The organism is Paraburkholderia sp. SIMBA_030 (genome assembly GCF_046535245.1).
In the GTDB taxonomy this organism is placed as follows: Bacteria; Pseudomonadota; Gammaproteobacteria; order Burkholderiales; family Burkholderiaceae; genus Paraburkholderia.
This window is the reverse complement of the sequence record NZ_JAWRXB010000003.1, coordinates 57,672-115,190: the sequence shown is the minus strand read 5'-3', so window position 1 is coordinate 115,190 and position 57,519 is coordinate 57,672. Positions and strand designations below refer to the sequence as shown.

The window sequence follows — 57,519 nt, the reverse complement described above, 5'->3', positions numbered from 1 at the left end:
GATCTTCCGGACATAACGCGACGCCCGCGCGGACCGCATCGCGCGGCGTCGCGAAACGCACGCGCTTACCCTTGAGCGTGATCTCGCCCGCGGTCGGTTTCTCGGCGCCGTAGATCAGCTTCATCAACTCGGAACGGCCGGCGCCGACCAGTCCGAAGAAGCCGAGAATTTCACCTTTACGCGCCGCAAAAGTAGCCGGTTCGTGCAGGCCGCGTCCCATCAAGCCTTTGACGTCGAGTTGCACGTCGCCGATATCGCGCGAGCGGTAGCCGTACACGTCGGCGATCGATCGGCCCACCATGCAGCTGATCAATCGATCGCGATCGAGTCCGGCACCGGCCTCGAACGTATCGATGTGGCGGCCGTCGCGAAACACCGTCACGCGATCGCACAGTTCGTAGACTTCATCCATCCGATGCGTGACGTAGATGATCGCGCGGCCCTCGGCCTTCAACGCACGAATGATCCGGAACAACTGCGCGGTTTCGCGCGACGACAGCGAACTGGTCGGTTCATCGAACGCAATCACGCGTGCATCGCGCATCAGCGCCTTGCCGATTTCGATCATCTGCCGCTGACCGATCGACAGATTCTTGACCTGCTGCGCCGGATCGATCTTTTCACCGAGCCGTTCGAGTTCGCGAACAGCGCGTGCAATCAGTGCTTTTTCGTCAAGTACACCGAAACGATTGGGCAGGGCGCCGAGCATCAGGTTTTCGGCGACCGTCAGTTCCGGCACCAGATGCAGTTCCTGATAGATGATCGCGACGCCCGCCGCAATGGCTGCCTTGGTGGTGATGAAATGCTGCTCGACGCCGTCGAGCGACAAGGTGCCTGCGGCCGGCTGATTCACACCGGATAGCACCTTGAGCAGCGTTGATTTGCCGGCGCCGTTTTCGCCCATCAAGCCGTGCACTTCGCCGCGGCGCACGTCGAGCGACACCTGGTCGAGCGCGAGTACGCCCGGAAAGCGCACGGTGATGCCGTCGAGTTGCAGGTACGGATCGGCGGACGCGAGCGCGGGTGCGGGCGAGGGCGCTTGCGCGGAGAGCGCCGCTTCGTCAGTGTGGGGAACCGTCATCGAAAGCCTCTAACTGGGGGACAACCTGTGCGGGCCGATCTCGCGTAAGCGCAATCCGGCCCGCAACGTGCAGACTCGAATTCCGCTTAGATTCCGAGCTCTTTACGCACGTCCTGCCAGTTGCCGCGCACCATCAGCTTGCCGGTGGTCTGCGTATCGGCGGGCGGCTGCTTGCCGTCCTTGATCCACCCGACGAGGTTCTCCGTGCTTTCCTTGCCGTGCATCGTCGAGCTCACGGCGATCGTGCCGTAGAAGCCCGTCGGCTCCTTCTTCTGGAATTCGGCGAACGCCTCGCCCGCACCGTTGATGCCGACGCCGATCACGTCCGCTGCCAGAATGTGCAGTTGTTCGGTAGCACGCACGCCGCCCAGCACGCTTTCCTCGTTGAGCGCGAAGATCACCCATTTCTTGATGTTCGGATGCTGCGCCAGCACCGGCGATGACGCGTTGAAACCGCCTTCGTCGTCGGTGGTCTTTTGCGGCGCGTCGAAGATGTTTTCCTTCCTGAAGCCGCCGGCGAGCAGCGTTTGGGTGGCGCCGTCGGTGCGCAGTTTCGCGGTCGGCAATTCGTAGTTCGTGATGCGCAGCGCGCCGACTTCTTCCGGCTTCCAGCCGCGGCGCTTCATTTCCTCGGCGATCGCCGTGCCGACCTGATTGCCGATCTTGAACGCGGACATGCCAAGGTGGGGGACGTTCGGCAGCGGCTTGCCGGCCGAGTCGACCAGTTGATCGTCGACGGTGACGAACTTCATGTTGTAGCGCTTCGCGCGCGCCTGAATTGCCGGCCCGAGGCGCACGTCAGGCGCGCAGATCACGAAGCCTTTGGCGCCTTGCGCGCCGAGGTTATCGATTGCGGCCAGCACTTTTTCGCCGTCCGGCGTGCCGATGTTGACCACCGAGAAGCCGTCCTTCTGGCCGAGCGCGGAGGCCGCTTTCTGCTCGTTGATGAACCAGGCCTGCTCCGGCATCTTCACGAGGAAGCCGACTTTGAGGGGCTGATCGGCACGCGCGGAAAGTTGCGCGGCAAAGGGCGCGGCGAGCGCGGCGGCGGCCATCGCGGATAGCGTCAAACGGCGAAGCTTGCTGGTCATCTCTGTCTCCTGAGGTTGAAAAGCTGCATGGATTTCGTTTAGTAGCAGCAGGGTGATGCACGCCGGCGTCAGCCGGGTCGTGGATAGGCGCTCGGACGCGCGAACGTCATAGCGATCAGCCTGCGACGTAGGCCGTTTTCACGGCCGTCCAGAACGCCGTGCCGGCTGCGCCGTAGGCCGATGCTTTGCGGCCGCCGGCGGTCGCGTGATGCTCGACGGCGGTGGTCGGCAGGTTGATCGTCACGAGGCCGCTATGCACGTGGCGCCGGAAATGCCGCGCGCGGGCGAGCGAGCGCGTGCAGATGCCGGCGCATAGGCCGTAAGCGGTGTCGTTGGCGAGATGCAGCGCGTGGTCGTAGTCGTCGGCGCTCAGCACGACGGCAAGCGGCCCGAAAATCTCTTCGCGCGCGATCCGGTGATCGGGTTCGCCGATGAACAGCGCAGGTTCGAAAAAGTAGCCGCGCGTCGCGCGTTCCAACTGTCGGCCGCCCCACAGCAATTGCGCGCCTTCCTGCTGACCGATGCGCACGTAGTCGAGATTGCGCTCCAACTGCGCGGCGTTCGCGACCGGGCCGATATCGGTACCGTGCTTCAACGCGTGATCGACGGTGAGCCTGGCGAGCTTCGCATGCAGCGCCTCCACGAACGGCTCGAACACCGCGCGCTCGACAATCAGGCGCGACGCTGCGGTGCTGCGTTGGCCCGTCGAGCCATATGCGCCGCTCAAGGCGGCCTCGACGGCGCCGTCGAGGTCCGCATCGGCGAGCACCACAAAGGCATTCTTGCCGCCCATTTCCAGCTGCACGCGCGCCTGCCTGGCGGCGGCGGCTTGCAGCACACGCGTGCCGGTTTCCGCCGAGCCGGTGAAGCTGATCGCCGCCACCAGCGGATGCGCCGCGATCCGCGCGCCGACCTGCCGGCCGCTGCCCATCACGAGATTGAACACGCCCGCGGGCAGGCCGGCGCGGCTGATGATCGTCGCCAGCGCCGCCGCGCATCCAGGCGCCGATTCGGCCGGCTTGAAGACGATGCAATTGCCGTGGGCGAGGGCGGCGCCGATCTTCGCCGCGGCGGTCGCCAGCGGCGCGCTCCACGGCACGATGATGCCGACCACGCCGAGTGGCTCGCGCGACACGTCGATTTCGACGCCGGCGCGCGCCGAGGCCATCGGCTCGGCAAACGCGCGCAATGCCTCGGCGGCGAAAAACTTGAAGATCTGGCCGGCACGCGTCGCTTCGGCCAAGGCTTCCGGCAAGGTCTTGCCGACTTCACGCGCGAGCAACCGGCCCAGCTCGTCGCGGCGCGCCAGCATCTCGCCGCCGATCGCATCGAGCGCATCCGCGCGGCGCTGCACCGAACCCAGCGACCATTCACCGAACGCCGCGCTCGCCGCTTCGATTGCGGTATCGGTCTGCCGCGCATCGGCGCGCACATAGTCGCCGACCGGTTCGTCGAGGTCCGATGGATTGAGCGACACGCCGGTGGTCGCGCCCGTCTCCCAGCCGCCGTTGATGTAGTGACGGAACGGACTTGCAACGAGAGGGACGAGCGGATCGCGATTCATCGAAAGCAGGAGGCCACGTGAGGAAGCTCGGAAAGTCCACGAATGGTATGAGCCGGCCCAATAACTTTCCAATCCCTTTTTGGGCCATCGCGATATCAATTCCGGTATGGCATGATGAAGCCTTCGCCCCGGCAAACGGCTTTGAGCCGCTTTATGGAGACTGGCCATGACCCGCAGCTACTCGAACTGGTTCGTGCGCGCGCGGCTGAAGACGCGGCAGTTGCTGTTGCTCGCGGCAATGGAAGAGGAGGGCAACGTCCGGCGCGCGGCCGACGTGCTCGGCATGACGCAGCCCGCCGCCTCGCGCCTTCTGAAAGAGCTGGAAGACATGCTGGAGGTGAGCCTGTTCGACCGCACGCCGCACGGCATGCACGCCACGCTGTACGGCGAAGTGATGATCCGCCACGCGCGCATGGTGCTGTCGAACCTGAGCCACGCGCACGACGAAATTTCGGCCTTGCGCGCCGGCCTGGCGGGCCAGGTGCGCATCGGCGTGATTGCCGCCGCCGCGGCGACGATGGTGCCGCGCGCGATCGCCAGCGTGAAAGAGCGCTATCCGCAGTTGCAAATCTGGGCGGAAGTGGAAACCTCCGACGTCATGCTGCCAAGAATCGCCGAGGGCGAACTGGACATCATGGTCGGCCGCGTACTGGAGCGGCAAAATCAGTTCAAAACCGAGGTTCGCTATGAACCGCTCGCCGACGAACCGCTATGCGTGGTCGCGCGTCCCGGCCATCCTCTCGAAAATGAGACAAGTTTGACACTGCGGGCAATCGTCAACGCGAGCTGGGTTTTGCATCCGCCAGGCAGCGTTTTGCGTCATCGCTTCGATCTGATGTTTTCGCAAATCGGGCTGAATCCGCCGCAAAACGTGGTCAACACCAACAATTTTCTGGCGATTTCGAGCTTGCTGCTACAAAGCGACATGTTGGCGGTTTTGCCCGACGAAGTGGCGCGTCAATACCAACAGTACGGTGTTCTGAAGCGGATGCCGATCGAATTACCGTGCAGGATGGATACATTCGGTATCATCACGCGCCAGTCCCACCTGCTTTCACCGGCGGCCTCCGTGGTGCTCGAAGCCTTGCGGCAAGCCGCTGCAGAGGTGTACGGCACCCCCTTCGAGCCGGCAGTGGCGCGGTAAATGCTTCTCCCGTTGCAGAAAGCAGCCGGTAGCGCCGTCTAGATGCGATATCCGGACGGCGCGCCGCGGTCCGCGAGCCGCATTCTCCGCTGCGATTCGAACCACAGCGGGGCGCCGGCCTTCGGCGCGGGAGGGGCAAGCGATGTACAAACAACACGGTAAACGGCAACGAGCCGTCGACGATTCTTTTTCTGTTCGCTCCGGTGGAGCGAGCGCCTGGTATAGCAACGGCATGGCTCTTAAATCGACGATTTACAAGGCGGAACTCCAGATCGCCAACATGGACCGGCACTACTACGCCGATCATTCGCTGACGATCGCCCGCCATCCCTCCGAAACCGACGAGCGCATGATGGTGCGCGTCGCCGCGTTCGCACTGTTCGCGCAGGAACGCCTCGAATTCTGCAAGGGTTTGTCGGATGTCGACGAACCGGATCTGTGGCAGAAGGATCTGACCGGCGCGATCGAAACCTGGATCGAAGTCGGCCAGCCGGACGAACGGCGCATCGCCAAGGCGAGCGGCCGCGCGAACGAAGTGATCGTGATCGCCTACGGCGGCCGCGCCTCGGACATCTGGTGGCAAGGCGTGAAGAACAAGGTCGAACGCATGCGCAATGTGACGGTGTGGACGCTCGATGAAGACGTCGCCGCCGCGCTCGGCTCGCTCGCCGAACGGACCATGCGCCTGCAATGCACCGTGCAGGACGGCGAGGCATGGCTCGGCAGCGCCGAAGCGGACGCGGTGCAGATCAAATGGACGGTGTTGAAGGCGCCGGCCAACGCTTGATAACGCCAGGTGCGTTTGCTTGTTGCGTTTGCTGGTTGCGCCTGACAGCTGCCTTTGCCCCCTGCGTTTGAGCGTCGTCCGCAACGGCCGCGGGTCGTTCGTTAGAGCGAAGTCACACGCGCCGCTTCCGGCGGCCCTTTCAGCTCGACCATATTGCCCTCCGGATCGAACAGATACAGCGACGGCCCAAAGCCGTCCGCGCCATAGCGCAGCGCCGTTTCGCCAGGCCGCGCGCCGTGTTCGGTCAGATGCGCCTTGAGCGCGTCGGCGTCGAACGGTTCGATCCGCAAACACATGTGATCCATGTTGCGTCCCGCGCCGGGCGTGCCGTTTTCGGCATGGTCGAGTTTTGCGCCGACCTGCAACAGGTCGATCAACGAGCGCCCGGCGCGCAACTGCGTCAAGCCCAGATCGCGCTGCTCCTTCTCGATACTGCAACCGAGCACGTCGCAATAGAAGCGCGACATCCGCGCGATGTCCGCAGCCCGAATGACGATGTGATCGATCTCACGAATGTGGATTTTCATCTCGAACGCCCCTTGGTTGTTCGCTGAACGGGTGAATAGCCAGTGTAGGAGGAAAGGGAGGGCGCCGCCGTGACAGCAGCGTGTGATCGGCCGTGAATCACCCGCAAAGGGGCGGATCAGGAAAATGCAGACGAAAGGCGGAGGAAAAACGCGGACGAAAAAAAGCCCGCTCTATGTGGAGCGGGCTGAATCCATATCAGGAGGAGACATGGAGGAGACAAGTACTAATATACACATCGGGTTGGTGCGACGCAATAACTTTTTAAGGGAAAACCCGATATCGCGCCAAATTGTCCCAACTTTGCGGCGAAACGAGCGCCTGGTGGCGCTTCCAGCCTACGAGGAAGCGCAATGACAGAGCAAGAACCGGAGCGTAGTGTGTCGGCATGCGGCCTACATTGGTGACATCGACACTGTCTTTCCGGGACCATCATGAACCGCACCGACCATACCGCCACCGAAAGCTGGGCCAGCGACGCCGACCGCTGGGACGCCGTCACCCACCGCGATCCGCAGGCCGACGGCGCGTTCTTCTACGGCGTCAAAACCACCGGTGTGTTCTGCCGCCCGTCGTGCGCCTCGCGCCAGCCGCGCCGTGAAAACGTCGATTTCTTCGTCGACGCAGACGCTGCGCGCGCCGCGGGTTATCGCGATTGCAAGCGCTGCCAGCCCGGCGGCCTGCCGCGCGAACTCGAGATCGTGAATCGCGCCTGCGCCGCGTTGGACGCCGATCCGCAACAACGCCTCACGCTCGCGCAGCTGAGCGATGCCGTGCATGTCAGCCAGTTTCACTTGCAGCGTCTGTTCAAACGCGTGGTGGGCGTATCGCCGCGTCAGTACCAGGCTGCGCAGCGGGGCGCCGCGTTGCGCGATGCGCTCCAGCGCGGCTCGGACGTCACCCGCGCCACGCTCGATGCCGGCTTCGGTTCACCGTCGCGGATGTACGACAGCGCGTCGGCCGAATTGGGCATGGCGCCGTCCGCGTTTCGCCGCAAGGGCGCCGGATTGACCGTGCGCTACGCCAGCGCGCCGACCTCGCTCGGCTTCGTGCTGATTGCCGCCACCGACAAAGGCATCTGCAAGATCGGTTTCGGCGACGATGCCGCAGCGCTCGCCGACGGACTGCGCAGCGAGTTTGCCAATGCCGAACTGGTCGACGATCCGGCACGGCTTGCGCCGTTCATCGCCCAGGTGGACGCCTATTTGCGCGGCACACGCCAGCACTTCGATCTGCCGCTCGATATTGCCGCAACCGCCTTCCGGCAACGCGTGTGGGACGCGCTGCGGCGCATTCCGTACGGCGAGACGCGCAGCTATTCGGACATCGCCGAAGCCGTCGGTTCACCCCGCGCCGTGCGCGCGGTGGCAAGCGCGTGCGCGACGAATCCGGTCGCACTGGCAATCCCTTGCCATCGCGTGGTGCAGAAGAGCGGGGCGCTGGCCGGTTATCGCTGGGGACTGCCGCGTAAGGCTGCGTTGCTCGACAACGAAGCGCAGCATGCGCACGATGATCGCGACGCGGCCGGCCACCACGAGCGCGAGGCCGCCACCCTTGCCGTCACAACCTCCAACCTGGACCACGCCGCGTGAGCACGCTCGACGACGTCGCAACACTCGAACTGCCGTTCAAACCACCCTTCGACTGGCCCAGGCTGCTGCGCTTTTTCGGTGGACGCGCGACGCCGGGCGTCGAAGCCGTCGAAGACGGCGCCTACCGCCGCGCGATCGATTGGGCGGGCGACAGCGGCACGCTGACGGTGCGTCTGCATCCGCGCAAACGCTGCATCGTCGCGAGCATCGAGGGGGCTGCGAGCCGTCACGCCGACGCGCTCGCCATGCCGATCGCGAAGATGTTCGACCTGCACGCCGATCCGAAAAAAATCGGTACGGAACTCGCCGCCGACCCTTGGCTCGCGCCATTGATCGACGCCGTGCCGGGTCTACGCGTACCGGGTGCGTGGTCGGGCTTCGAACTGGTGGTGCGCGCGATCGTCGGCCAGCAGGTCAGCGTGAAGGCGGCGACCACCATCATCGGCCGGCTGGTGCAGCGCGCCGGCGAACGGATCGACGGTCATCCGCATGAGAACACCGCGTGGCGCTTTCCGACGCCCGCCGCACTGGCGGCCGTGGATCTGGAGAAGATCGGCATGCCGGGGAAACGCGTGGCCGCGTTGCAAGGCTTCGCGCAGGCGGTGGCTTCGGGCGACGTGCCGCTCGACAGCAGCATGGCCGACGCCGCCAGCCTGCGCGCCGCGTTGCTCGCGCTACCCGGCATCGGCCCATGGACGGTCGAGTACGTCGCGATGCGTGCGTGGCGCGACGCCGACGCGTGGCCCGCCTGGGACCTCGTGCTGATGCAGGCGATCTGCGCGCGCGACCCGTCGCTCGTGCGGCCCACCCAGCAGCGCGCCCGCACCGACGCGTGGCGGCCGTGGCGTGCGTATGCGGCGATGCATCTGTGGAACGAGGTGGCGGACCGGGCGGGGGCCGCGCGCGGCGGGTAGCGGGCCGATTCGGCCAGAAAATAGACGGGCTAGCGTGCCTCGAAGCGGCCTCAAGCAGCCGTCGTGGCGAGATGTTAAAGTGCCCGCTACCTGAAAATTCCGCCGAACGTTGTCAACCGCGCAGTGCTGCATCGAATGCAGAGTAGCGGCACATGGCGGCCGACAACGCCCGACTCGCATCGATGCCAAACAACACACCTTCCCGCACGACCGACGCGTTCTCGCACCGCTTGTCCGTGGTGACCTCCGGCCCGCAGCGCGAGGCGTTGATTCGGGGCCTTCGCGGCATCGAAAGGGAGAGCCTGCGCGTAACGCACGACGGCCAGCTCGCGCTGACCCCGCATCCACGCGCGCTCGGCTCGGCGCTGACCCATCCATCGCTCACCACCGACTATTCCGAAGCGCTGCTCGAACTGATCACGCCGGCGGAGCACGATGCCGCGATCACCCTCGAGAAACTCGACACGCTGCATCGTTTTGTCTACGCAGAACTCGGCGACGAAATTCTGTGGAACAACTCGATGCCGGGTCTGTTGCCCGAGCAGGACGAGGGCATTCCGATTGCGCGGTACGGCACCTCGAATATCGGCAAACTCAAGTACGTGTACCGCGTCGGCCTGGCGCTCCGGTACGGCCGTGCGATGCAGTGCATTGCGGGCATCCACTACAACTATTCGCTGAACGAAGAAGTGTGGCGGCTGTTGCATGCCGACCAGCAATCCACGGCGAGCGCCGTCGATTTCCAGTCCGAACGGTATCTCGCGCTGATCCGCAATTTCCGCCGCACCAACTGGCTGCTGATGTATCTGTTCGGCGCGTCGCCGGCGCTGGACCGCCGATTCCTGCGCGATCGAAAACACACGCTCGAGACCTTCGACGCCGACACGCTGTACCGCCCGTACGCGACCAGCCTGCGCATGAGCGATCTCGGTTATTCGAACACCACGGCGCAAGCCGCGCTGCATGCCGACTACGACACGTTGCCGGGCTACCTCGACGCGCTCGCGAAAGCCGTGAGCCAGCCTTATCCCGCGTACGAGGCGATCGGCACGCAGCGCGACGGCGAATGGGTGCAGATCAACACGAATGTGCTGCAGATCGAAAACGAGTTCTACTCGACGATCCGGCCCAAGCGCGTCACGTATCCCGGCGAGCGTCCGCTGCATGCGCTGGCCGCGCGCGGCGTGCAATACGTCGAAGTGCGCTGCATGGATATCGATCCGTTCGAGCCAACCGGCATTTCGCTGGAAACCGCGCGTTTTCTCGATGCATACCTGCTGGTCTGCGCCCTCGAAGACAGCGCGCCGCTGCCGCCTGACGCCTACGCCGAAGCCAATCGGAACTTCGGCCGCGTGACGATGGAAGGGCGCAAACCGGGGCTCGAACTGACGCGCGACGGCCAAACGGTGGCGATGACCGATTGGGCAAACGAACTGCTCGCCAGGATCGACGTGGCTGCGGCTACGCTCGACGCGTTGCAGGGCGGCGATGCGCACGCTCGCGCCGTGGCGGTTCAGAGGGCGAAACTGGCGGATCCTTCGCTGACGCCGTCGGCGCGCGTGCTGCAAGGCATGCGCGACAAGCAGCAGAGCTTCCTTGCGTTTGGCCTTGAGCAAAGCGAAGCGCACGCCGCGTATTTTCGCGCGCATCCGCTGGATGCTGCGCAAATGAAGGAATTCACCGAACTCGCCGCACGGTCGCTTGCAGAGCAAGCCAGGCTCGAACAGGAAGAAGTGGGTTCGTTCGACGCATTCGTCGCGGCTTACCGGGCGTATACGTTGAACCGGTTCAGCGTCTGAACGGCGAGTATCCGGCATGTGGAAAAGGCGGTTTTCGAGGCCGCCTTTTTTATTGTTCGCAGGTAACGTGTACGCGAGCGGCCCGGGCTTAACCGGCGCAAATCGGCAATATTTCCGCATGCGTTGACGATACGCTGGAGCATATGAAACACCGTGCCGACGTTGAGGTCCAACGTACGTGACACGCTCCAGAAAGAGGGGAAATCAACGTGATGAAAAAAGGTCTGTTGGCCGTGCTGTGCATAGTGGCGGCGGGGTGCTCGACGCAAGGGCAGGTCGATCCGGACGTTATGCAGATTGCGACGGCGCCGTTGACGTGTTCGAGCAAAGCCGAGTGCGACGCATGGTGGCAACGTGCGCAGACGTGGGTGACGAGTCATTCGACATACAAGGTCGAATTCGCCACGGACACGCTGATCCAGACCGCGGGTCCAGACGGCGGCAAGCGAGCGCTGGCGTACCAGATTACGCGTGCGCCGAACCCTGACGGTACATCGACGATCGGCTTTGCGGCGCATTGCGACGGCTCGCTCGGCTGCAAGCCGAACCCATGGGAAGCGGGCGCCGACTTCAAGCTGTACGTGCGCGGCACGGCAACCGGCGCGCCGCAGAACGGAGCAAAACCATCGCAATCCGCCCCATCGGCGACGCATCCCGACGCGTCACAAGGACAATCGATCCCGGGAACGAATGGTGAATCGATGACGCAGTAAAAGCGCGCGGCGCCCGAAAAGTACTACGGGGAGAAGTACCGCTCGGCGCGCGCGGCGCCGTCGTAGGCAAAAAACCTCAATGCCCCATAGAAGGTCCAGCCCCCTTCCGCGGCTTGGTAATCCAAACAAGCATTGCCAACACTACAAACGCCGCACAAGAGATCCGAAAAAAGTCATTCGTGGCCATCATATAAGCCTGAGCCGTGACGACCTGATTCAGCTGCGCGGTGATGCCGTCCCCGGAGAGCCCAATCCCGGCCAACGCATTCGTATAAGAATTGGTATTGGCCGCATAAACATTCACCGAATCAGTCAGCATCGCATGATGATAAATCGTATCGTTCTCCCAATACGTAGTACTGATAGCCGTCCCAATCGCTCCCGATAAAGTCCGAAAGAAATTAGACAAACCCGAAGCACTGGCGAGCCGCTCATCCGATACGCTTGACAGCGTAATAGTGGTCATCGGCACGAAGAAGCAGGCGACCCCAATGCCTTGCACCAACCGAGGCCAGATCACATGATTAAACGGCACGTCGAGCGTAAAAGTCGAATTCCAGAACGACACGAAAGCAAACACGATGAATGCAAAACTCGCCACCACCCGCAGGTTGAGCCGATGCATATTCCGCCCGATCAAGGGCGACAAAAACAGCGCGAGCAAGCCGACCGGAGCGGTCGCGAGGCCAGCAAGCCCAGCGGTATAGCCCATCACCGTCTGCAACCAGAGCGGGAAAATCACCACTGACCCGAAGAACGCCATAAAGCCGAACGAGATAATCAACACCCCGAGCGCGAAGTTGCGGTCCTTGAACAACGAGAGATCGACAACGGGTTCTTTCTCCGTCATCTCCCACACCAGCATGAACGCGATCGATACCACCGCGATAATCCCCAGCGCGACGATAAACGTCGAGTTGAACCAGTCGCGATCCTTGCCCAGGTCGAGCATCATCTGCAGGCACGACACGCCGATCACGAGCAACGCGAGGCCCACCGCATCGATGCGCTGTCTGGTGATTTTCGTCTCACGGCCGCGCAGCAGCAGAAACGCGCTCACCGCCGAGAAAATCCCGATCGGCACGTTGATGTAGAAGATCCACGGCCACGTGTAGTTGTCGGTGATATAGCCGCCCATCACGGGGCCGAAAATCGGCGCGCAAATCACCGTCATCGCCCAGAGACCCAACGCGAGCCCGCGCTTTTCCGGCGGATAGGAGCGCATCAGGATTGTCTGCGAGAGCGGGACCATCGGCCCGGAGACGAGTCCCTGCACGAGCCGGAATGCGATCAGCGACTCGAAGTTATGCGCGAAGCCGCATAGCGCCGAAGCGATCGTGAAGAGCAGCACCGACAAGGTAAAGAGCCGCACTTCGCCGACGCGCCGCGCGAGCCAGCCGGTCAGCGGCACCGCGATCGCCGAGGCCACCGAATAGGATGAAATGACCCACGTGCCCTGGCTGGTCGCCACGCCGAGGCTGCCGGAAATGGTCGGCACGGCGACGTTCGCAATCGATGTGTCGAGCACTTCCATGAAAGTGCCGAGCGCAAGACCGACAGTGAGCAACGCCAGCGCAGCGCCTTTGAGTGGAGCGGGTTCGGCGGCGGGTAGGGCAGCGGCGGGAGCCGTGGCAGCCATGTGTGTTTCTCCTCAGCTGGGAAAGCTTGTCGCGGCATCTTTATCGCACATGCCGAATGATGTGCTTACATGCCGGGTCACCCTCTGCCCAGACAGATATTTGCAAATGACGACACCTTCAAAAACGCCGCCCGGTTAGTGCTCGCCGTGTTCCGGCGGCGTTGCTTCAGGTGATTCTTCCGACGATTCCTGCGATGGCCCCAGCCCGCACGCAGCACTCGTCCCTCCGCTGATGCCGTTGGCGATAAAACGGCCTAGCAGGTCGAGCAACCTGGCGTGGTCTGCTGCCGAAAATCCGCGCAACTGCTCGTTCAGCACGGCGGCGCCCAGGCCAGGCAATTGCCGCGCGGCCTCGTGACCCTGCGGCGTCAGTTCCAGCTTGACCATCCGGCGATCGGCGTCGCTGCGCGTGCGAACGATAAAGCCTTTCTTTTCAAGGCGATCCAGCAGACGGGTCATCGATCCGCTGTCGTACGACATGACCCGCGACAACTCGAACGGCGTGCTCGCGCGTTGCGCCGACAGCAGCAGGATCACGCCGATCTGGTGGGCGGTGAGCCCCAACGGTTTGACCGCGCGATCCATCCGCTCGACGAGCACGTTTCGCGCTTTCGTCAGGTAATAGCCGAGACTCGATTCGAGGTGAATCTCATCCGCGTTGTAGGGACCATCGGTCATCGTGTATCCGGGGACATCGCCAGGCAGATCGAATTTTAGCTGCCTAAGCAGGCAAGTCAAATTGGATTTCGCGTGAAACGGAAGGCGGAAAAACAACATCGCTGCCGAGCCCGAGGCAAAGTATCTTGAAATTTAATTGCATAGTCAATATTATTTCAGGCAACGAGTTACGCGCGCCCCGCGCCACCCGAGACCATGTTCTGATCGATTGCCTGCACGCTGCGTGTGCGGTGTGCAAAAAAGGATTCCCCGATGCTGTACCTGAAAAACACCCTTGGCCGCCGCCAAAGATAAAAAAGCCGGTAATAGCACGTAACCATCCCGAAACCCTAAGTAACACACCGCGAAGCCTCTGCGCATTACCCTTTCGGTTTCCCGCGCCCACCCGGACCCATACGCTAACATTCCGGTAGAGCCACGATCTCTCCCGGCCGGCAGCGCCGCCATCGTCCGCACTGCGGCGCCCAGAAGGAATCCATTGCATGCAGTTTGACCGAAGCACGCGCGCGCGACCCATTACCGTTCGCGCCCTGACCCTCGCGGTGGCGGCGGCGCTCGCTACCGTTCTGGCCGGCTGCGCGGTCGGCCCTGACTACAAGCGGCCGGCGGCGCAGATTCCCGCCTCGTACAAGGAAGCCGCGCCCGGCTGGAAAGTCGCTCAACCGGCCGATCAGCAAGACCGCGGCGACTGGTGGACCATCTACGAAGACCCTCAACTCAACACGCTCCAGGACAAGCTGAACGCATCGAATCAGACCGTTGCCCAGTTCGCCGCCGTCTACCGGCAGGCGCGCGCGCTGGTCGGCGAAGCACGAGCGGCCTATTTCCCGACCGTCGGCGCATCGGCAGGCGCGACACGCTCCGGTAGCGGTTCGTCGTCCACCAGTTCGAGCAGCGGCCGCGTCAGCAACAGCTTCAACGCGCAACTCGACGCCATCTGGGAGCCGGATCTGTGGGGTTCGGTGAGCCGCTCGGTCAACGCCCAGAAAGCCGGTCAACAGAGCGCCGCCGCCGATCTGGCGAACGCCCGGCTGTCCGCTCAGGCCACGCTCGCGCAAACCTATTTCTCGCTGCGCGCGCTCGATTCCACCCAAAAACTCCTCGACGAGACCGTCGCGGCCTATCAGCGCTCGCTGCAGCTCACGCAGAACCAGTACGCGGCAGGCGTCGCCGCGCGCTCCGACGTGATTCAGGCGCAAACGCAGCTGCAATCGGCGCAAGCCGCCGCGATCGACAACGGCGTACAGCGCGCCCAGGACGAACACGCGATCGCCGTGCTGATCGGCGAACCGGCCTCGACCTTCTCGATTCCGCCGATGCCGCTTACCGCCACGCCGCCCGCCGTTCCTGCGCAAATGCCGTCGGCGGTGCTGGAGCGGCGTCCGGATATCGCGTCGGCGGAACGCAAAGCCGCGGCCGCCAATGAGGAGATCGGCGTCGCGATTGCGGCGTTCTTCCCAACGCTGACGCTGTCGGCCACCGGCGGCTTCCAAAGCTCGGTGTTCTCGCAATTGCTCACCGCACCGTCGCGTTTCTGGACGCTCGGCCCGCAACTGGCCGCAACGATCTTCGACGCCGGCTTGCGCCAGGCAAAAACCGAAGCCGCTCGCGCCGCCTACGATCAGGACGTCGCGGCCTATCGTCAAACGGTGCTGGCCGCATTCCAGGATGTCGAGGACAACCTCGCGTCGCAGCGCATCCTCGCACAGGAAATCGTCGTGCAGCAGCAAGCGGTGGAGTCGGCCCGCCAGGCGCTGGCCATCGTCACGAACGAGTACAAGGCGGGCACGGTCGGCTACGTCAACGTGCTGACCGCGCAAACCATCGCCTTCACGGCCGAGCAAAAGCTGGAAAGCATCGCCGGGCAGCGGATGGTGTCGTCGGTGGGTCTGGTGAAAGCGCTGGGCGGCGGTTGGGATGTCTCGCAGATGAATCGTGAAACCGGCGACGTGGCAGCACCTGCGCGGTTACCTGCGTCATCGGCGACACCCGTCGCGCAGAATGAGACCGCGTCGCAACAGGCGCCGAGCAACTAAGCCCGCCCCTCGCGAAGACAAAAAAGAGGCATGGCCGCATTGCGCAGTCATGCCTCTTTTTTTTATCGCACCGAATGCTTGCGCCAACCGCGCGCCTCAGTGCACGAACGTCAACGTGACTGTATCCGGCGCGCTCGGCCGCCCCAGCACATTCAGCAGTCCCGCGAGGTTATCGCGTGCTTCCGGCGCGGCGCTGGCGGTGCCGCGAAACGATGTGGAGACCGCCGACACGGTGCCGTTGCCGGTCAGCATCAGCGGACCCTTGAACGTCGTCAGATCGAGCGTGGACGACGCGCCTTGCGCCTGGACCAGCAGCCGATACGACCCGAGCGGCTTGACCAGCGACACGCGCGAGCTGACGTCGTTCAGCGTCACCGTCAGCTGGCCGAACGCTTCCTTGTCGAAGCTGCGCCAGTCCGTCCATGACAGCCGCACATCCCCTTGCAGATCGAGCGTATTGAACGGCGCACCCAGGCCAGTCAGCAGCGAAGCCGGCACACTGATCGCGCCTTGCGTGATGGTCGCGCCACGCGGCGTGGCATCGACGGTGATCGGATCGGGCATCGCTTCGCTTTGTCGCATCGTCATTCGCACGCGACCGGTGAAGAGCGGCCAGAACGACGTATGCCATTCGATTCGTCCGGGCAGCAGCGTCGCCGCGCTCAGGTCGGAGCCGGCAGCGAGCATCAGTGTCGCCGAGCCGTGCCACAGCGAGCCGGCCGGATCCACAAGATTGACGTGGCCGCGGGTCTGTTTGGCGAACAGCGGGGTGATCCAGGCGGCCGGCAACAACGCGAGCATGACGGCGGCGCTCGACAGCACGGCGACCACCAGCCACGGCAGCGCGACGCGCAGGCGCCGCATCCAGAAAGTCATGCGAGGTCCAGTGACTGCGCGGTCATTTGACGGTCGACGGCTGCAACGACGCCGTCAGATCCACCTGACCGTCTTCCTTGAGCGCGGTCACATGTGCCTCGGCGACTTGCACCTTGAACTGCTTGCGCACGTCGTCGACCCAGCTCGTCCATGCCGGAAACGACGCGTTTTTCATCTGGATCTGCACCGCATTGCCGATCACCTGCACCTGGGTCGCGGCGAGGCCGTGATCGCCGAGCGACGCGGCGAGCGCGTCCTTCAGCGCACCGCCGGTCGGCGCGACGCCTTGAGCCGCCGCCGCTAGTTGCCGCGCTTCATTCGCCTGCGCGGTCATCTGCGCCAACTGACGCTGCAGCGTCGGCAGCGATTGGCGCAGATGCGCGCGGCCGTCCTGCGCCGGCGCCCACAGCACCGACCACGCGATCACCACAGCCAACGCCGCGCTGCCCCACGTCAGCAGCATTTTTTCGCGCTCGGTGCGCTGGTCCCAGAATCCGGCCCACGATTGGGCGAGTTCAGCTTTCATTGTCCGTTCCTGATGGTCCACTTGCCGGTGTTGCTGTCGATCGCGCCGTTCAGGCCGTTGCGCGCGAGGCGCTTCGCGAGATCGGGATCGACCTTGATTTCAGGCTTGAAGGTCACGTCGAGCCGCCGGTCGTGATAGTCGAGCGCGGCAATGCCGTTGACCGGCACCGGCGGCAGCGAACGCGCGAGACCGTCTGCCAGCGACAGGAAATCGTCCGGCGACAGCTCGCCCGCCGCCACCCGCAACTGCTGCAACTGGCGCGACATCTGGCCGGGCGCATCGAGCACGACGGTCGTTTTCGGAAAGGCGTTGAGCAGCAGTTCCGTCATCTGCGTGTTGATCGCGTCGCGCTGACGCGCGAGCATTAGCCACTGGACGTTCGCACCGACAATCGCGATCACGAGCGCGCCGGCCGCCAGCAGCACCGGCAAACGCAAGCGCCGCAGCGTCGCGCGATCGAGTCGCCACGGCTGGGAAGCGAACTCGAACTGGCAGAGGTCGAAACGGCAATCCAGCGCGCGCCGCGCGAGTTGCTCGAACGGCAACGGACTGGCCCCGTGCACGTGTGCGGCGAGAGCGGCGGGGCCGGTCGCGCCGAGCCGCGGCTCGTTGCCGGGCACTTCGGTCAGCATGTACAGCGTGACGGGGGCCGCGCCCGCCAGCGCGCCGAGGGTCGCGTTCACGGCAGTGGCTGGCACCGCCAGCCCTTCGCCTTGCACGCCGCGCGCGATCGCCAGTTCGACGCGCGGCACGCCCGTTTCGATCGCACCTTCGAGCAGCAACGCCGGCGCGGTCTGGACCACGGCACCGAGTACGGCTGCCACGATCGGCACGGCCGGCGCGAGAGCGGGCGCTGCCGCCTGTGTGGCGTCCGGGAGCGCTCTCGCCACAGCGGCGCCGGCCGCCGATACCGGTTCGCCGGCGTTGACCGTTTCGGCGACTTCGGCGGGCGTACCGAGCGCCACCGCTTGCGGTAGACAGCGCGTCACCGGCACGGCGCGCAAGCTGCGGTGTCCGGCAGCGGCGAAGCCTTCGCAGATGAAGCGGAACCAGCCGCGGTCGACGATCGCGAGCAACTGCCGGCCGCCCGCGACCGGTTGCGGATCGACGGCGATGTGACAGGTTTGCGGGTCCTGGATCAGTTGATCCTCGACGACGTTCGGCAGTGCCTGACGCAGCCGCGGGCCGCGCAGCGGCGGCAGCGTGGCGGGCATCATCAGCAGGTCGCGCGCGGCGACCATCAGCACCGTCGACGAGGCGCGCGGCAGCAGCGCGAGCGCCGAGCGGCCTGCGCGTTGGGTGCGGCCCGACTTGTCGAGCAGCAGGAACGGCAGCTCCGGGAGTTGCCATTCCTGCGATGGCACCGCCGGGTCACGCGGCGGCAGTAGGACGATCAGCGTGCTCAATGGCCACTCTCTCCGGGAAAAGCGTTATTCATAGTTGGTCCTGTACCCGCACGATACGCGTAGTGTGAGTCAATGCGTCGCGATAGACGAGGGTCGTGCGGTCCACCTCCGCGCGTTCGTGCTGCACGCGGCCATGGATCAGAAAGTAGCTTGTGTTGACGTCGAGTTCACTTGTATCGCCCGACACCGACTGCACGCCTGCGCCGCGCAAAGCGAGCTGCACGTCGCCGACGTTACGGAAAAACACCGTTTGCCGCCGCGCGACGAAGGCCTGTGCGCTCGACAGATTCATACCGGGCACGACTGCCGCGATGACTTCGGCGGAGGCCGTATTCATGTTGACCGCGGACGCTGTCGGCAGCACGGTAACGAACGGGCGCAGGCGCGCGACCATCTCCGGCGTGTAGCCGGGGATGTCGAGCAGCGAATCGACGCCGGTCATTTGCAGCGGCGCGAGCGCTGCGTTGTCGTTGCTGTCTTCGAGGCCGGGGTTGTCGGTGAAATTGGTACTGCCGGCTGGGCCGCCCTGGATGGCCGGGGCAGCTGTTGCACCGGTGGTGGGCGTGACGGTTTGAAAACGTGTGGCCGATTGAGCAAGGCTCGCGCGCACCTGGACGGCGGTGTTTTTTGCCAACTGGCTGTTGACACCGAGCGAGACGAGCAGGCGCTGGTAGGCGCCAATCTGTTCCACGTTCAGTTGCAATACGCCTGGAGCGGGGCTCGATACCAGGTTGCGCAAGTTGAATTTGGCCTGGGCGTCTTCGATTGAACCTGACAGGTAGGTTGCCGCGCCTTGCTCGGCCTTGACTTCGCCGATTTGGCCCAGGAAATCCGATAGGCGTGTTTTGGCGATGGGGACGCCCCATAGGCCACCTAAGTAGGTGATTCCTGCGGAGGTGTCGCCTTCCGAGCGGAGGATCAAGCGCGTCCAGTCCAATGCGCCTCGCGCTACCCATTGGGCTTGCGATAGCAGGCGCTGGTTTTCTATCCGTCGGATCTGGACTTGCTGGCGCCAGAGCATGCCGGAGACCAATATCGCTGATAGCGCGACTACTAATAAGGCGCTTATGATCGCCGCGCCTCGCTGGTTTGCCTGCGGCGCCTTGTGGTTTTTTGGTCTGCCTATGGTGTTGGCCTTTCCTTGTTCCGTTTGCCTTGTCCGGCGCTTTGGCTCTATGCCTATGGTGTTGGCCTTTCCTTGTTTTGTTATCGGTCTATTAGCGTTCCCCCTGTGCGGGGGGGCACCTACTTTTCTTTGCCGGCCGCAAAGAAAAGTAGGCAAAAGAAAGCGGCTCAAACCGCTAATGCTAAGCGGGTCCCCCGCGCAGTCACGGTAGTGGAGCATCTGGATTCCGTGCCCTCGCACATTCGACGCCGGTGACAAAGCAGTCATTCTTCCCGCCTCGCGCTGCGCGCTCGCCGGAACGGTCTGCAAGGGAAACCAGGCCCTTCGTTTGTGCGCGGTGGAAGCCATCGGCTTCGCCTCGGTGGGGCGCCCGACTTCTCGGTGACACGCGCTAGCGCGTGCCACTGCACGCTGCGGTACTTGCGTGGAATCATGCGCCGGATCCGCCTGGCGGTTTTCTGAAGTACCGCTCGGCGCGCGCAGCGCCGCCGGAACGGATGACTGCCTTGTCACTATCGTTAAATGTGCGAGGGCACGGATTCCAGATGCTCCACTGCCTCCTCCAAGCCAGGGGACCCGCTTAAGAATTAGCGGTTTGAGCCGCTTTCTTTTGCCTACTTTTCTTTGCGGCGGCAAAGAAAAGTAGGTGCCCCCCCGCACAGGGGGAACGCTAATAGACCGATAACAAAACAAGGAAAGGCCAACGCCATAGGCATAGAGCCAAAGCGCCGGGCAAGACAAACGGAACAAGGAAAGGCAACGCCGTAGATACACAGAGATAAACCGCCGAGCAGGCAAAGAAGAAGAGCGTCGCGGAGACAACAAAACAAAAACCATCCTCATTCTCCGACAAGAAAAACCCGCATAACAGGCCGCGCCAACGACTTAGCCCCAATACTCACTTCGAGCCCAGTCACAGACCGCGGCAGCGGCGCATTACCGAGCTGCGGCACCTTCAGGTTATTGTCCGCCTCCGTAATAGCTCCCTGCACATCCTTCATCTGCGCGGTCCAGCCGACCTTCGGCACATAAACGCGCGTAGAAATAGACCCCACGCCGCCCATCAAGGGCACCCCGGTCCATCCATCACCCTCGCCACCGCGTAAAGCCCGCCGCAGGTCGCCAACATTCCCCAACGGCGGCGACGCATACCGAATCACGCGTCCATCGGAAACCCGGTACCGCACCACCTGCAAACGCGGCGCGCTCCCCGGCAAAACCATTTGCCGCACAATCTGCAGCACGCTGCCGCTAATCGAAACGGCCGGCTGCCCAGCCTCGTCATCCGACACGGCCTGCCGCGCATCGATCCGCATCTGGTCGAACAGCTGCGCGAAGACGCGCTCGTCTTCCATCGCGCTCGTAATGGTCTGCCGCCCGCGGATGATCTGATCAAGCCCGCGCCATGACAACACGGCGATCACCGCCATGATCGCAATGGCGACCAGCAGCTCGATCAGCGTAAAACCACGCACGCCCGATCGGCTGCGGCGCTTAGAGCGAACGGTTGTTTTCATTCGCGACCACCGTGACCATCTGAGCGAGATTGCCGGAACGCCCAGGCGCCGTCACCATCACTTCCACTCGGCGAAACACCGGATTCGGCGTCGCCGTTACATGCTCGGTACAGGTCAATTCCAGATTGCCCTGCGAACAGTCAAAACTGGTCTCGCCGACGTTCGGCCAGCCATGCGTAAGATGCAATTGCGCAAGCGTATTGTCCGCGCTCCAACCGGCCAGCAAGCGCCGGTGCAGATCGGCTTCGCCGCTCGCCAGACTGCCGACCGCGCGCAACGATGCCGCCAGCGCCACCGCGATGATCGTCAGCGCCACCAGCACTTCGATCATCGTAAAACCGCGCTGTCGCGCGCGACGGCCCAAACCCCTGTAACGACGCATCTCAGCGCACCTCATAGCGGCCATTGCCGGTGCCGACGATCGTCGCGTGCCCCGCCGCCGAAAACAGCGTGATCTGCACCGGCATGTCGATCGCTTCGGTGCCGAACACGACGCGGCTCGGCTGTGCGTCCGAGCCGGGATAGTTGATCGTCACGCCGGTCACGCCGCCTTCCCATTGGCGCGGCCCGAGCAGATCGTCACGCAGCGGACGCCAGCCGTCTTCGGTACGAAGATCGAAGCGAAAACCGCCGTCGAGCGGCTGCCAGGCGATCGGCCGCGCGCGCACCTGGGCCTCGTCGCCGGCCGATTCGAACAGCAGCGCAAGACGCTGCGCTTCTTCGTTCAGATCAGTGCGCGGGTTGCGGGTCATCGTCAGCGCTGTCAGCGATACCAGAATGCCCGCGATGACCAGCACCACCAGCATTTCCAGCAGGGTGAAACCGGCCGCCCGCTTCGGTGCGCATCCACGCAGGCTACGCACGCGCGCCCGGGCACACGCCGCGCGCGGCATCGGTGCCGTACACGGAGTGCCCACACGGGACTTGCAAGCGGACATACGCATAGTGCGGACCAGGAACGATCAAAAACCGATGAGTCGATAAAACGCGCGGCGGATCGCTGAAGAGAATGGCAAACCGCCGCGCCTGAAAATCACTGCATTACTGCCACGAACCTACATCGGCGTCATTGCCTTCGCCGCCTGCTTTGCCGTCCGCGCCGTAACTGAACACGTCGATTTCGCCGTGCACGCCCGGATTCAGATACTGATAGCTATTGCCCCACGGATCGTTCGGCAGACGCTCGAGGTAACCGCCGTCCTTCCAGTTGTTCGGCACCGGGTCCGTCGCCGGCTTTTCGATCAGCGCGCGCAGGCCCTGCTCCTGGGTCGGATAACGGCCGTTGTCGAGACGGTAGAGTTTCAGCGCCTGCATCATCGTGCCGATGTCCTGTTTGGCGGCGACGCGCCGCGCTTCGTCCGGACGGCTCATGATTTTCGGCACGATCAACGCGGCCAGAATGCCCAGAATCGCGATCACGACCATGATTTCAATCAGCGTGAAACCGCGTTGACCGCGGCTGCGCGAACCCGCGATTTCAATACGGCGAGTGGTCGACAGTTGCATAGCTTGCTACCTCTTTTCAGGTGAAATTTTCGATCGGGCGGAATTCGCGCACTACCAGGCGAACGCGCAATCAGGGTGCCATTGAACACGCCCGGCCGGTCATTTTAATGTCATGGTCCAACGCAATTTTCACAATAGTCCGTACAATGATGCGCATGAACGCTATCCAAATCCGCCTTCTGTCGCTCGCGCTGTTCGCCGTGTTCTGCGCGACGCTCACCTACTGGGTCATCACTCTGTCCACGTTGTCGGGCGCGCCGTTGCCCGCTGCCGCCGCGCATTCGCCGGTCTCGACCGACCAGGCGGCTACGCTGTTCGGCGGTCAACTCGCGCGCAACGTCAACCAGGACGTGCATCTGTTCGGCATCCTCGCTTTGACTAGCGGCGCCGCGGCGATCGTCAGCGTCGGCGGCGAACCGCCGCATGCGGTGTCGCTCGGCAGCATGCTGATGCAAGGCGCCAAACTCTCCGAAGTCCGCGCCCGCTCGATCGTCATCGATCGCAATGGCGCGCATTCCGAAGTGTTCCTGCCGCCTAACGCCGCAGGTCCTACGATCTACGTGCGCTAAACCGGCCTGTTCTGTTCCGGTTCAGCAGATTGCGCGGCTGCAATCACCCGCCATAACCCGCGGTAGCCGCGCAATCAAAAAACCTCTCCGCTTTACTGCACCAGGTTGTTCAACTCGATGATCGGCAGCATCACCGCCAGCACGATCACCAGCACCACGCCCCCCATCGCCAGAATCAGCAGCGGCTCGAGCAGGCTCGTCAGGAACATCGTGCGGCGCTCCAGTTCGCGTGCTTCGCCGTCGGCCGCGCGGTCGAGCATCGTCGTCACATCGCCGGTCGCTTCGCCCGAACGGATCAGGTGAACCAGCACCGGCGGAAACGTCTTCGTATTGCCGAGCGCACGCGACAACGACGTGCCTTCACGCACGCGCACGATCGCATCGTCGATGTTCTCGCGCATCGCGTTGTTGCTGAGCGTTTCGGCTGCGGCTTGCAGCGCGCGCAGAATCGGCACGCCCGCTGCCGTCAGAATGCCTAGCGTGCTGGCGAAACGCACGGTGTTGTAGCCGCGCACGAGTTTGCCGAGCAGCGGGGCGGTCAGCAGCCACCGGTCGAAGGCGAGGCGCGGGCCGGGTTGCTTCAAAATCGAGCGCACCAGATACGCCAGCACGGCGACGCCGATCAGCATGGCCCACCACCAATGCCGCACGAAGCCGGACAGCGCCATCATCATGATGGTGAGAAAGGGCAGTTGCTGCTTGGTGCTGGCGAACACGTTCACCACTTGCGGCACCACGTAGCTCAACAGAAACGTGACGATGCCGAAGGCGATGAGGGTCACGATCGCCGGGTACGTGAACGCGAGCACGATCTTCTGCTTGAGCGCGTTGCGTTGCTCGATGTAGTCGGCCAGACGCGACAGCACGAGGCCGAGCTTGCCGGTGTGCTCACCAGCAGCCACCAGCGCGCGATAGATTTCGGGGAAGTCACGCGGATGCTGCGTCAACGCATTCGCGAGCGAATGGCCGCCGAGCACTTCGGCGCGAATCGACGCCATCAGTTCGCGGATGTAATCGCGCTCCGATTGCTCGGTCAGTACCGCGAGCGCTTCGTCGAGCGGCAGGCCGGCGATCAGCAGACTCGCCAGCTGGCGCGTCAGGATCGCCTGCTCGCGCTGCGACAGGCGCCGCCCCAGCGACAAACGCTGACTGCGCTCGCCCCGCGTGCGCGTCGCGGCCGGTTCGACTACGAGCGGCGTCAATCCTTGCGAACGCAGATTGGTCCGCGCGCCGCGCGCGCTGTCCGCGTCGAGCACGCCTTTTTGCGCCTTGCCCGCCGCGTCGATCGCTTCGAAACGAAATGCCGGCATGCGCTTATGCTCCGCCCGTCACGCGGATCACTTCTTCGAGCGACGTCAGCCCGGACGCGAGCCAGCGGTCCGCGTCTTCGCGCAGCGTGCGCATGCCTTGCGCGCGACCGGCGGCGAGAATCTCCGCATCGGCGGCGTTGCGGTGAACTAGCGTGCGGATCTCGTCGTCGATCAGCAGCAGTTCGTACACGCCGCGCCGTCCCGCGTAACCCGACTGGCCGCACTTGTCGCAGCCGACCGGATGCCAGTGCACGCGGCCGTCTTCTTCGACACGCTGTTCGCGGCACACCGGACACAAGCGGCGCACCAGCCGCTGCGCCAGCACGCCGAGCAGTGACGAGGCCAGCAGATACGGCTCGACGCCCATGTCGGTCAAACGCGTGACCGCGGATGCCGCGTCGTTCGTATGCAGCGTGGCCAACACAAGGTGGCCCGTCAGCGACGCCTGCACCGCGATCTGCGCGGTTTCCAGATCGCGGATTTCGCCGATCATGATGACGTCCGGATCCTGCCGCAGAATCGAGCGCAGCGCTCGGGCGAAGGTCATGCCAATCCGCTCGTTGACCTGCGTCTGGCCGATGCCGGACAGGTCGTATTCGATCGGGTCTTCGACCGTCATGATGTTGGTCGTCGCGGTTTCGAGGCGCGACATCGATGCATACAACGTAGTGGTCTTGCCCGAACCGGTCGGGCCGGTCACCAGCACAATGCCGTGCGGCCTGCCGATCAGCTTGTCGAATTTGACCAGCGTGTCGGACGCCATGCCGAGCGCTTCGAGATTCAGGCGCGACGCGTCCTTTTCCAGCAGACGCAGCACCGCGCGTTCGCCGTGGCCCGTGGGCAGCGTCGACACGCGCACGTCGACCGGACGGCCGCCGACACGCAGCGTGATCCGGCCATCTTGTGGCAAACGTTTCTCGGCAATATCGAGCTGCGCCATGATCTTGATCCGCGAGATCAGCGCGCCGTGCAGTGCTTTCTTCGGCCGCACCACATCGCGCAGCGTGCCGTCGACCCGGAAGCGCACCACCGACGAAGTCTCGAACGGCTCGATGTGAATATCCGATGCCTGTTCGCGCGCGGCCTGCGTGAGCAGCGCGTTGATCATGCGGATGATCGGCGCGTCGTCTTCCGATTCGAGCAGATCCTCGACTTCGGGAATGTCCTGCATCAGACGCGACAGATCGACTTCGCCTTCCACCTCGCCGACCACCTGCGCGGCGCTCCCGTCCTGGCGCGCGTACGCCTGGTTGATCGCTTGCGCGAGTTCGTCGGCGGGCACACGGACGACCGACAGCGCGCCGAAATTGCGCGCGACTTCGGCCAGCGCGGCATCGCTGGTGCGTTCACTGATCCAGACTTCGAGGTTGTCCGCGTGCTGATGCGCGACCAGAATCTGACCGCTGCGCGCGAAGCCGTACGGCACGAGGCGAGCCGCGACGGCTGACGGCGCGATGCGCTCGGCATGCTCTACCGCGACCGCGGGCGGAATCGCCGCGGCTTGTGCCGCTGCTTGGGTCGATGCGACGGCACGCGCCGCTGCTGACGACCCGGAAGCTGACGGCGGCGTGGACGGCGTGCTCACGGCTGCACTCCGGGCGATGCGGTGGAAGGCGCGACGGGCACAGGGTTCGCTTGGCCAGCACCATTACCATTCGTCGCCGGCGCGGAAGCAGGCGGCTGTGGCGCCATCTGCTGACGACGCATCTTGTCGAGATCGAACAGGTTCATCGCGGCCGAGCCGCCCTCTGCCGGGCCGATCGGCTTCGGCGGGACCACCGGATCGTCCTTGTCCTTGATCAGGTTGTTGTCCGACTTGTACGCGCCCTGCACGCCCTGGATGTAGTCGTAGCGGTTCGACGTCACGGCCTGCGCGGTATCGCGATCGGTGATGATCACCGGGCGCAGGAACACCATCAGGTTGGTCTTGGCGCGCGTCTTCTGTTCCGAACGGAACAGCTGCCCGAGCCACGGGATATCGCCCAGTAGCGGCACCTTGCTGTTGCTGACCTGGTAGTTGTCCTGCATCAGGCCGCCCAGCACGATGATCTCGCCGTTATCGGCGAGCACAGTCGACTGGATCGAACGCTTGGTGAACTCCGGGCCGGCCGGGTTGGTCGCCGCGTTGGTCGTGCCGTTCACGATCGCCGAGTCTTCCGTGTAGAGCTGCAGCTTCAGAATCCCGCCGTCGGTGATCTGCGGCTTGATGTGCAGCGTCAGACCGACATCGACGCGATCGAAAGTATTGAACGCGTTGCTCGTGGTCCCGCTCGTGAGGTTCGAATACGAACCCGTCTGGATCGGCACGTTCGTGCCGACCACGATCTTGGCTTCCTCGTTGTCGAGCGTGATGAGGTTAGGCGTCGACAGCACGTTCGCGTCGGCGGTCTGCGACAGCGCCTGCAGCAGCGCACCGAGTCCCTGCACACCGAAAATGTTGTGCACCCACCCGACGTTGAGCCCCTGCTGCAGACCCGAGGCGCCGAGCGCCGTCGCGAGACCACCGCTGGCCCCGGCCGCCGCGGCGGCCGCCGTCAGATTGACGATGCTGTTGCCGGAGCCGGTCGCGAGGTTGGTGCCGGCAAAAAGATTACCGTTCGCGACCTGCCACTGGATGCCGAGATTGGCGTTCGTGTTCGAGTTCAGCTCGACGATCAGCGCCTCGATATAGACCTGTGCGCGCCGCGCGTCGAGCTGGTCGATCACCGCCCGCAGGTTGCGGTACACCGGGTCCGACGCCGTGATGATCAGCGAGTTGGTGGCGGAGTCCGCCTGGATCATGCCGCCCGGCTGGTTGTCCTCGCTCTTTTCCTTGTCGCCGCCGAGCAGGCCGCCGGAACTGGAAGCGCCGCTCGCGCCATATGCACCGCCCCCGCCCCCGCCCCCGCCGCCCAACGACGAGGACATCGAGCTGCTGCTGAGTCCGCCCGACGGCAGCGGCGGCGTACCCGCTGTACCCGTCGAACTACTGCCGAACGAACCACCGCCGCCCTGGTTGAACGAATTCGCTTCGTTCGTGCCGGTCGACGAGCCGGTTTCGCCGCCTTTGCCGAGCATCCCGCGCAGGGTCTTCGCGAGCTTCGTCGCGTCCGCGTTGCGCAGCGCCACGACGTGCATGTTGCCGGGCATAGTGGTCGGCGCGTCGAGTTCCTTCGCCAGTTGCTTCGAGGCCGCGAGCCGGCCGCCGTTCGACGCACGAATCAGCAGTGAGTTGGTGCGCGGGTCCGGGGTGATCGACACTTTCAGCGTCGCATCGGTGCTGCCGATCGCGCCCGGGTCGAGCATCTTGGTCATTTGCGCGGCAATGTCGATCGCATTGGCATTCTTCAGCGACACCACCGACACCGACTGACCCGCCGCCGTATCGACACCCGCGATGATCTGCGCGATACGCCGCACGTTGTCAGCGTAATCGGTCACGACAATCGTGTTGTTGGCGGGATAAGCCGCCACCGTATTGTTCGGCGAGATCAGCGGACGCAAAACGGGCAGCAGATTATTGGCCGATTCGTTCTTCAGCTGGAACACCTGCGTGACCACCTGGTCGCCGCGCGCAACCGGCGCGTTGCCGACATAGGTCGGCACGCCTTGCAGCTTGGCGTCGGCTTCGGGCACGACCTTCAGCACGCCGTGATCCTGCACCAGCGCGAAGCCCTGCATCCGCAACGCAGACTGCAGAGTCTTCAGCGCCTGGTCTTCAGGCACCGCGTTTTCGGACACGAGATTCAACTGACCTTTCACGCGCGGGTCGACGATGATCGTTTTGCCGGTTGCCGCGCCGATCGCCTTGGCCACCTGATCGATGTCGGCGTTCACGAAATTGAGTGTCACCTGGGCCTGTGCTGTCTGCGCGGTGATCAATCCAGCCACCAGCAGCGCCGTTGCGACGCGACGCAATGCCATACGATTTCTTCTCATGGAATAGGGTTTCGATGCCGACAGCCGCAGCCGCCGACGGTCATGCAGTGCGGACATATGAGCAAGATGAGCAAGCCGCAGCCCTCTCGGTCTGCCAGCAGGCTTCACGGGCAATTGCCGCCCCGGACGCCAGCCGCTCAATGTCCGAAAAAAATGAACAGTAACAGTTTTTCATGTCGGATTTGTCACAAAACAATCAGCCCGTGCGATTGCTCTAAAGGGACTTCGTGCTCGTTAAGTATTTGAAAGCTTTCGTGCTTCTGTGCTCGGTGCCGCATAAGTGCTTCTTTTTTAGCTGGATTATGTCGGTTAGCCAACTTGACGATCGATTACCTGCCGGTATGATACGAGCCGTTAAGGGTGTTGATTGTAGCTTGACTACGCGGGTTTTCCCCCATGCCCGGCACACGCCCGACCAGGGCGGTTCGGCGGCTTGAAGCGACTGAAGTTTGGCCGACCGATTACCTTACCAGACCTTACCCTTACGATTTGTATAGTCGTCTCGACCGATGAAACGAACCCTCGTCACTGTCGCCGCCGGACTTGCCGTGCTGATCGCAGCAGGGTCCGCGCGCGCCGACTGCTTTGATGCAGCGGCGGGGTATCAGAAGGTCAACCCCTTGATTCTGCGCGCGATTGCGTGGCAGGAGTCGCACAATCGGCCGGACGCACAGCATAAGAACGTAAACGGCTCGACCGACTACGGGGTCATGCAGATCAATTCGGTCCATCTGCCCACGCTCGCGCAGTACGGCATCTCGCAAGGGACGCTGATGGAGCCTTGCAAGAACGTGTACATCGCCGCATGGCATCTGCGCCGCCAGATGAACAAGTACGGCAATACGTGGCAAGCAGTCGGAGCTTACCACTCCGAAACACCGGCGCTGCGCGATAAATACGCGCAGCAGATCGCCGCGATCCTGCGCAAGTGGAATCTGATGCCGGCTACGCACTAGCCGGCGTTTGCCCCCGGCGCGGCCTTCCTGCCGGCGCCTGGCTTGGGTTAGACGTTGCGCAAGCTCTCCACATCGGGTCCGTCACGCGGCCACTGTCCGTTTGATGCACAATGCGGCTTCGTGCTGCTGTCGGCGCATGGCCATCATTCCGGTCAGGGAGTCATCGGACCCCCGCCCGGCACGCCTTTCAATTCTCTTGCGTTTCCGTACTGCAATGAACCAGCCGCTATTGCCCGTCACCGTGCTCTCCGGTTTTCTGGGCGCCGGCAAGACCACGCTCCTGAACCACATCCTCGCGAATCGCGCCGGTTTGCGCGTGGCCGTGATCGTCAACGATCTGGCCGCCGTCAATATCGATGCAACCCTCGTGCGCGATGCGGCCGCGCTCTCGCATGTCGAAGAGCAACTCGTCGAATTGTCGAACGGCTGCATCTGCTGCACGCTGCGCGACGACTTGCTGGTCGAGGTCAAGCGCCTTGCCGGCGAAAAGCGCTTCGACGCGATCCTGATCGAATCGACCGGCGTAGCCGAACCGATGCCGATCGCCGAAACCTTCACCTTCGTCGACGATGACGGCGTATCGCTGTCCGACGTCGCCCGGCTCGATACGATGGTGACGGTGGTCGATGCGTTCAATTTCCTGCGCGACTACGGTTCGGCCGATGCGCTCGCCGAACGCGGCATCGCCGCCACGGAAGAAGATGACCGCACGCTGGTCGAATTGCTGATCGAGCAGATCGAATTCTGCGACGTGCTAGTGGTCAACAAAACCGATCTGGTCAGCGCCGACGACCTCACGCGTTTGCAACGGATCCTCGCGCGCATCAATCCGCGCGCGGCGCAGGTGGTGAGCCGCTTCGGCGCGGTGCCGTTGAGTGAAGTGCTGAACACCGGCCGCTTCGATTTCGACGAGGCGGCGAGCGCACCGGGCTGGTTGGCGTCGTTGAATCGCGATCATGAGCACGGCCACCACGCCGAAGCAGACGAATTCGGTATCGGCAACTTCATTTACCGCGCGCGGCGGCCGTTTCATCCGGAACGTCTGTGGGCGCTGTTGCATCAGGAGTGGCAGGGCGTATTGCGCAGCAAGGGCTTTTTCTGGCTCGCGACGCGTAACGATATCGCCGGTTCGTTGTCGCAGGCGGGCGGCGCTTGCCGGCATGGTCCGGCGGGGATGTGGTGGGCCGCCCAGGATCGCAGCGAATGGCCGGACGGCGATGACGAGCTGGCAGCCGAAATTGCCGACGACTGGTATGGCGATCCGGACGATCTGAGCATCGGCGACCGTCGCCAGGAACTGGTGTTGATCGGCATCGGCATCGACCCGGCCGTCTGGAAAGCGAAGTTCGACGCGTGTCTGCTGACCGATGCGGAATTTGCGGCGGGACCGCAAGCGTGGCAACGGTTCGCCGATCCGTTCCCGGCATGGGGCTTCGACGAAGACGATCCCGACCACGACCACGACCACGACCATGATGACCACGACGGTCATGGCCACGGCGAGATCGTGCATCGCCACGACTGAGCCCGTTTCTCCAATCAGAAGGTTTAACCGCGACGGGCGTCGCGGTTAAACCCAAACCGAATCGCGGACGAAAAAAACCCCGCCGTTGGCGGGTGTCAACTGCCAGGCAGTAATCTGCTTAGCGCTTGTTGACTGCGTCCTTGAACGCCTTACCAGCCGTGAACTTGACGGTCTTGGCGGCCGGAATCTTGATAGTTTCGCCGGTCTTGGGGTTACGACCCGTACGTGCTGCGCGCTTGCCCGAACCGAAGCTGCCGAAGCCGATCAACTGGACCGCGTCGCCCTTCGACACAGACTTCTTGATCACTTCAAGCAACGTGTCCAGCGTTTCACCGGTTTGAGCCTTGCTGGCGCCCGTCTGACCTGCGACGGCGTCGATCAGTTCCTGTTTGTTCATTAAGGTTCCTTTCTGAGTTTAGGTTGACACGAACAGCGCGAACGCGCCGATTATACGTGCGCGCGCCGCGCCGTCGAGCAGCTGCGGCTCCGGATCCCCTCCGGACAATAGCGCCGGGCAGATGACTGTCCGGCGGCCGTGCTGCCGCTCCCTTCGCGGCGCTTGCTATGATAGCGCAGCGCAAACCCAATCAGGACAAGGGTTTCGAAGATTTAACGGTTCCGGGGCCGATACAGCAGGGAAATCGCTGTTTTTGCTGTTGGCGAGCTCGAACCGAGGGCTGAAACCCAGTACGGACGGGGCTTGGCGTTGGTTTTTGCCAACGTTCGGCGCGTCTTTTTCGCCGCCCGGCGACCTGCGCGCCTTGGTGGTAACGCAAGACCCGCTCTTCCGAGCGTCTTTTTTCCGCCGCGAATGACCGATCCGCTGATCCCCGCCACCCTCGCGTTTCGCGACAACGGCACCCCTTTTTCACCCCTTTACGACGACATCTATCACAGCGCCGTCGGCGGTCTCGAACAGGCTGAATACGTTTTCCTGCGAGGCAATGCACTGCCGGACCGGTGGCAGGGACGCCGCATGTTCACGGTGCTCGAAACCGGCTTTGGCATGGGCATCAACTTCCTGACGACCTGGGCCGCCTGGCGCACCGATCCGGCGCGTTGCGAGCGGCTGCATTTCGTCTCGACCGAGAAGCATCCTTTCACGCGAGCCGATTTGCGCAGCGTGTACGCCAAAACGATTTCCGATCCATCGATTGGCGCGCTCGCAGACCAGCTGACCGGCGCGTGGCCGATGCTCGTACCCGGCACCCATCGGCTGGAATTCGAAGCAGGCCGGGTTACGCTGACGCTGGTGTTCGGCGACGCCGCTGAAAGCTTGCCGACCTTGAGGCTGCGCGCCGATGCGTTCTACCTGGACGGCTTCGCGCCAGCCAGGAACCCGGAACTGTGGACGCCGGCGATCTTCAAGGCCCTTGCGCGGCTGGCGGGCGAGGGCGCCACCTTCAGCACTTACAGCAGTGCGGGCGACATCAAGCGCGCACTGACGCAATGCGGCTTCGAATATCGGAAGGTGGAAGGCTTCGGCTGGAAACGGGCGATGCTGGTCGGCCACTTCGCGCCGCGCTGGCGGGTGCGCCGTTATGAGCCGCCGGCGCCGCTCGCGCTCGACGAACGGCATGCCATTGTGATCGGCACCGGGCTCGCCGGCTGTGCGGTGATCGAGCGCCTTGCCGCGCGCGGCTGGCGCATCACGTCGCTGGAGCGGCATGCATCGGTGGCGCAAGACGCGTCGGGCAACCCGGCCGGCGTATTCCATCCGATGATCTCGCGCGACGACAGCGTCGCCTCACGCATGACGCGCGCCGGTTTTCTTTACACGCTCGGACGCTGGGCCGCGCTCGAACGGCTGGGTCACCCGCCGCTACGTGGAAGTACGGGCCTGTTGCAGATCGCCGCGAACGACGAAGAGACGCGGTTGATGAGCGAGGCGCTCGCGGCATTCAACTATCCATCCGACTATGTGACACCGGTGTCGCTAGCCGAGGCACAACGCCTCGCAGGCATGCCACTCGCGCAGAACGGCTGGCTCTTCCCGCATGGCGGCTGGATCGATCCGGCCTCGCTGTGCGCCGCGCAATGCGCAGCGGCGGGCACGCAACTCGAACGCCGCTTCGGCGTGGACGTCGCTCGAATCGAGCGGTCGGACAATCGATGGACGGTATTCGACGCAACAGGACACGCCGTCGCGCGCGCGCCGGTGGTGATCGTCGCCAGCGCACACGATGCCGCGCGCATCGCCGGTTTGCAGCACGCGCCGACTCGCAGCATACGTGGCCAGCTGACCTTGCTGCCGCCCGGCAGCGTGCCGCCGTTGCGCATGCCGGTGATCGGCGAAGGCTACGCGGTCCCGCTCCCTGACGGCGTCACGCTGACAGGCGCCACCTACGATCTCGACGACCCCGACACTTCGCTGCGCGCGGACGGCCACCTGGAAAACCTGGCGCGCGTCGCGCAGATGCTGCCGGCGTTTCGCGGCATCGTGGATCCGGCACGGGCGGCGTCGCTAGCCGGACGCGTCGCTTTTCGCTGCGTCACGAGCGACCGGCTGCCGATGGTCGGCAACTTCGCCGACGAGGCTGCGGCCACGCGCGATGCCCAACGTCTGCGCGGCGCATGGCCGCTCGACTTGCCGCGTACCGACGGTCTGTACGGCGCGTTCGCTTACGGTTCGCGCGGTCTGGTGTGGGCAGCGCTCGGCGCGGAGTTGATCGCGTCTCAGATCGAAGGTGAACCGTGGCCGCTCGAGCGCGATCTGGCTGAAGACATCGATCCGGCGCGCTTCCTGTTGCGCGCATTGCGGCAAGGCACCTTAGGTTAACGGCGCAGTTGGCGCGGGCGGCATCTGAGAAAAGTTATCCACCGAAACATGTGGATAACTGCTCGGTTTACGTGCGCAACTCATGTGGAACCGTTGTGGACGTAAGCGGGGTAACTTTGCCGCCGTCGGAAATCCCAAAAAGTTATCCTTGTATGCCCGCCGCTGCCGCACATGCTGTGCATTCGGTTATGCGGCTGGCAAGCCGATGATTCGTTTCGGTAAACCAAGGTTATCCACAGAAACCGAGTCACCTTGTTAACTGTTACTACGTATACATACGGTAAACCAGTAAACAGAAAGGCCGTAGCCAGATCGACGGGCATCGTCGGAGCCCAACCCCAAAAAATCGGTGCAAAAAACATCTGCGCCGTTACAGCGAAAAGCCAGTCTGTCTCACTTGACATGCGCCCTGTGACGGCCGATTCACCCTCAAAACAGTCGCTTTTTCCTCTCACTGCGAAGATGACGTACGTTTTTACCGTTTTGCCGGCATGTTCGTGTGTTTTCGGTCGAGGCTGAAAAAGCTATGGCACAATCGCCGTTCTTCCCGCGTCGTGCCTCGCCTCAAGCGGCACACGCACCAACGGAACGGTGCCGGTCAATCAGAATCTGATTCAGGATCGACGGCATTCTTTTCACCGTGCCGTGCCGGTTGCTGCGGCCGCACCCCAGAATGCGCTGCGCTCCCTGCGACTGCAGCGCATTCAGATCATCCGATCGTTAGAAATTCGCAACGCTGATCACGCGAAGCGATCGCGACAGTGAGCGGTTCACGCGCTCACCCGTTCGCCGGTATTTGCGCCGGTTCGTGTCGTCTGCCGTTGCAGCAAAGGAGAACCCACCACGATGAAGTCGGCGTTTTCGTTTTTTCCAGCTTGGCCACTCACGCCCGACGCCATTTTTTGGGCTGGTCTCGCATTGCTCGCCGCAGGTCTGTGCGGTGAACTCTGCTTTCGAGCCTGGCGTCTGCCGCGCATTTCCGGTTATGCGGTCATTGGTCTTGTGGCAGGCGCAGCCGGTTTCGGCGTGATCGACGCGTCTTCCGCGAGCGACGCTCGGCCGCTGCTCGATGTCGCGCTCGGCCTATTGCTGTTCGAACTGGGCAGCCGGCTCGATCTGCGCTGGATTCGCCGCAATCCCTGGCTGATTCTGTCGAGCGTAGCCGAAGCCACACTCACTTTTGCACTTGTCCTGCCGGTTTTGCTGTTCCTGAAAGTGCCGCTGATGGTGGCGACGGTGCTCGCCGCAATCGCCATGGCGACTTCGCCCGCAATGGTGATTCAGCTCAAAACCGAGTTGCGCGCCGAAGGTCAGGTCACCCAACGTTTGCTGACCTTGACCGCGTTGAACAGCATGTATGCGGTGGTGATCGAAAAGCTCGTATCGAGCTGGCTGCATCAGGAGGTTTACGGCAACGTCTATGCAACGATTCTGCAGCCGCTGTATCTGCTGGTCGGCTCGCTCGTGCTGGCCTATCTGCTGGCGCGAACCTGCACGTTTTTTTATCGCCGCCTGAACATGCAGGATGAGCATTCGTTTGTCGCACTAATCGGTCTCGTGCTGCTGGCAATCGCGATTGCGCATCTGTTCAAGCTGTCGACGATTCTTGCGCTGCTGGCCGCGGGCATCATCGTGAAGAATCTTGAAGCGCGTCCGCAATTGTGGCCACAGCATTTCGGCACGGCCGGCTGGCTGCTGACCGTCATTCTGTTCGTGCTGACGCTGACTTCGTTCGAATGGAAACATATCGCGCTCGGCGGCGTCGCGGCGCTGGGCCTGATCGTTGCGCGGTTAGTCGCCAAGCTGGTGGGCGTCATGGCGTTCGCCAAACCGAGCGGCTTGAACTGGAAGCAGGGGATGGCGCTCGGTTTGTCGCTATCGCCGATGTCCGCGCTCGCTTATCTGCTCGTCGACGATACCTACAACCTCTATCCGAATTTCGATTTGCAATTGCGGGCTGTCGTGATGTGTTCGATATTCGTGCTGCAAATACTCGGGCCGTGGCTCGTGTATCGCAGCCTTGCTGTGGTGGGCGAACGGCGCGAAGAGTAAGTCCACGCCGGTTTTCCACGCTGCGGACGCATTACCCAGACTTATTCGATTCAAAAACGGCCGGGCATCGGCACACGCCCGGCAGACCAGACTTAGGGGACGCCATGTCACTCGAACCCTTCATCGATTCGAAACCGTTCACTTTCGGCGTCGAACTCGAGATGCAGATCGTCAATACGCACGACTATGATCTGACCAAAGCCGGCTCGGATCTGATGCGCCTCATCAAGGACGAAAAAATCCCCGGCAACATCACGCCGGAAATCACCGAAAGCATGATCGAGCTGTCGACCGGCATCTGCGCGACGCATGAACAGGCCCTCGCCGATTTGCGCAAGATCCGCGACACCCTGGTTTCCGCCGCGGATCATCTGAACGTCGGCTTGTGCGGCGGCGGCACGCACGCGTTCCAGCAGTGGAGCGAGCGGCAGATCGTCGATACGCCGCGTTTTCAGTATCTGTCCGAGTTGTACGGCTACCTCGCCAAGCAGTTCACGGTGTTCGGCCAACACGTGCACATCGGCTGCCCGAATCCGAATAGCGCGCTGTACCTGCTGCATTCGATGTCGCGCTTCATTCCGCACTTCATCGCGTTGTCTGCTTCGTCGCCGTTCGTGCAAGGCGTCGACACCGGTTTTCATTCGGCACGCCTGAATTCAGTGTTCGCGTTTCCGCTGTCAGGCCGCGCGCCTTTTATGCTGACGTGGGACAGCTTCGAGGAATATTTCTCGAAAATGGTCCAAACCGGCGTGGTCAACAGCATGAAAGATTTCTACTGGGACATTCGCCCGAAGCCGGGTTTCGGCACGATCGAAGTACGCGTGATGGATACACCGTTGTCGGTGGATCGCGCCGCGGCGATCGCTTGCTACATCCAGACGCTTGCACGGCATCTGCTGCTCGACAAACCGCTGACGCCGAAGGAAGACGATTACCTCGTCTACACGTTCAACCGCTTCGAAGCGTGCCGCTTCGGTCTGGCCGGCACCTGCATCGATCCGCAAACGGGCGAACGCAAGACGATTTCCGAGGATATTCTCGAAACACTCGACCTGATCGCGCCGCATGCAGAGGCGTTGGGTTCAGGCAACGCGCTTGCCCAGATCGGCGCGATCGCACGCGGCCAGGTCAACGATGCGACGTGGTTGCGCGGCGTTTTCGAAAGGGAAAAATCCTTGCACGAAGCGGTGCGGCAGCAGTGTTTGCAGTGGCGGGCCTAGCCAGATGCAGGATTGGTTACGCTAAACCGTAAGGGAAACCCGCTTCGAGCGGTTTTTTTTGTAATTTAATTTTCCAGCTCGGCGGGCTTCAGCTTTTTCTATAGTTTACGTATACAAACGTAGTAGTAGTTAACAAGCATTGCGTTGGCCTGTGGACAACTGAATAATTCCCTGCAAAGTCAAAGCACTGCGTAAACCATAACCGGGCTGATCGGATGTGCATCGGCGCGGGGAAGGAAGGACAACTTCGGCAAGGGCAGGTGAGGCGAAGGGCTTATCAAGAATCGGCACACACGCAGTCCCCTGCGTTTTCCCGTGGTTATCCACAGCTTGCGTTGGATAACTTAGCTGTACGATTCGCCGCTCTCGCATAGAATGTCGTTTTCGACGCTTTGGCCTGCAAGGCGGTAATTTTTTTAGATAGTAGATTCCGTCTCGTCCGCAGTTGGGCGAGGCTATTCCACACAGGCTACGGGTGAGCCCGGCAGAGAATCGCCGGCATCGCACGCATGCTTTAAATAAACCAATCGAAGATTATGAGCGAAGGCGTATACGGAGAACAGGCAACCGGGCGAGTGACCCATAGCCTATTGCGACTGAGCACGGCGATGCGAAGCCAGGCTTGGGAATGGGCGGAAGGCGCGGGGCTCACGCCGACCCAGGGTGAGATCCTGGTCTTGCTGATGCAGCGCAAGGGCCCGATGCGTCTCGGCGAAATCGCCCGTGAAACGGCCCTGACCGCCGCGACCACGAGCGACGCGGTGAGCACGCTCGAAACCAAAGGCCTGGTTGAAAAGCGCCGCGCCCTCGACGACGGCCGCGCCCTTGCGGTTCGTCTGACGGCGCGCGGCCGCACGGCCGCCAAGCGCGCCACGCAATGGCCGGACTTCCTGGCCAAGGCAGTCGGCACGCTGCGCGACGAAGAGCAGGCGTTGTTCTATCGCACGCTGCTCAAGACGGTCCACCAGCTGGAAGCGCAGGGCAACATTCCGCCGCACCGCATGTGCCTGAGCTGCACGCACTTCGAGCCCAGCAAGAATCCGAAGAAGACGCCGCATCACTGCGCGTTGCTCGATCTGAACATGGCGGATACGGATCTGCGTCTCGATTGTTCGGTGCATGAAACCGCTGACGTCGCCACCCAGAAGAAGACCTGGAAGATCTTCGCCCAATAAGGCGGCTTCTTTCGGGACAATCCGCTACACTGCGAAGCCGTGTTCCGGCAAGCGGCACATGCCGCCTGCCGGACGGTTCGCGCCGCGTAGCGGCAAGTCTTTAGTCAACCTGAAGGTGACAGGCTGATGAATCGCGAAGTTCTGGCCATTCGCCACGTGCACTTCGAGGATCTGGGCAGTCTTGAGCTGGTGCTCGGCGAGCGTGGCCGCCCGGTGCGTTATCTCGATGTCGGCTTTGCCCGTATCGAGGCGCCGAACCCCGTTGCGGCTTCGCTGGTGGTGGTGCTGGGCGGCCCGATCAGCGCAACGGACGACGCGCTTTATCCGACGCTCGTGCCGCTGCTGTCGATGATCGAAAAGCGCATTGCCGCCGGCTTGCCGACGCTGGGCATTTGCCTCGGCGCTCAATTGATCGCGCGCGCACTCGGGGCGCGCGTGTATCCCGCGGGTCATACCGAACTCGGCTGGACCCCGCTCACGCTTACCGATGCCGGCCGCGCCTCGCCGCTGCGTCATCTGGACGGCGCGCACACTTCCATGCTGCATTGGCACGGCGACACTTTCGATCTGCCCGAGCATGCCACGCGTCTCGCGTCCACGCCCGCCTGCGAAAACCAGGCGTTTGCCTGGGGCGATCACGTGCTGGGCCTGCAATGTCATCCGGAAATTCGGACCGACCGTTTCGAGCCATGGCTGATCGGCAACGCCGGTGAGATTGCCGGCCACGGTATCGACGCGCGCCAATTGCGGGCCGAGACCGCGCAGTTCGGTCCAGGGCTGGAGGCCGCTGCCCGCCGGATGTTCGGCGAGTGGCTCGATCAGGTCGAGTCGAAACCGTGAGCGGCGCCGAGCCTGCAGTAATTCATCTGCGGTGCTATGCTCGACGGCTCTTGGGTTTTCACTGGACGTAATCCATGAGCGCGCTGTTTTCTCCGCTCACGCTGCGTAGCGTGACGCTTCCCAATCGTATCGTCGTGTCCCCGATGTGCCAGTATTCCGCCAACCGTGGCGAGGCTACCGCGTGGCACATGATCCATCTCGGCAGTCTCGCGTTATCCGGCGCCGGCATGTTGTGCATCGAGGCGACCTCGGTCGAACCGGACGGCCGTATCACGCCGGGCGATCTCGGCCTGTGGGACGACGCGACCGAAGCCGCACTGGTGCCGGTCCTGGCCGCGATCCGCAAGCATTCGCACATTCAGGTCGCGATGCAGCTCGCACACGCAGGGCGGAAAGCGTCGAGCCATGTACCGTGGGAAGGCGGCCAACTGATCCCGGTGTCGCAAGGCGGCTGGCTGCCCCATGCGCCATCGGCGTTGCCGCACAAGGCGGGTGAAGAGCCGCCGCTGGCGCTCGACACGGCGGGGTTGAACCGGATTCGCGAGGCGTTCGCGGCTTCTGCGCGCCGCGCCGCGCGTCTCGGCGTCGATGCATTGGAAGTGCATGCGGCGCACGGCTATCTGCTGCATCAGTTCCTGTCGCCGATCGCCAATCAACGCGGCGACGACTACGGCGGTTCGCTTGAAAATCGCATGCGCTTTCCGCTCGAGATCTTCGATATCGTGCGCGCCGCCTTTCCCGCCGACAAACCGGTTGGCGTGCGGGTTTCCGCGACCGACTGGGTCGAAGGCGGCTGGACGCTGGAAGACACGATCGCGTTCGCGCACGAGTTGAAAAAGCGTGACTGCGACTGGGTCGATGTGTCGTCCGGAGGCGTCTCGCCGTTGCAGAAGATTCCACTCGAGCCGGGTTATCAGATACCGTTCGCGAAAGCCGTCAAACATGCAACGGGTCTCACCACCATCGGCGTTGGGCTGATTACCGACCCGCTCCACGCCGAGCAACTTATCGAAGCAGGCGACGCCGATCTGATCGCACTCGCCCGGGCGCTGCTCTACAACCCGCGCTGGCCGTGGCACGCCGCGGCGCAACTCGGTGCGACGGTCGAAGCGCCGCCGCAGTATTGGCGCTCTCAGCCACGCGATCAGAAAGCGCTGTTCGGCGACATTTCGTTCGGACAACGGTGAACCTGCCCGTGCGCCTTATGCGAGCACGTCTTTTTGACGGTTGAACGAAGCCGTCTTGAGCGTGTAGGATGCCGGATGTGGCGCACGAGCGTCGCAGGTCGACGCGGCGCTCGCAAGGCGCCGCGTTTGCTATCCGCGTCAGAAAAAGCAGCGCGCCAGATGCGGGCATTTCTGGCGGCCGTCGGAACTTCACCCCCAGTTCTTCACAAGGATTCATTCAATGAGTTCACGCAGGATCGCCGTGCGCCGTTCGGGTGTGCACGGCAAAGGCGTGTTTGCCCTCGAACCGATTGCGGCCGGCGAGCGGTTGATCGAATACAAGGGCGAGCGGATCTCTTGGAAAGAAGCGTTGCGCCGTCATCCGCACAATCCGGACGAACCGAATCACACCTTCTATTTCGCGCTCGACAGCGGCAAGGTGATCGACGGCAAGGTAAAAGGTAACAGCGCGCGCTGGATCAATCACTCGTGCGCGCCGAATTGCGAAGCCGAGGAGATCGACGGTCACGTATACGTCCATGCGTTGCGCGACATCGCTGAAGGCGAGGAAATTTTTTACGACTACGGTCTCGTGATCGAAGCGCGTCAGACCAAGAAGCTCAAGAAGGAATACGAATGCCGTTGCGGCGCGCGTAAGTGCCGCGGCACGATGCTGGCGCCGCCGGAGAAAGAGAAGGTTGCCGCAAAATCGGCCAGGTCCGCCAAGGCGGCGAAGAAAACGAAGAAGAAATAGGCACGGGCTGCCTGAAGCAAACAAAGGCAGCCCGCTGACCACTATCGTTACATGTCGATCGGCGCCGAGTGCGCCGATTTTTTTGCCGGGAGCCGCTTGTCGGTTTCTCCGTCGGCGTCGTGCTGAATGCTGGCCGGCGCGAGCGGAATGCGCACGATAAAGCGCGCCCCGCCATCCGGCGCGTCTTCGTAATGCACACTGCCGTGATGCAGCACCATGATGTCGTGGACGATCGCAAGACCGAGCCCCGCACCGCCATCCACGCTGCTGTCGCTCTGGCCGTCGCCGCGGAAGAACCGTTTGAATAGATCGGTCTGCTGCGCGAGCGGCACACCCGGCCCGTTGTCTTCGACGACGATCTCGGCCATGCGTAGTTCGTCGATCGCCGTTTGCGAAACCGTCACGGTGATGCGGCCACCGTCGAAGCGCAACGGCGGCACATACTTCAGCGCGTTATCGAGCAGATTGGCGATCACTTCGTGCAGCAACACCGGATTGCCGCGCACCGTCAGCGGATGATCGTTGGCCGGGTCGTCGAGACGCTGGAAGCCCAGGTCGACGTGGGACGCCAACGCGCGCGGCACCCATTCCGCGCCGGTGTCGAACGCGAGCGCTGCCATGTCCACCGTGACGAAGCGAGCCACCTGTTCGCCTGGCTCGGCGCGCGCCAGCGAAAGCAACTGGTTCGACAGCCGCACGGCGCGGTCAGCCGCTGCTCGCAGTTCGCGTACCGCGGCGAGCGTCTGCTGCGGGTCGCGCGCGACCGCCGCCTGTTCCGCATGCAGCTTGACGGCGGTCAGCGGCGTGCGCAGTTGATGCGCGGCGTCGGCGATAAATTTGCGCTGGCCGTCGAGTGCGGTTTTCAGACGACCGAGCAGCGCGTTCAGCGCACCGGTGAGCGGCCGGATCTCGACTGGCACAAAGGTCTCGTCGACCGGCTCGAGGGACGTGTGCGTTTGCCGGTTCAACGAATCCGCGAGATCGGTCAGCGGATTGAGCTGTTGATTGACGACGCGCCACACGATGACCCAGCCGGCAAGCAGCAGCAACAGCAGCGGCATCATGATCGCAACCAGAAACTCCGCAGCAATGCGAAAACGATGATGCACCGGCTGACCGACTTCGACGACGATCGGATCGCCGGTGGGCTGGTCGACGCGCACCTGGGCCACACGCACCGTCACGCCTTCGTGCTGCGTTTCGAATACGTACGCGTAGTGCATGCGGCGCACACTCGTGCCTCGCAGCGGAAGGTTGTGGTCGCCGGCGATTTCGGTTTCGCCGTTGCTGATCCGATAGACGAGTTGTTCGACCGGATCGGAGAACATGGCCTGCGCGAGAGGCGGCACCGTGACGCGTGCGTCGGGGCCGGCGATCTGGATCTGTTTGGAAATGGCGGTGGCGAGATCGGCGAGCGAGCGGTCGACCACATGCTGCGTGTACTGCCACGCCAGCCAGTAAGCGATGAGGCCGCTCATCAGCGCGAGCAGCGAAAGGGGAGCGGCGAGGCGCCGCAACAGCGTGCGGCGCAGACTAGTGGCGGCCGGCTGGGGCATGATCGAACGCGCGGGAAAGAGGCAACGGCCAGTGTGCCGTGAAATGCCGCCGGATGCCGGCGAACTGCGCACGGAGTGCGCGGCGCCGGCCCGGCGCCGTCAGGCCGCAACGAAGTTGGCGACCTTCATGACGATTATGCGGCTTGGCGGATTTCCTGCAACAGGTAGCCAAAGCCGCGCACCGTGACGATTTCGACACGGCAGTTCTCGAGCTTCTTGCGCACCCGGTGCACGTAGACTTCGATCGCGGTATCGCCGAGGTCGCCGCCGAAGTGCGTCAGATGGTCTTGCAGTTGGGCCTTGCTGACCACGCGGCCGTGGCGCAGCAGCAGCATTTCGAGCACCGCGAATTCGCGCGGCGACAGCTCGAGCGGCTTGTCGTCATTGAAGATGCGGCGATCGACGCCGGACAGCCGCACACCGCCCAGCGATACTTCCGGGCGCGGCATGTCGCCGTGCGGACCACTGCGGCGCATCACCGCGCGGATGCGCGCTTCGAGTTCGGCGGGTTCGAACGGCTTCAGCAAGTAGTCGTCCGCGCCGGAATTCAGGCCTTGCACACGGTCGTTCAATTCGTCGCGCGCGGTCAGGATGATCACCGGCGTGTGGCGATTGCTCTGACGAAAGCGCGACAGCAGCGTCATACCGTCGATGCCGGGCAGGCCCAGATCGAGGATCACGAGCTCGTGGCGGTTTTGCGTGAGGGCCTGTTCGGCAAAAATGCCGTCGTGGACCATGTCGACCGTGAAGCCGGCTTGTTCGAGACTGCTTTGGATGCCGCGTGCGATGGGGCGGTCATCTTCGATCAGAAGGAGTCGCATGGATTTCGCTCAAGTACAATGGGTTAGGCGTTTGGGCAAGCGGTTCGCCGGGGGCGCCTGCTACACAGCGGCGTGCGGCATGACCGTGCCGGACCAGCATGAAACGGCCATCAAGCAGCCATAGAAGCGGCCGTGGAGCAATCACGAAAGTCATGTCCGAGATAACGATTCACGAACTGGAAGCCGCGATCAACTTCTGGCGCGCCCGCTCACCTTCAAGCGGCGACGAACTCGTTTTGTGCAAGGAGGCAAGCGCGCTCTCCAAGCCGTACGCGCTGATGATTGTACAGCGTGAGCACATACTATCGCCGGATCGTTTGGACGGGATTGCCCGGCAGGCGTGGGATTCTTACGTGCGCCTTAAGAATGGCCTGTAGAACTGAAGGTTTAGGCGCCGGATTGCCTGCAAAGCCCTTTCATTTTCGCTGAATTCCTCTGTGCGCAATGCGTGAATGCGCGTGAGCGCTTGTGTTACGCACTAATACCGTCGATAAATCGGGCCAGTTTGATGTCGCGCTCGGTCAAGCCATTTGCTTCGTGCGTCGACAGTGTGATCTCCACCTTGTTGTAGACGTTGAACCATTCCGGGTGGTGGTCCATTTCCTGCGCTTTGATGGCCACGCGCGTCATAAAGCCGAACGCTTCATTGAAGTCGGCGAACTTGAACTGGCGCTGGATCGCGTCGCGGCCGGCCACGGCTTGCCAGCCGCGCAGTTGCGCAACCTGTGTTGCGCGTTCTTCGGAAGTCAGTTTGTGAATCATGGTGCTACCTCATTGATCTGAACAGGCGCGCCGGTAGGCGTGCGCATCTGCTATTTTTTCACGGATGCAGCCAGCGCGCAGTCGGGCGATTCGGCTTTTGTCGTCAGATATCGCCATCGGCTGGCCAACCTTCCCGCGAGCCGCGCGTGATGATCTGGTCGCGCTCGAGCAGTCGCCTGCCGGGAATGCCGGCTCGGCGCCGCAATCATGGCGTTTATCTGGATGTGTATGCAATAATCGCGCATAGATCGACGACTTAATGCGGATATCAATCATTTTGGAACTGGATCACTTCGATCTCGCATTGCTGGACGTGCTGCAGCGCTTTGGCCGTGCCACGCATCAGCAATTGGCCGAGCAGGTGCCGCTGTCACCGTCGCAGATCGGACGGCGCTTGCAGCGGCTGGAGCAGGTGGGCGTGGTGGACGGCTATCGCGTCGTGCTGCGGCCGGAGAAGCTCGGGCTCGGCGTGACGGCTTTTACGAGCCTGAAGTTGAAGCACCACGGCGATTCGATCATCGAACAATTCCAGCAGCAGATCGACGTGCTGCCCGAAGTGCTCGAATGTCACGCGGTGGTCGGTGACGCCGATTATCTGCTGCGCATCGTCGCGCCGGATCTCAATGTGCTGTCGACGTTCGTGATGAAGAAGCTGATGCGCGTGCCGGGTGTCGATAGCGTGCGCTCGAATATCGTGCTGACCACATTCAAGCGCAACGGACCCCTGCCGCTTGGCCATCTATCGCCGGGCGCGACCGCGGCTTGATGCGGCGCCTTTTGCCACGGGTTTCACCACAGGCTGTATCGCAACCCGCGGCGGTGAAGATGGCGGTGAAGGCTTAGGCAGCTTGTGTGGGCTCGCTGTCCGCGTTGAGCAAATCGACGTACGCTACCGCGACCAGATCCGATTCCGGCACACCGAGGCGCGCGAACATGGCATGCGCTTCGGCATGGCCGCCTTCTTCGTCGTCATCCTGGGCGAGCACGACTTCGAGTTCGATGAAGTCGCCGAGGCCATCCACGCGGTCCAGATGAATCCGCGTACGTCCGGCGAGGTACACGTGGCGCTCCTTCGTCACGATGCCGCGCGTGGTCAACGCGGTGGCGAGCAGTGAGTGCATCGCTTCGGCGTTGGTCACGGGGCTGCGCGTGTAGTACGACGCCTTCGGGCCGTCGCGGTCGTCGCGCTGATAGAAGATCAGTTCGGCCGGCGTGCCGTCGTCGAATTGGCGCAGCTTCAGGCGGCCGCGCGGCACTTCGTAAAAGAAGTCCTGCTGGCGGAAGATCAGCGGCGCGTCCGGCGCAAGCTGCGCAGCGCGTTCACGCAGTTGCTCGAAATGCTGGGCGCGGGCTTTGATTTCTATGTTGCGTGCCATGTCAGGCTCCTGTCGAAGGATGGAGTGGTCGGCGGCTTCCGGTGTTGCGAGGCGAAGCTGCCGCGAAGGACAAAGTCAAACGGAACCAGAACGCTGCGGGGCCGGCGCGTGAGCGCAAACCGCCAATCTAACAAAAGGTGCGTGACGGTGTGGTTTCAGGTGAGGGCGCCCGGCTGGAGGAACTATCGGCTATTGCCCGTACGAGGCTGCTCAGTATGAGACTGTCATGAGAGCGGCTCATATCGCGCTCACACCGCTTCTAGGTCGCCCACTGCTGCTCGATCAGCTTCAACGCCGCCGCGATCGCCGGTTCGTCTTTACGTTCGGCGAGCGTAATAAAGCTGAGCTGGGTCGGCACGGTGACGCCTTCGACAATGGTCAACGCGTGCGCATGCGCTTCGGCGATCGCGGTAGCGTCGCGCGCGAGCGTGAGACCGACGCCTGATTTGACCAGATCGAGCATTGAAGGCTCCTGATCCACTTCCGCCACCTTAACCGGTTTTACGCCTGCCTCGGCAAACAGCCGCGACAGCAATCTATTGTGCGCGGAGGCGGGCGGCGTCCAGATCCACGGCAGCGCAGCGAGTGAGCGCCAGTCGCGCGCGCCTTTCACGCGATCTTTCCAGCCGGCCGGCGCCAGCACGCGGTACTGGAAGTGCGTGAGGGTGACGGCGTGGAAGGCGGCGCCGTCGCGCGTATCGTCGTCGGCCGGCTGGCCGATGTAGTAGCCGACGTCCAGCTCGCCCGCGCGAACCTGCTCCAGTACCCAGCCCGACATGCCGTGGCGCAAGGCGGTTTCGATGTGCGGCCAGGTTTCCACCAGCTGCCTGAGAAAGCCGCCGAGGCGCAGAAAGGTCGGATCGAGAATCGTGCCGATGCGCAGTCGTCCGCGTACTTCATGACGCAGCGAGGCCGCCGCGCGCTGCACGTCGCTGGCCGCGCCGAGCGCGCGTTCGGCGTGCGGCAGCAGCGCCTGGCCGTCGCGTGTCAGCGAAAGCCCGTGCGAGGTCCGGGTGAATAGCGTCACGCCGAGCGTCTCCTGCAGATGCTTGATTTGCAGGCTCACGGCTGGTTGGGTCAAATGAAGTTGCACCGCAGCACGCGTGAGGTTGCCCTCGCGTGCGACGGTGACGAATGCCCGGAGCAGAATCAGATCCATATCCTGATATTAGCGCGGCTTATAGCGAAGTTGAGCATTACTCATTGGATTTGTCGTCCCGAAGCGCCGTAATCTTTGGCTCATCGCGCTGTGTGCAGCGGACTAACGATTTCACCGGAAGAGGAAAAAAATGAGCGAGACATATCAGGACGAGGCAACTCGGAGCGAGACGAGCGCACGCGCGCTGACCCATTTCATCAACGGCAAGACCATCGACGGCACGAGCGGGCGCTTCGGCGACGTCTTCAATCCGGCGATTGGCAACGTGAGCGCACGCGTACCGCTGGCGAGTGTCGCTGAAGTGGATGCGGCCGTCGCTGCCGCCAAGGCCGCTTTTTCCGCCTGGAGCGAAACGGCGCCGATCAAGCGGGCGCGCGTGCTGTTCAAGTTCAAGGAATTGCTCGACCGGCACCACGATGAACTTGCGGAACTGATTACGCGCGAACACGGCAAGGTGTTTTCGGACGCGAAGGGCGAAGTGATGCGCGGCATCGAGATCGTCGAGTTCGCGTGCGGCATTCCGAATCTGCTGAAGACCGACTTTACCGACCAGATTGGCGGCGGCATCGACAACTGGAATTTGCGTCAGCCGCTCGGCGTGGTTGCCGGCATTACGCCGTTCAACTTCCCGATGATGGTGCCGTGCTGGATGTTTCCGGTGGCGATTGCGTGCGGCAACACGTTCGTGCTGAAGCCGTCCGAGCGCGATCCGTCGGCATCGAACCGCCTGGCTGAATTGTTTAAGGAGGCCGGTTTGCCGGATGGCGTGTTCAACGTCGTACATGGCGACAAGGTTGCGGTCGATGCATTGCTTGCGCATCCGGAAGTGAGCGCATTGTCGTTTGTCGGTTCGACGCCGATTGCCGAGTACATCTACACCGAAGGCACGAAGCGCGGTAAGCGCGTGCAGGCTTTGGGCGGTGCGAAGAATCACCTGGTGGTGATGCCGGATGCGGATCTCGACCAGGCCGTCGATGCGTTGATCGGCGCTGCGTATGGTTCAGCTGGCGAGCGCTGCATGGCGATTTCGGTGGCCGTTGCGGTGGGGCATATCGCCGATGAATTGATCGAGCGTCTGACGCCGCGGGTCAAGAGCCTGAAGATTCTCGACGGTATGGAATCGGAAGCCGAGATGGGACCGTTGGTGACGGCTGCGCATCGGGAGAAGGTTGCTGGCTATATCGATGCCGGGGTTGCGGCGGGCGCGAAGCTGGTTGTCGATGGACGTGGGCATCAGGTGCCCGGGCATGAGAAAGGGTTCTTTCTTGGCGGTACCTTGTTCGATGATGTCTCCACCGATATGAAGATTTATCGCGAGGAGATTTTTGGTCCAGTGCTATGTGTTGTTCGGGTGCCCGATTTTGCTTCTGCTGTCGAGCTCATTAACGCTAATGAGTTCGCTAATGGGGTTTCCTTGTTTACCTCCGATGGCGGCGTTGCCCGGGCCTTCTCCCGGCAGATCGAGATCGGGATGGTCGGGATTAATGTGCCTATTCCTGTGCCTATGGCGTGGCATTCTTTTGGTGGATGGAAGAGGTCGCTGTTCGGGGATCATCATGCCTACGGGGAAGAGGGTGTTCGGTTTTATACGAGGTATAAGAGCATCATGCAGAGGTGGCCCGATAGTATCGGGAAGGGGGCTGAGTTCACTATGCCTGTAGCCAAGTAATTTTTTTGCCTTTGGCGGCGGCATTGGTGGTTGTGCCTGCGGTGTTGGCCTTTCCTTGTTCCGTTTGCCTGCTCGGCGCTTTGGTGGTTGTGCCTATGGTGTTGGCCTTTCCTTGTTTTGTTAGTGGTCTATTAGCGTTCCCCCTGTGCGGGGGGGCACCTACTTTTCTTTGCCGGCCGCAAAGAAAAGTAGGCAAAAGAAAGCGGCTCAAACCGCTAATTCTTAAGCGGGTCCCCTGGCTTGGAGGAGGTAGTGGAGCATCTGGAATCGGTGTTCTCGCGCACTCCGCGCCCGTGACAAGGCAGTCATTCCTCCCGCCTCGCACTGCGTGCTCGCCGGAACGGTCTGCAAGGGAAACCAGTGGCTTCGTTTGCACGCCGTGGGTGCCATCGGCTTCGCCTCGGCGAAGCGCCGAATGACTTGCGGTTTTGGATGTGCCGCCAGCACGCTAGAGATGGCTGACGGTTTGATGAAGTGCCGGAGGGTGACAAAAATGGCGGGCGGTTTGTTGAAGTACCGCTGCGGCGCGCGTAGCGCCGCCGGAAGTATGACTGCCTTGTCACTAGCGCGGAGTGTGCGAGAGCACCGATTCCAGATGCTCCACTGCCTCCTCCAAGCCAGGGGACCCGCTTAAGAATTAGCGGTTTGAGCCGCTTTCTTTTGCCTACTTTTCTTTGCGGCCGGCAAAGAAAAGTAGGTGCCCCCCCGCACAGGGGGAACGCTAATAGACCACTAACAAAACAAGGAAAGGCCAACACCACAAGCACACAGAAACAAAGCGCCGAGCAGGCAAAAAAGCTTAGGAGAGGAAATGATGACCCCAACAAAAACCACCCGTCGCCTGGAAGGCGAATTCGACTACATCATAGTAGGCGCCGGCACGGCAGGTTGCGTGCTAGCCAACCGCCTGACCGAGGACCCGGAAATAACCGTGCTCCTATTGGAAGCAGGTGGCAAGGACGACTACCACTGGATCCACGTGCCGGTAGGCTATCTCTACTGCATCGGCAACCCTCGCACGGACTGGCTCTACAAAACCCAACCAGAACCCGGCCTGAACGGCCGCTCGCTGTCATACCCGCGGGGCAGAGTATTAGGCGGCAGCTCATCGATAAACGGCATGATCTACATGCGCGGCCAGCGCGAAGACTACGATGAATGGGCCCGCGTGACCAGCGACGCCTGCTGGTCCTGGTCCTCAGTCCTCCCCATCTTCAAACGCAGCGAAGACCACCACGCCGGCGCATCCGAATCGCATGGAACAGGCGGCCCCTGGCGCGTCGAAAAACAACGTCTCAAATGGAAAATTCTCGAAGAATTTTCAAAAGCCGCGCAGCAAACCGGCATCCCCGCCACGGATGACTTCAATCGCGGTGACAACACCGGCGTCGGCTACTTCGACGTCAATCAGAAACGCGGCATTCGCTGGAGTGCGTCGAAAGCGTTTCTGCGTCCCGCGCTCAGGCGTCCGAATCTCACGATCATCACTGGCGCACACACACAACGTGTCGTATTCGAAGGACGCCGCTGCACAGGCGTCGAATATCGCGGCGACAACACCGATTACCTCGCCAAAGCCCGCTGCGAAGTGATCCTCAGCTCAGGCGCGGTCAACTCGCCGCAATTGCTGGAACTGTCCGGCATCGGCAACGGCGCACGTCTGCAGAATCTGGGCATCGAGGTCATCAAGGATCTGCGCGGCGTCGGCGAAAATCTGCAGGACCATTTGCAACTGCGCATGGCCTACAAGGTCGATGGCGTGCGCACGCTCAATACCGCGTCCGCACACTGGTGGGGCAAGCTGATGATCGGCGTGCAGTACGCGCTCTTCCAAAGCGGTCCAATGTCGATGTCGCCCTCGCAACTCGGCGCGTTCGCCAAATCCGATCCGGAAGATCGATCGCTCACGCGTCCCGACCTCGAATACCACGTGCAGCCGCTCTCGCTCGATCGCTTCGGCGAACCGCTGCATCGCTTCAATGCGTTCACCGCGTCGGTGTGCCACTTGCGGCCAACCTCGCGCGGCAGCATTCACATTGAATCGACCGATCCTTCGGCGCCGCCGTTGATCGCACCGAACTATCTGTCGACCGATTACGACCGGCATGTCGCCGCCAACGCGCTGCGTCTCACGCGCCGTATCGCCGCTGCGCCTGCTCTCGCGCGCTATCGGCCGCAAGAGATCCTGCCCGGCATCCAGTATCAGACGGAGGAAGAGCTTCAGCAGGCCGCCGGCGTGGTCGGGACGACCATCTTTCATCCGGTCGGCACCTGCCGCATGGGGACGAGCGACGATCCGGGCGCCGTGGTCGATAACCGCTTGCGAGTAATCGGTGTTGACGGGTTGCGCGTTGTCGACGCATCGGTCATGCCGACCATCACCTCGGGCAACACCAACTCGCCGACCCTGATGATCGCCGAGCGCGCCAGCGACATGATCCGCGAGGATCGCCGCGCGCGCGTGGCCGGCAGTGTCGCGCCGAAAACGAGCGGCTCGCCTTCAATGTCAGCCGTGTGACAACCGGCAGGACATCCCCGGCTAAAGCGGGCATCAAAGCCCGGGGCCGAGGCCGTGGCAGGCCTCGGCCGCCCTTCGCGCGTGCATAAAGCAGGCGTCCTCCACTAAGTGCAAATCCCAATGAATGCGCTGCATCATTGGCGCGACAATGGCAGCCATGCTGCGTGTGGCGCCATGGATTACCGTCCGGATTGGTGCAGCACGCCAACGAGCGCGCACGGGGTTGCCGCCGTCATCAAACGTCGCGCGGCGGTTCGCGCGGAAGATTGTAGTGCTTCGCCTTACTCCGTATGGAAGGGAACATGATTCTCGGCGATACGATTCTCGAAACGCGCGGCCTCACCCGCGAGTTCAAAGGCTTCATTGCCGTGAACGGCGTGAACCTGCGCGTGCGCCGTGGCTCGATCCATGCGCTGATCGGCCCAAATGGGGCAGGCAAGACCACCTGCTTCAATCTGCTCACCAAATTTCTCGAACCGACGGCGGGTCAGATCGTCTTTAACGGTGTCGATATCACCGGCGAACGACCGGCGCAGATTGCGCGGCGCGGCATCATCCGCTCGTTTCAGATTTCCGCTGTATTTCCACATCTGACGGCATTGCAGAACGTGCGCATTGGTTTGCAGCGCGTGCTCGGCACCGCATTTCATTTCTGGAAGAGCGAACGCACGCTGCGCCAACTCGACGACCGCGCCATGGACTTGCTCACGCAGGTCGGATTGACCGATTTCGCCGACGTGCTGACAGTAGAACTGTCCTACGGACGCAAGCGGGCGCTGGAAATCGCCACCACGCTCGCGATGGAACCGGAATTGATGCTGCTCGACGAGCCGACGCAAGGCATGGGCCATGAAGACGTCGATCGCGTCACGGCGCTGATCAAAAAAGTATCGACCGGCCGCACGATTCTGATGGTCGAGCACAACATGAACGTGATCGCCGGCATTTCCGACACAATCACCGTGCTGCAACGGGGCGAAGTGCTCGCCGAAGGCAGCTACGCCGAAGTATCGAAGAATCCGCTCGTGATGCAAGCCTATATGGGCAGCGCCGACGCGGCGCTCGCCGGAGCCCACGCATGAATACGATTGCCGAGCGCGAAAGCCTCGAAGTGAGCGGGACGGCCGGCGGTGCCCCCGCGTTGGAAATCGCGGGTTTGCAGGCGTGGTACGGCGAATCCCATATCTTGCACGGCGTCGATCTGACGGTGAACCGTGGCGAAGTCGTCACGCTGCTCGGCCGCAACGGTGCGGGCCGCACCACGACGCTGCGCGCGATCATGGGGCTCACCGGCCGGCGCACCGGCTCGATCCGCATCGGCGGACGTGAAACCATCAACCTGCCCACGCACCGCATCGCGCATTGCGGCATCGGCTATTGCCCGGAAGAACGCGGGATTTTTTCGAGCCTGTCGTGTGAAGAAAACCTGCTGTTGCCGCCGCCCGTCGGCGACAAGGCGCACATGATGTCGCTCGAAGAAATCTATGCGATGTTTCCGAACCTGCACGAACGCCGCATGAGCCAGGGCACGCGTCTGTCGGGCGGCGAGCAACAGATGCTGGCGGTTGCGCGCATTTTACGCACCGGCGCGAGCCTGCTGCTCCTCGACGAAATATCCGAAGGCCTTGCACCCGTCATCGTGCAGGCGCTCGCGCGCATGATCGTCACGCTCAAGGCGCGCGGCTACACGGTCGTGATGGTCGAACAGAATTTCCGCTTTGCCGCGCCGCTCGCCGATCGCTTCTACGTGATGGAGCACGGCGGCATCGTTGAACACTTCGAGGCCAGTGAACTCGAAAGCAAGATGCCGGTACTGCACGATCTACTGGGCGTATAAAAAAAGCGCCCGATTGCCTCTGATAACCACAAGCCAGGAAACCAGGAGACAGGAATGAAAAAGAACCCACTCGCGCGGCTAGCCACACGTTGTTTCGCGGTCGCCGCCGGCGCCGCATTGACGATGGGCAGCGCGCAGGCCGCTGACGATGCCGTAAAGATCGGCTTCATCACCGACATGTCGGGTCTGTATGCTGATATCGACGGGCAGGGCGGTCTCGAAGCGATCCGCATGGCGGTCGCGGACTTCGGCGGCAAGGTCAACGGCAAGCCGATTACCGTGGTCTATGCCGATCACCAGAACAAGGCGGATATCGCGGCGTCGCGCGCACGTGAATGGTTCGATCGGGACGGCGTCGATTTGCTGATCGGCGGCACGAACTCGGCAACCGGATTGTCGATGAACACGGTTGCCGCTGAAAAGAAGAAGGTCTACGTCAGCATCGGCGCGGGCGCCGACACGCTGACCAACGAGCAATGCACGCCGTACACGATCCACTACGCGTACGACACGACGGCGCTCGCCAAGGGCACGGGCTCGGCGGTGACGAAGCAGGGCGGCAAGACGTGGTACTTCCTGACGGCAGACTACGCGTTCGGCAAGGCGCTCGAAAAGAATACCGCCGACGTGGTGAAAGCGAGCGGCGGACAGGTGCTGGGCGAGGTGCGCCATCCGCTGTCGGCGTCGGACTTCTCGTCGTTCCTGTTGCAGGCGCAAGCATCGAAGGCGCAGATTCTGGGCCTTGCCAACGCCGGCGGCGACACGATCAACTCGATCAAGGCCGCGAAGGAATTCGGCGTCACCAAGACGATGAAGCTCGCCGCACTGCTGGTGTTCATCAACGATATCCACAGCCTGGGTCTGGAAACGACGCAAGGCCTGGTGCTGACGGATAGCTGGTACTGGAACAAGGACGCCAACACGCGCAAGTGGGCGCAGCGCTACTTCGACAAGATGAGGAAGATGCCGTCGAGCCTGCAGGCCGCCGACTACTCGGCGACCATGACCTACCTGAAGGCGGTGCAGGCAGTCGGCTCGACCGATTCGGACAAGGTGATGGCGCAACTGAAGAAGACCAAGGTCGACGACTTTTTCGCGAAGGGCTACATCCGTCAGGACGGCAGCATGATCCACGACATGTACCTGATGCAGGTGAAGACGCCGGCCGAATCCAAAGAGCCGTGGGACTACTACAAGATCACCGCGACGATCCCTGGCGAGCAGGCGTTCACGACCAAGGCGGAAACGCGCTGCGCGCTGTGGAAGTAAGCGCGGACTGAAGGCTGTCTGCCTGCTGCTGCGTGTCGCATGCGTTGCATTGCATGCCGTTGCATGGGCGGGCAGGCGGCAAACCGTTTCACATGCCGCGCGGGACCGGCGAAATTGCGCCGATCCCGCGCCGCCCGGATCGTGCGTCACCGATCTCACCTTGGCGATGGGTTAAGGCTTCAATGGAAATCTTTGGCATTCCGCTACCGGCGATGCTGAGCCAGCTGCTGCTGGGGCTCGTGAATGGCTCGTTCTACGCGATTCTGAGTCTCGGCCTTGCGGTGATCTTCGGCTTGCTCAACGTGATCAACTTCGCGCACGGTGCGTTGTTCATGCTCGGCGCGATGCTCGCGTGGATGGGCTTCTCGTATTTCGGCCTGCCGTACTGGGCGATGCTGGTGCTCGCGCCGCTGATCGTCGGCGTGTTCGGCATGGCGATCGAGCGCTCGATGCTGCGCTGGCTGTATAAGCTCGATCATCTGTATGGCCTGCTGCTCACATTCGGACTCACGCTCGTCGTGGAAGGCGTGTTCCGCTCGGTCTACGGTTCTTCCGGTCAGCCGTACGACGTGCCGTCGGCGCTTTCCGGCGCGACCAATCTCGGCTTCATGTTTCTGCCGAACTATCGCGCGTGGGTCGTGGTGGCCTCGCTGGTGGTCTGCTTCGCGACGTGGTTCGTGATCGAGAAGACGCGTCTTGGCGCCTACCTTCGTGCGGGCACCGAGAACCCGAAACTGGTCGAGGCGTTCGGCATCAACGTGCCGCTGATGATCACGCTCACCTACGGCTTCGGCGTCGCGCTTGCAGCGTTTGCCGGCGTGCTCGCGGCACCCGTGATTCAGGTCTCGCCGCTGATGGGCCAGCCGATGATCATCACCGTGTTCGCGGTGGTGGTGATCGGCGGAATGGGTTCGATCATGGGCTCGATTCTCACCGGTCTGCTGCTCGGCGTGATCGAAGGGCTGACGCGCGTGTTTTACCCGGAAGCGTCGGCGACCGTCGTCTTCGTGATCATGGCGCTCGTGTTGCTGGTGCGCCCGGCGGGTCTCTTCGGCAAGGAAAAATGATGCAGAGAAAAGCGCTCTACGGTCTGCTGCTGATCGTGCTCCTCGCGGTGCCCGTGCTCGGCATCTATCCGCTGTTCGTGATGAAGGTGATGTGCTTCGCGCTGTTCGCGGCGGCGTTCAATCTGTTGATCGGCTACACCGGTTTGCTGTCGTTCGGCCACGCGATGTTTCTCGCCTCGGCCGGCTACATCACCGGCTATGCGGTGCAGACCCTCGGCTTTTCGCCGGAGCTCGGCGTGCTGGCCGGCACGGCGTCCGCGACCTTGCTTGGATTGATCGTCGGGCTCTTCGCGATCCGCCGGCAGGGCATCTACTTCGCGATGGTGACGCTGGCGCTCGCGCAGATGGTCTACTTCGTGTTCCTGCAAGCGCCGTTCACGCACGGCGAGGACGGTCTGCAAGGCGTGCCGCGCGGCAAACTGTTCGGCTTGCTGAATCTGTCGTCCGACGTGACGCTGTACTTTGTCGTGCTCGCCGTCATGGTGCTGGCGTTCCTGCTGATCGTGCGGATCGTGCATTCGCCGTTCGGTCAGGTGCTGGTGGCGATCAAGGAAAACGAGCCGCGGGCTGTGTCGCTCGGCTACGATACGGATCGCTTCAAGCTGCTGGCGTTCATTCTGTCGGCGGGCATTGCCGGGTTGGCAGGCTCGCTCAAGGTGCTGGTGCAGGGCTTCGAGACCCTGGGCGACGCGTACTGGACGATGTCCGGGCTGGTGATCCTGATGACGCTGGTCGGCGGCATGGGCACGTTGTTCGGGCCGCTGCTCGGCGCGGCGCTGATCGTCGCGCTCGAGGACCGGCTGGGCGATATCGGCGCGGCGCTGGCGTCGTCCACGGGCGTCGAATGGTTCCGGTCGTTGGGCGAATCGGTGACCATTGTGACCGGTGTGATTTTCATCGCATGCGTGCTGGCGTTCCGGCGCGGCATTGTCGGCGAGATCGTCGCGCGGGTGCGGCCATTGCGGGCGTGAAACCGGACAGCATTCGAAATTGATTCGGGATCCGATATAAATCGGGTGAGGTTGCGGTCGGCGCCGGCGAATAGCGACGCGACCGATTGGCGCAAAACGTGCCCCAATTCAGTGCCGCAGTGCACCACTAGGGTAATTGCTAGTTGTAGAGGGCCAGGTGCTCGTTTAATCTTCATCCAGTTCTGATGCACCACGAATTTTGCAGGTGGAGAACGAGGAGACAATGAGGCACTCAGTGCCCAGACGAAAGCGCTGTCGGATTGATATCTGACAGCGCTTTTTATTTTGGCTTTTCATAAAGCGCTATTCAATTCTTCCGCTAATTCGGTGACCCTTTTTTATTCACCGAACGACTCCTGGTATCACAAGCCGATACCCGTGCAAAACGCTTGCAGCGCGCGCGTCTGGTCCGCTAAACTCGCTATTCACCGACCGCTGGGTCGGGATTTAAATCCGTGGATTTAAATTCAAATGAATAACGAGGCAAATAGAGGAGCGGGATGAAGTCGGCATTGCGTTGGATGAGCGCGGCATTGGTCGCCACCGGAGTGTCCGCAGCATGGAGCAGCCATGCGTTCGCGGACGTGAAAATCGGCGTCACCGTGTCGGCAACGGGCCCGGCAGCGTCGCTCGGCATTCCGGAAAAGAACACGATTGCGTTGTTGCCCAAAGAAGTGGCGGGCCAGAAAATCGACTACATCGTGCTCGACGATGCCACCGATTCGACCCAGGCGGTCAAGAACACGCGCAAGCTCACCAGCGAAGATCATGTGGATGCGCTGATCGGCTCGACCATCGTGCCGAACTCGCTTGCGATGATCGACGTCGCCGCGGAAAGCGCCACGCCGATGATCTCGATGGCTGCGGCCGCAACCACCGTCGAACCCATGGACGCGAAGCGCGCCTGGGTCTTCAAGACGCCGCAAAACGACATTCTGATGGCCACCGCAATCGCGCAGCACATGGCGAATCACGGCGTGAAGACAGTCGCATTCATTGGGTTTGCCGATGCCTACGGCGAAAGCTGGTTCAAGGAATTCGGCAAGGCCGCCGATCTCGCCAGGATCAAAATCGTCGCGAACGAACGTTTCGCGCGCAACGATGCGTCAGTGACCGGCCAGGTTCTGAAGATCATGTCGCAGAATCCGGATGCGGTGCTGATCGCCGGCGCGGGCACGCCGGCCGCACTGCCGCAGAAAACCCTTAAAGAACGTGGCTACAAGGGCAAGTACTATCAGACGCACGGCGTCGCCAATAACGACTTCCTGCGCGTGTGCGGCAAGGATTGCGAAGGCACCTATCTGCCGGCCGGCCCGTTGCTGGTCGCCGACCAGTTACCCGATTCGAATCCGGTGAAGAAGACCGCGCTTGCCTACAAGCACGCATACGAAGCCGCGTACGGCGCCGGCTCGGTTTCGACCTTCGGCGGTCACGCATGGGATGCAGGCTTGCTGCTGCAGCGCGCGATTCCGTTGGCGTTGAAGAAGGGGCAGCCCGGTACGCCAGCCTTCCGCGAAGCGCTGCGTGCAGCGCTTGAAAGCACCAAAGACATGTCCGCTGCGCACGGCATCTTCAACATGAGCGCGAACGATCACGCTGGCCTCGACCAGCGGGCGCGCGTGATGGTGGAGATTGTCGGCGGCAAGTGGAAGCTGTCCGGCGACTGAGCGAAGGCGAAGCGATACGGAATCCAACCCGAAAGACGCGTGCAGTTGACGCGTCTTTTTTAT

The 57,519-nt window shown here is 62.7% G+C and carries 51 protein-coding genes (1 of these 51 cut by a window edge); 28 read left to right on the top strand and 23 right to left on the bottom strand.

The window, feature by feature from the left end:
* From araG to SB772_RS05830, 3 genes are all read right to left on the bottom strand, one after another.
* Positions 1-1,081, bottom strand: the 5' portion of a protein-coding gene (gene araG / locus SB772_RS05840) for an L-arabinose ABC transporter ATP-binding protein AraG (RefSeq protein WP_410832343.1). Its footprint begins 476 nt before the window's first position; only the first 1,081 of its 1,557 coding nucleotides appear in the window; the start codon lies at positions 1,079-1,081; its stop codon lies beyond the left edge, outside the window.
* Positions 1,082-1,167: 86 nt separating this feature from the next.
* Positions 1,168-2,172, bottom strand: a complete 1,005-nt coding sequence (locus SB772_RS05835; protein WP_410832342.1) for an arabinose ABC transporter substrate-binding protein — start codon at positions 2,170-2,172, stop codon at positions 1,168-1,170.
* A 115-nt stretch (positions 2,173-2,287) separates the two neighbouring features.
* Positions 2,288-3,736, bottom strand: a complete 1,449-nt coding sequence (locus tag SB772_RS05830) for an aldehyde dehydrogenase family protein (RefSeq protein WP_410832341.1) — start codon at positions 3,734-3,736, stop codon at positions 2,288-2,290.
* A 166-nt stretch (positions 3,737-3,902) separates the two neighbouring features.
* On the opposite strand from SB772_RS05830, the gene SB772_RS05825 reads away from it, so the two are divergent.
* Together SB772_RS05825 and SB772_RS05820 are read left to right on the top strand one after the other, a co-directional pair.
* The gene (locus SB772_RS05825) at positions 3,903-4,880 is read left to right on the top strand and encodes a LysR family transcriptional regulator (protein ID WP_410832340.1); all 978 of its coding nucleotides are present in this window, start codon (positions 3,903-3,905) and stop codon (positions 4,878-4,880) included.
* Between the two features lie 232 nt (positions 4,881-5,112).
* Positions 5,113-5,667: a YaeQ family protein gene (locus SB772_RS05820; protein ID WP_410832339.1), complete on the top strand. Its 555-nt coding sequence runs from the start codon at positions 5,113-5,115 to the stop codon at positions 5,665-5,667.
* Between the two features lie 101 nt (positions 5,668-5,768).
* Here the strand turns inward: SB772_RS05820 and SB772_RS05815 are convergent, their stop codons facing one another.
* Complete coding sequence (locus SB772_RS05815; RefSeq protein ID WP_410832338.1) at positions 5,769-6,194, bottom strand: VOC family protein; 426 nt, start codon at positions 6,192-6,194, stop codon at positions 5,769-5,771.
* Between the two features lie 124 nt (positions 6,195-6,318).
* On the opposite strand from SB772_RS05815, the gene SB772_RS05810 reads away from it, so the two are divergent.
* From SB772_RS05810 to SB772_RS05790, 5 genes are all read left to right on the top strand, one after another.
* Positions 6,319-6,549 (top strand): hypothetical protein, encoded by a 231-nt coding sequence (locus SB772_RS05810; protein ID WP_410832337.1) that lies wholly within the window; start codon positions 6,319-6,321, stop codon positions 6,547-6,549.
* A 77-nt stretch (positions 6,550-6,626) separates the two neighbouring features.
* Complete coding sequence (ada, locus tag SB772_RS05805; protein ID WP_410832336.1) at positions 6,627-7,784, top strand: bifunctional DNA-binding transcriptional regulator/O6-methylguanine-DNA methyltransferase Ada; 1,158 nt, start codon at positions 6,627-6,629, stop codon at positions 7,782-7,784.
* The gene (locus SB772_RS05800; protein ID WP_410832335.1) at positions 7,781-8,698 is read left to right on the top strand and encodes a DNA-3-methyladenine glycosylase family protein; all 918 of its coding nucleotides are present in this window, start codon (positions 7,781-7,783) and stop codon (positions 8,696-8,698) included. Before ada ends, SB772_RS05800 begins: the two co-directional genes overlap by 4 nt.
* A gap of 182 nt (positions 8,699-8,880) precedes the next feature.
* Complete coding sequence (gshA, locus tag SB772_RS05795) at positions 8,881-10,497, top strand: glutamate--cysteine ligase (RefSeq protein ID WP_410832334.1); 1,617 nt, start codon at positions 8,881-8,883, stop codon at positions 10,495-10,497.
* A gap of 212 nt (positions 10,498-10,709) precedes the next feature.
* Positions 10,710-11,210 (top strand): hypothetical protein, encoded by a 501-nt coding sequence (locus tag SB772_RS05790; RefSeq protein ID WP_410832333.1) that lies wholly within the window; start codon positions 10,710-10,712, stop codon positions 11,208-11,210.
* Positions 11,211-11,286: 76 nt separating this feature from the next.
* Here the strand turns inward: SB772_RS05790 and SB772_RS05785 are convergent, their stop codons facing one another.
* On the bottom strand, positions 11,287-12,849 hold the full coding sequence (locus tag SB772_RS05785) for a DHA2 family efflux MFS transporter permease subunit (RefSeq protein WP_410832332.1): 1,563 nt from the start codon (positions 12,847-12,849) through the stop codon (positions 11,287-11,289).
* A 135-nt stretch (positions 12,850-12,984) separates the two neighbouring features.
* Entirely contained in the window at positions 12,985-13,527 is a 543-nt protein-coding gene (locus SB772_RS05780) for a MarR family winged helix-turn-helix transcriptional regulator (RefSeq protein ID WP_410832331.1), read from the bottom strand.
* Positions 13,528-14,009: 482 nt separating this feature from the next.
* Between SB772_RS05780 and SB772_RS05775 the strand changes: the two genes are divergently transcribed.
* Positions 14,010-15,563, top strand: a complete 1,554-nt coding sequence (locus tag SB772_RS05775; RefSeq protein ID WP_410832330.1) for an efflux transporter outer membrane subunit — start codon at positions 14,010-14,012, stop codon at positions 15,561-15,563.
* A gap of 96 nt (positions 15,564-15,659) precedes the next feature.
* On the opposite strand, the gene SB772_RS05770 is transcribed toward SB772_RS05775, so the two are convergent.
* The 8 genes from SB772_RS05770 to gspG all read right to left on the bottom strand — a co-directional run bounded on the left by SB772_RS05770 (position 15,660) and on the right by gspG (position 22,520).
* Entirely contained in the window at positions 15,660-16,439 is a 780-nt protein-coding gene (locus SB772_RS05770) for a type II secretion system protein N (RefSeq protein ID WP_410832329.1), read from the bottom strand.
* A 22-nt stretch (positions 16,440-16,461) separates the two neighbouring features.
* A complete protein-coding gene (locus SB772_RS05765; RefSeq protein ID WP_410832328.1) occupies positions 16,462-16,965 on the bottom strand; it encodes a type II secretion system protein M in 504 nt (167 codons plus the stop codon).
* Positions 16,962-18,371: a type II secretion system protein GspL gene (gspL, locus tag SB772_RS05760; RefSeq protein WP_410832327.1), complete on the bottom strand. Its 1,410-nt coding sequence runs from the start codon at positions 18,369-18,371 to the stop codon at positions 16,962-16,964. The genes SB772_RS05765 and gspL overlap by 4 nt, the downstream gene beginning before the upstream one ends.
* A 28-nt stretch (positions 18,372-18,399) precedes the next feature.
* Positions 18,400-19,716, bottom strand: coding sequence for a type II secretion system minor pseudopilin GspK (gspK, locus tag SB772_RS05755; protein ID WP_410832326.1), 1,317 nt, complete (start codon positions 19,714-19,716; stop codon positions 18,400-18,402).
* Positions 19,717-20,336: 620 nt separating this feature from the next.
* On the bottom strand, positions 20,337-21,014 hold the full coding sequence (locus SB772_RS05750; protein WP_410832325.1) for a type II secretion system protein J: 678 nt from the start codon (positions 21,012-21,014) through the stop codon (positions 20,337-20,339).
* Positions 20,992-21,396: a type II secretion system minor pseudopilin GspI gene (gspI, locus tag SB772_RS05745; RefSeq protein ID WP_410832324.1), complete on the bottom strand. Its 405-nt coding sequence runs from the start codon at positions 21,394-21,396 to the stop codon at positions 20,992-20,994. The genes SB772_RS05750 and gspI overlap by 23 nt, the downstream gene beginning before the upstream one ends.
* Position 21,397: 1 nt before the next feature.
* On the bottom strand, positions 21,398-21,958 hold the full coding sequence (locus SB772_RS05740) for a GspH/FimT family pseudopilin (RefSeq protein WP_410832323.1): 561 nt from the start codon (positions 21,956-21,958) through the stop codon (positions 21,398-21,400).
* A 97-nt stretch (positions 21,959-22,055) separates the two neighbouring features.
* Positions 22,056-22,520 (bottom strand): type II secretion system major pseudopilin GspG, encoded by a 465-nt coding sequence (gene gspG, locus SB772_RS05735; RefSeq protein WP_410832322.1) that lies wholly within the window; start codon positions 22,518-22,520, stop codon positions 22,056-22,058.
* A gap of 155 nt (positions 22,521-22,675) precedes the next feature.
* On the opposite strand from gspG, the gene SB772_RS05730 reads away from it, so the two are divergent.
* Complete coding sequence (locus SB772_RS05730) at positions 22,676-23,089, top strand: hypothetical protein (RefSeq protein WP_410832321.1); 414 nt, start codon at positions 22,676-22,678, stop codon at positions 23,087-23,089.
* 92 nt (positions 23,090-23,181) lie between these two features.
* Here SB772_RS05730 and gspF read toward each other — a convergent pair whose 3' ends face one another.
* From gspF to gspD, 3 genes are read right to left on the bottom strand one after another with little or no spacing between them, the layout of a single operon-like run.
* Positions 23,182-24,399, bottom strand: coding sequence for a type II secretion system inner membrane protein GspF (gspF, locus tag SB772_RS05725; protein WP_410832320.1), 1,218 nt, complete (start codon positions 24,397-24,399; stop codon positions 23,182-23,184).
* 4 nt (positions 24,400-24,403) lie between these two features.
* Positions 24,404-25,984 carry a type II secretion system ATPase GspE gene (gene gspE, locus SB772_RS05720; protein WP_410832319.1) on the bottom strand — a complete coding sequence of 527 codons (1,581 nt, stop codon included), beginning with the start codon at positions 25,982-25,984 and terminating at the stop codon, positions 24,404-24,406.
* Complete coding sequence (gene gspD, locus SB772_RS05715; RefSeq protein WP_410832318.1) at positions 25,981-28,302, bottom strand: type II secretion system secretin GspD; 2,322 nt, start codon at positions 28,300-28,302, stop codon at positions 25,981-25,983. Before gspD ends, gspE begins: the two co-directional genes overlap by 4 nt.
* A gap of 524 nt (positions 28,303-28,826) precedes the next feature.
* On the opposite strand from gspD, the gene SB772_RS05710 reads away from it, so the two are divergent.
* Together SB772_RS05710 and SB772_RS05705 are read left to right on the top strand one after the other, a co-directional pair.
* Positions 28,827-29,273: a lytic transglycosylase domain-containing protein gene (locus SB772_RS05710; protein WP_410832317.1), complete on the top strand. Its 447-nt coding sequence runs from the start codon at positions 28,827-28,829 to the stop codon at positions 29,271-29,273.
* A gap of 214 nt (positions 29,274-29,487) precedes the next feature.
* Positions 29,488-30,798, top strand: a complete 1,311-nt coding sequence (locus tag SB772_RS05705) for a GTP-binding protein (RefSeq protein WP_410832316.1) — start codon at positions 29,488-29,490, stop codon at positions 30,796-30,798.
* A gap of 118 nt (positions 30,799-30,916) precedes the next feature.
* Here SB772_RS05705 and SB772_RS05700 read toward each other — a convergent pair whose 3' ends face one another.
* Complete coding sequence (locus SB772_RS05700; RefSeq protein ID WP_006050811.1) at positions 30,917-31,195, bottom strand: HU family DNA-binding protein; 279 nt, start codon at positions 31,193-31,195, stop codon at positions 30,917-30,919.
* A gap of 414 nt (positions 31,196-31,609) precedes the next feature.
* On the opposite strand from SB772_RS05700, the gene mnmC reads away from it, so the two are divergent.
* The 7 genes from mnmC to SB772_RS05665 all read left to right on the top strand — a co-directional run bounded on the left by mnmC (position 31,610) and on the right by SB772_RS05665 (position 40,784).
* The gene (mnmC, locus tag SB772_RS05695) at positions 31,610-33,577 is read left to right on the top strand and encodes a bifunctional tRNA (5-methylaminomethyl-2-thiouridine)(34)-methyltransferase MnmD/FAD-dependent 5-carboxymethylaminomethyl-2-thiouridine(34) oxidoreductase MnmC (protein WP_410832315.1); all 1,968 of its coding nucleotides are present in this window, start codon (positions 31,610-31,612) and stop codon (positions 33,575-33,577) included.
* Positions 33,578-34,423: 846 nt separating this feature from the next.
* Positions 34,424-35,629, top strand: a complete 1,206-nt coding sequence (locus tag SB772_RS05690; protein WP_410832314.1) for a cation:proton antiporter — start codon at positions 34,424-34,426, stop codon at positions 35,627-35,629.
* A gap of 104 nt (positions 35,630-35,733) precedes the next feature.
* Complete coding sequence (locus tag SB772_RS05685) at positions 35,734-36,849, top strand: YbdK family carboxylate-amine ligase (protein WP_410832313.1); 1,116 nt, start codon at positions 35,734-35,736, stop codon at positions 36,847-36,849.
* A gap of 536 nt (positions 36,850-37,385) precedes the next feature.
* On the top strand, positions 37,386-38,024 hold the full coding sequence (locus SB772_RS05680; protein WP_410832312.1) for a MarR family winged helix-turn-helix transcriptional regulator: 639 nt from the start codon (positions 37,386-37,388) through the stop codon (positions 38,022-38,024).
* Positions 38,025-38,150: 126 nt separating this feature from the next.
* Positions 38,151-38,864, top strand: coding sequence for a glutamine amidotransferase (locus SB772_RS05675; protein WP_410832311.1), 714 nt, complete (start codon positions 38,151-38,153; stop codon positions 38,862-38,864).
* A 74-nt stretch (positions 38,865-38,938) separates the two neighbouring features.
* The gene (locus SB772_RS05670; RefSeq protein ID WP_410832310.1) at positions 38,939-40,051 is read left to right on the top strand and encodes an NADH:flavin oxidoreductase/NADH oxidase; all 1,113 of its coding nucleotides are present in this window, start codon (positions 38,939-38,941) and stop codon (positions 40,049-40,051) included.
* Between the two features lie 220 nt (positions 40,052-40,271).
* Positions 40,272-40,784 (top strand): SET domain-containing protein, encoded by a 513-nt coding sequence (locus tag SB772_RS05665; protein ID WP_410832309.1) that lies wholly within the window; start codon positions 40,272-40,274, stop codon positions 40,782-40,784.
* Positions 40,785-40,831: 47 nt separating this feature from the next.
* Here SB772_RS05665 and SB772_RS05660 read toward each other — a convergent pair whose 3' ends face one another.
* Both SB772_RS05660 and SB772_RS05655 read right to left on the bottom strand, forming a co-directional pair.
* The gene (locus tag SB772_RS05660; RefSeq protein WP_410832308.1) at positions 40,832-42,340 is read right to left on the bottom strand and encodes a sensor histidine kinase; all 1,509 of its coding nucleotides are present in this window, start codon (positions 42,338-42,340) and stop codon (positions 40,832-40,834) included.
* A gap of 134 nt (positions 42,341-42,474) precedes the next feature.
* Positions 42,475-43,161 (bottom strand): response regulator transcription factor, encoded by a 687-nt coding sequence (locus SB772_RS05655; RefSeq protein WP_008917948.1) that lies wholly within the window; start codon positions 43,159-43,161, stop codon positions 42,475-42,477.
* Between the two features lie 152 nt (positions 43,162-43,313).
* Between SB772_RS05655 and SB772_RS05650 the strand changes: the two genes are divergently transcribed.
* Positions 43,314-43,538 carry a DUF3717 domain-containing protein gene (locus SB772_RS05650; RefSeq protein WP_410832307.1) on the top strand — a complete coding sequence of 75 codons (225 nt, stop codon included), beginning with the start codon at positions 43,314-43,316 and terminating at the stop codon, positions 43,536-43,538.
* A gap of 94 nt (positions 43,539-43,632) precedes the next feature.
* Here SB772_RS05650 and SB772_RS05645 read toward each other — a convergent pair whose 3' ends face one another.
* On the bottom strand, positions 43,633-43,923 hold the full coding sequence (locus SB772_RS05645) for a 4a-hydroxytetrahydrobiopterin dehydratase (RefSeq protein ID WP_410832306.1): 291 nt from the start codon (positions 43,921-43,923) through the stop codon (positions 43,633-43,635).
* Positions 43,924-44,197: 274 nt separating this feature from the next.
* Here SB772_RS05645 and SB772_RS05640 point away from each other — a divergent pair, with 274 nt between their 5' ends.
* Positions 44,198-44,689, top strand: coding sequence for an Lrp/AsnC family transcriptional regulator (locus tag SB772_RS05640; protein WP_410832630.1), 492 nt, complete (start codon positions 44,198-44,200; stop codon positions 44,687-44,689).
* 73 nt (positions 44,690-44,762) lie between these two features.
* On the opposite strand, the gene SB772_RS05635 is transcribed toward SB772_RS05640, so the two are convergent.
* Both SB772_RS05635 and SB772_RS05630 read right to left on the bottom strand, forming a co-directional pair.
* On the bottom strand, positions 44,763-45,299 hold the full coding sequence (locus SB772_RS05635; RefSeq protein ID WP_410832305.1) for a class IV adenylate cyclase: 537 nt from the start codon (positions 45,297-45,299) through the stop codon (positions 44,763-44,765).
* Between the two features lie 259 nt (positions 45,300-45,558).
* A complete protein-coding gene (locus tag SB772_RS05630; protein ID WP_410832304.1) occupies positions 45,559-46,458 on the bottom strand; it encodes a LysR family transcriptional regulator in 900 nt (299 codons plus the stop codon).
* Between the two features lie 130 nt (positions 46,459-46,588).
* On the opposite strand from SB772_RS05630, the gene SB772_RS05625 reads away from it, so the two are divergent.
* The 8 genes from SB772_RS05625 to SB772_RS05590 all read left to right on the top strand — a co-directional run bounded on the left by SB772_RS05625 (position 46,589) and on the right by SB772_RS05590 (position 57,456).
* Positions 46,589-48,127 (top strand): CoA-acylating methylmalonate-semialdehyde dehydrogenase, encoded by a 1,539-nt coding sequence (locus tag SB772_RS05625; RefSeq protein ID WP_410832303.1) that lies wholly within the window; start codon positions 46,589-46,591, stop codon positions 48,125-48,127.
* Positions 48,128-48,938: 811 nt separating this feature from the next.
* The gene (locus SB772_RS05620; RefSeq protein WP_410832302.1) at positions 48,939-50,645 is read left to right on the top strand and encodes a GMC family oxidoreductase; all 1,707 of its coding nucleotides are present in this window, start codon (positions 48,939-48,941) and stop codon (positions 50,643-50,645) included.
* A 302-nt stretch (positions 50,646-50,947) separates the two neighbouring features.
* Positions 50,948-51,727 carry an ABC transporter ATP-binding protein gene (locus SB772_RS05615; RefSeq protein WP_410832301.1) on the top strand — a complete coding sequence of 260 codons (780 nt, stop codon included), beginning with the start codon at positions 50,948-50,950 and terminating at the stop codon, positions 51,725-51,727.
* On the top strand, positions 51,724-52,482 hold the full coding sequence (locus tag SB772_RS05610; RefSeq protein ID WP_410832300.1) for an ABC transporter ATP-binding protein: 759 nt from the start codon (positions 51,724-51,726) through the stop codon (positions 52,480-52,482). The genes SB772_RS05615 and SB772_RS05610 overlap by 4 nt, the downstream gene beginning before the upstream one ends.
* Positions 52,483-52,536: 54 nt before the next feature.
* Positions 52,537-53,751, top strand: a complete 1,215-nt coding sequence (locus SB772_RS05605) for an ABC transporter substrate-binding protein (protein WP_410832299.1) — start codon at positions 52,537-52,539, stop codon at positions 53,749-53,751.
* A gap of 182 nt (positions 53,752-53,933) precedes the next feature.
* Positions 53,934-54,818: a branched-chain amino acid ABC transporter permease gene (locus SB772_RS05600; RefSeq protein ID WP_410832298.1), complete on the top strand. Its 885-nt coding sequence runs from the start codon at positions 53,934-53,936 to the stop codon at positions 54,816-54,818.
* Positions 54,818-55,789, top strand: coding sequence for a branched-chain amino acid ABC transporter permease (locus SB772_RS05595; RefSeq protein WP_410832629.1), 972 nt, complete (start codon positions 54,818-54,820; stop codon positions 55,787-55,789). The genes SB772_RS05600 and SB772_RS05595 overlap by 1 nt, the downstream gene beginning before the upstream one ends.
* Positions 55,790-56,289: 500 nt before the next feature.
* Positions 56,290-57,456 (top strand): ABC transporter substrate-binding protein, encoded by a 1,167-nt coding sequence (locus SB772_RS05590; protein WP_410832297.1) that lies wholly within the window; start codon positions 56,290-56,292, stop codon positions 57,454-57,456.
* Positions 57,457-57,519: the final 63 nt, after the last annotated feature.

Coding starts and splice junctions, on each gene's coding strand:
- SB772_RS05835 (WP_410832342.1), bottom strand. CDS start 2,172: ATGACCAGCAAGCTTCGCCGTTTGACGCTATCCGCGATGGCCGCCGCC.
- SB772_RS05830 (WP_410832341.1), bottom strand. CDS start 3,736: ATGAATCGCGATCCGCTCGTCCCTCTCGTTGCAAGTCCGTTCCGTCAC.
- SB772_RS05825 (WP_410832340.1), top strand. CDS start 3,903: ATGACCCGCAGCTACTCGAACTGGTTCGTGCGCGCGCGGCTGAAGACG.
- SB772_RS05820 (WP_410832339.1), top strand. CDS start 5,113: ATGGCTCTTAAATCGACGATTTACAAGGCGGAACTCCAGATCGCCAAC.
- SB772_RS05815 (WP_410832338.1), bottom strand. CDS start 6,194: ATGAAAATCCACATTCGTGAGATCGATCACATCGTCATTCGGGCTGCG.
- SB772_RS05810 (WP_410832337.1), top strand. CDS start 6,319: ATGCAGACGAAAGGCGGAGGAAAAACGCGGACGAAAAAAAGCCCGCTC.
- ada (WP_410832336.1), top strand. CDS start 6,627: ATGAACCGCACCGACCATACCGCCACCGAAAGCTGGGCCAGCGACGCC.
- gshA (WP_410832334.1), top strand. CDS start 8,881: ATGCCAAACAACACACCTTCCCGCACGACCGACGCGTTCTCGCACCGC.
- SB772_RS05790 (WP_410832333.1), top strand. CDS start 10,710: ATGAAAAAAGGTCTGTTGGCCGTGCTGTGCATAGTGGCGGCGGGGTGC.
- SB772_RS05785 (WP_410832332.1), bottom strand. CDS start 12,849: ATGGCTGCCACGGCTCCCGCCGCTGCCCTACCCGCCGCCGAACCCGCT.
- SB772_RS05780 (WP_410832331.1), bottom strand. CDS start 13,527: ATGACCGATGGTCCCTACAACGCGGATGAGATTCACCTCGAATCGAGT.
- SB772_RS05775 (WP_410832330.1), top strand. CDS start 14,010: ATGCAGTTTGACCGAAGCACGCGCGCGCGACCCATTACCGTTCGCGCC.
- SB772_RS05770 (WP_410832329.1), bottom strand. CDS start 16,439: ATGACTTTCTGGATGCGGCGCCTGCGCGTCGCGCTGCCGTGGCTGGTG.
- SB772_RS05765 (WP_410832328.1), bottom strand. CDS start 16,965: ATGAAAGCTGAACTCGCCCAATCGTGGGCCGGATTCTGGGACCAGCGC.
- gspK (WP_410832326.1), bottom strand. CDS start 19,716: ATGCTCCACTACCGTGACTGCGCGGGGGACCCGCTTAGCATTAGCGGT.
- SB772_RS05750 (WP_410832325.1), bottom strand. CDS start 21,014: ATGAAAACAACCGTTCGCTCTAAGCGCCGCAGCCGATCGGGCGTGCGT.
- gspI (WP_410832324.1), bottom strand. CDS start 21,396: ATGCGTCGTTACAGGGGTTTGGGCCGTCGCGCGCGACAGCGCGGTTTT.
- SB772_RS05740 (WP_410832323.1), bottom strand. CDS start 21,958: ATGCGTATGTCCGCTTGCAAGTCCCGTGTGGGCACTCCGTGTACGGCA.
- gspG (WP_410832322.1), bottom strand. CDS start 22,520: ATGCAACTGTCGACCACTCGCCGTATTGAAATCGCGGGTTCGCGCAGC.
- SB772_RS05730 (WP_410832321.1), top strand. CDS start 22,676: ATGAACGCTATCCAAATCCGCCTTCTGTCGCTCGCGCTGTTCGCCGTG.
- gspF (WP_410832320.1), bottom strand. CDS start 24,399: ATGCCGGCATTTCGTTTCGAAGCGATCGACGCGGCGGGCAAGGCGCAA.
- gspD (WP_410832318.1), bottom strand. CDS start 28,302: ATGGCATTGCGTCGCGTCGCAACGGCGCTGCTGGTGGCTGGATTGATC.
- SB772_RS05710 (WP_410832317.1), top strand. CDS start 28,827: ATGAAACGAACCCTCGTCACTGTCGCCGCCGGACTTGCCGTGCTGATC.
- SB772_RS05705 (WP_410832316.1), top strand. CDS start 29,488: ATGAACCAGCCGCTATTGCCCGTCACCGTGCTCTCCGGTTTTCTGGGC.
- SB772_RS05700 (WP_006050811.1), bottom strand. CDS start 31,195: ATGAACAAACAGGAACTGATCGACGCCGTCGCAGGTCAGACGGGCGCC.
- mnmC (WP_410832315.1), top strand. CDS start 31,610: ATGACCGATCCGCTGATCCCCGCCACCCTCGCGTTTCGCGACAACGGC.
- SB772_RS05690 (WP_410832314.1), top strand. CDS start 34,424: ATGAAGTCGGCGTTTTCGTTTTTTCCAGCTTGGCCACTCACGCCCGAC.
- SB772_RS05685 (WP_410832313.1), top strand. CDS start 35,734: ATGTCACTCGAACCCTTCATCGATTCGAAACCGTTCACTTTCGGCGTC.
- SB772_RS05680 (WP_410832312.1), top strand. CDS start 37,386: ATGAGCGAAGGCGTATACGGAGAACAGGCAACCGGGCGAGTGACCCAT.
- SB772_RS05675 (WP_410832311.1), top strand. CDS start 38,151: ATGAATCGCGAAGTTCTGGCCATTCGCCACGTGCACTTCGAGGATCTG.
- SB772_RS05670 (WP_410832310.1), top strand. CDS start 38,939: ATGAGCGCGCTGTTTTCTCCGCTCACGCTGCGTAGCGTGACGCTTCCC.
- SB772_RS05665 (WP_410832309.1), top strand. CDS start 40,272: ATGAGTTCACGCAGGATCGCCGTGCGCCGTTCGGGTGTGCACGGCAAA.
- SB772_RS05660 (WP_410832308.1), bottom strand. CDS start 42,340: ATGCCCCAGCCGGCCGCCACTAGTCTGCGCCGCACGCTGTTGCGGCGC.
- SB772_RS05655 (WP_008917948.1), bottom strand. CDS start 43,161: ATGCGACTCCTTCTGATCGAAGATGACCGCCCCATCGCACGCGGCATC.
- SB772_RS05650 (WP_410832307.1), top strand. CDS start 43,314: ATGTCCGAGATAACGATTCACGAACTGGAAGCCGCGATCAACTTCTGG.
- SB772_RS05645 (WP_410832306.1), bottom strand. CDS start 43,923: ATGATTCACAAACTGACTTCCGAAGAACGCGCAACACAGGTTGCGCAA.
- SB772_RS05635 (WP_410832305.1), bottom strand. CDS start 45,299: ATGGCACGCAACATAGAAATCAAAGCCCGCGCCCAGCATTTCGAGCAA.
- SB772_RS05630 (WP_410832304.1), bottom strand. CDS start 46,458: ATGGATCTGATTCTGCTCCGGGCATTCGTCACCGTCGCACGCGAGGGC.
- SB772_RS05625 (WP_410832303.1), top strand. CDS start 46,589: ATGAGCGAGACATATCAGGACGAGGCAACTCGGAGCGAGACGAGCGCA.
- SB772_RS05620 (WP_410832302.1), top strand. CDS start 48,939: ATGATGACCCCAACAAAAACCACCCGTCGCCTGGAAGGCGAATTCGAC.
- SB772_RS05615 (WP_410832301.1), top strand. CDS start 50,948: ATGATTCTCGGCGATACGATTCTCGAAACGCGCGGCCTCACCCGCGAG.
- SB772_RS05610 (WP_410832300.1), top strand. CDS start 51,724: ATGAATACGATTGCCGAGCGCGAAAGCCTCGAAGTGAGCGGGACGGCC.
- SB772_RS05605 (WP_410832299.1), top strand. CDS start 52,537: ATGAAAAAGAACCCACTCGCGCGGCTAGCCACACGTTGTTTCGCGGTC.
- SB772_RS05600 (WP_410832298.1), top strand. CDS start 53,934: ATGGAAATCTTTGGCATTCCGCTACCGGCGATGCTGAGCCAGCTGCTG.
- SB772_RS05595 (WP_410832629.1), top strand. CDS start 54,818: ATGCAGAGAAAAGCGCTCTACGGTCTGCTGCTGATCGTGCTCCTCGCG.
- SB772_RS05590 (WP_410832297.1), top strand. CDS start 56,290: ATGAAGTCGGCATTGCGTTGGATGAGCGCGGCATTGGTCGCCACCGGA.